This is a genomic window from Plantactinospora sp. WMMB782 (genome assembly GCF_049179135.1).
In the GTDB taxonomy this organism is placed as follows: Bacteria; Actinomycetota; Actinomycetes; order Mycobacteriales; family Micromonosporaceae; genus Plantactinospora.
In genome coordinates this window covers 5323547-5381217 of the sequence record NZ_JBMHMC010000007.1, presented here as the reverse complement: position 1 = coordinate 5381217, position 57671 = coordinate 5323547, and the positions used below count along the sequence as shown (strand labels likewise).

Below are 57671 nucleotides of genomic sequence, written 5' to 3'. Positions count from 1 at the left end.
CAGCCCGGACGCTCCGCGTCGAACTCGCCATCCGGGAGGTGGGGTGGAGGTCTTTCTGAGCTGGTCCGGCCCGGAGGCCCATCAGTTGGCGCTGCTGCTGCGCAGGTGGTTGCCACAGGTGATCAACGAACTCGCCCCCTGGGTCTCCTCGGAGGACATCTCGAAGGGTGAGTTGTGGGACCGGGTGCTCACCGAGAAACTCGGCGGCCACCAGGGGATCATCTGCGTGAGCCGCCGCAACATGAATTCGGCCTGGCTGAACTTCGAGGCCGGCGCCCTGGCCAAGTCGGTGGGACAGTCGGCGGTCCGTCCCCTGCTGCTTGACCTCGCGGCGACGGAGTTACAGGGACCGCTCGCCCGCTTCCAGCTCACCCGGGCGGACGACCGGGCCGAGATGCGCCGGCTGCTCGACTCGCTGAACCGGAGCTGCTCGCGGCCGATCCCGGACAACCTGCTCGGCGAGACGTTCGGCAACGCCTGGCAGAGCTACCACGACGGCCTACGGCAGATCCTCGACGCCGGCACCGCTCCCGAGGTGGCGCCCCGGGGCGCCGACGACATGATTACCGAGGTGCTCGAACTGGTCCGGGACATCCACCGGACCGCCGTGACCGGCGTCGGGTCGGCCCACCCGGAGGACGAACGGCTGCCCCGGATCGAGTTCGGCGGCGAGTCCCGGGATGGCTGACCAGGCGGCTCCGGCGGCGAGTCCCGGGCGGCTTGACCCACCCTGCGTCGGTCAGACGCCGTGCAACCGGAGGTACGCCTCGACGCCGACGCCGCTGTCCCGCAGCCAGTCGGCGAGCCCGGCGAGCCGGGCGGGGCTGTTCTCCAGCGGCGCCGCGATCCGCGCCGCGTCCTCGGCACCGAGCCCGGAGAGTCGGCTCCGCAGGTAGTAGAGGCTCTCCTGCTCGGTGAAGCTGCCGATCTCGACGACCGACCCTCCGGTCCAGGTCGTGCTCCGGGTGGTGACCAGCACGTGCCCCGGTCCCGCCGGCAGGTAGGGCTCGGTCCCGGCCCGGTCGCCGGCCCGGTCCAGCACCAGCAGCCACCGGGAGTACGGCTCGCCATTCCGCAGCGCGTCGATCGCCGCTTTCACCCGCTCGTTCGGGTCGGCACGCATGGGCGTCGTCACGCCGAGTCGCTCGGCGAGCAGCGCCAGCGATGCCGCGATCCCGTACGGCTGCCCGGCGGCAATCCACCAGACCACGTCGTAGTCGGGGCCGAACCGGTGCACGTACTCCAGCGCCACCTCGGTCTTACCCAGCTCCTCGGCACCGGTCAGCACTTGCGGCACCGTCGAGCCGCCGTGCACCAGGCCGGCCCGGAGCGCGTCGAGCGCGGCCTGCCTGCCGACGAAGTGTGGATTCCGGGGTGGCGCCTCGAAGATCGCCGGCTGGCGAAGCGGATAGCGCGGTCCGTCCGCCCGGGTCGTAGCCGCTGCCCGCACCGGGTCCCCGGTCTCACCTGAGGCCCCCGGCCGACCGGAGTCGGCGGGAGTGTCGGGGTCGGTGGGCGCCGCCGGGACCGTGCTCGACAGCGGGCCGACCGAGGTGAGCAGCAGCGCCCGCGCCTGCTCCGCCGAGTCGATGGTCAACTCGACCGGTGCGCGCCCGTCGAACGGCGGGGCGAGCACCACGCCGTCGATCCGCACCGGCAGCAGGAACCGCGAGCCGGCCTCCTCGGCCGCGTCGGCCGCCTGCCACAACTGCCCGGCTGCCGGGCAGGCCAGGAAGGCGACCGAGAGCAGCGGGACGACCCGACCGACCCCGGCCAGCATGGCGCGCATCCCGTCGAAGTCCCGGAAGAGCGGGTCGACCGGCAGCCGCACCACGTCCAGTCCGGCATCGCGCAACTGCGCCGCCACCCACTCCCCCCACACCTGGTCGGCGACCGCGTGGCAGAGCAGCAGGGTGGGCGACTCGGCCGGGGTGGGACGCTCGAACTCGCGCAACCAGCGCAGCCGCGCCTCCTCGTCCATCGCCGGCAGCCCGCTGACCCGGCCGTCGGTCAGTACCCCGGTCAACCGCTCGTACGCGGCCAGCAGCGAGTCCGGCTGGTCCGGCGGGTCGCCGAACGGGGCCAGGATCTCCTCGTGCGCGTAGTCAGGGACGTACGGGATTTCGACCGTCTCCCAGTACCTGCCGAGTTCGTCCGGCGGCAACTCCTGCATGAACGGCCCCAGCAGCAACCGGGCGTACGCCCGGCTGACCGCCACCTTCGCGGCCGTACTCCGCTCCACCCGCATCGGCACCGGCACGATCCGGACGGGGTGCGGACCGCGGTGGTTGGCGACGTACCGGGCCACCAGCACCGCGCCCTCGATGCTCTGGGCGTTCATCGCGAAGCAGTTGACCAGCACGTCGGGCATCAGCACGGTGCAGATTCCGGCGGTGTCGCTGAGTCCGGTACGGCTGTCGATCAGCACCACGTCGTAGTTGTCCAGCATGTCGCGGCGCAGCGCCGACAGGAACGCCCCGCCGCCCTTGCGGGTGTAGAAGTCGTCCCAGTCGAAGGTGCTGATCGTCTGCGAGTAGCTGCCGTCCTGCACCCCGGCCGGCAGGAAGTCGATGCCTCCGTCGCCGGGGAACGCCCAGTCGAGCGAGACCGCGTAGTCCAGGACGTGCGCGTGTTCGCTGATCCGGTGCTGCACCGCCGGATCGACCACCGACACGCCGGCCGTCGACGACCCCGCCGGTGCTGTCGCCGACGAACCGGCGAAGAGTGTGATCATGTCGATGACGCCGCGCGAGTGGCGCAGTTTCTTGTCCAGCAGGAACGGGTGGAAGTACCGGTGCAGGCCCGGCGCCTCCAGGTCCCAGTCGACGGCCAGCACCCGCAGCCCGTTGCCGGCCAACACCCAGGCGGTGTTCGCCACCGCCATGGACCGCCCGGTACCGCCCTTGTAGGAGTAGAAGGTGATGATCTGCGGCGGTACCCCAGTCGGCTCACTGGGTCGGGAACTCGACTCGGCCATCGTCGCCGGCCTCAGGGGCCTTCGACGATCGGTCGCTGGCCACCGGCGTACCGGAATTCCTGGTCCACGCCGAGCACCCGGTTCCGGGCCACCTCCAGCACCACCTCCAGGTCGGCTTCGAAGGCCGGCCGGCTGAGGATGCTGGGCCGGAACAGCACGTCGTCGCCGAGCACCAGTTGCCGGGCGAAGATGCTGCGCAGCGAGTCGGAGAGCTCGCGGGCGTGCGCCTGGGTCTCCGGGTCCTGGTGGCTGCGTGGGACCAGGACGGCCAACACCTGGCCGGGGTCGTCCGCCCGGTCGGCGAAGCTGACCAGGACCTGCCGGCACGCCGGGACCCGGGTGGCCCACGGGTCGACGACCAGCACGGTTATCGCGCTCTCCGGCCGCTGCTCGGAGACCTCTCCGACGTGGTCGTCGCCGGGTTCGATTCTGTCCAGCAGTGGTTCGAACCGGCGACGCACGGCAACACTCTGGGCGATCCTGCCGATCGGCTCGGTCGTCTCCGGCCCGTACGGCGCCCAGTCCAGTGCGGACGACCCGTACCCGCCGAGGCGCTGCCGGAGCGACGCCGCCTGCTCCCGGTCCGGGGCCACGACGACGAACCTGACCGGACCGACGTCTGCCGGTCCCCTTCGCCTGCCCAGTAGGCCCCGACCCTGCGGCGGCCCGGCCTCGGCGCCGAGCACCGTGCCCGGCACCCTGGCGCCGAGCACCGGGGGCGGCGGTTCGACGTCCCCTCCCGGTGGCCCGTCGTGGAACGCGCTCGGCACCTGGTGGAAGTCGACCCGGTGCGGCCCACGGGGCAGCGGTTTGCCGGTCGACACCTCGGCGATCCGCTTGGCGAGGAAGTAGAGGAACTCGCGGTAGCCGTCCTGGTTGCGGGAGAGCCGCATGAGCTGGCGCAGCCCGTCCCGGACGTACGCCTCGGGCAGCCTCGCCTCGAAGTACTGGTACTGGGCGACCGCCGGCGGCACCACCCGGGGTGGCAGCCACAGGATCGGGAAAAGCGCCCCCGGCGGCGCGCCGTGGTGGCGCTGGTGCTCGACCATCCGGTCGGTGAAGATCTGCCACTCCCTGCCGCATACCTCGCTGCGGAGATAACGCGGGGAGAGCAGGGCCACGAAGGTCTGGGCCTCGGCGAGCGCACCCGTCAACTGCGGCGACCAGGGTGCGCCGAGTTGGATGCCGCGTGTGTCGACGAATCCGACCGTCTCGTCACGCGGCAGTCCGAGGAGCAGCCGGAGTTCGTCGGAGAGGTCCAGGAAGAACCGCTCGACATAGGGGTCGTCGTCGCTGCGGGCGTAGCTCAAGAAGAAGACCAGCACACGCCCTCCCATCCGCGACACCGCGCGGCAGGCAGCGAGTATATCGACCCGGCACGGATCCGGGCCGGACGCGCCACGGTGGCACGTCCGGCCCGGAGTCCGGTCCCGCGGGTCACCGGACCGCTATGCCGGCGCCGCCAGGCCGAGCCGGGCAGAACCCGGCACCGGCGCACCGGTCCGGGCGGTGCCCTTCGGTGGCTGCGCCGTCACCAGGTGCCGGGCGTACGCCTCGGTGGTGAAGAAGGCCGGCAACTCCTCGCCGAGCGCCGTCCGCACCAGGATCCCGGCCGCTCTGCTCGTCCGCTCCCGGTCCGCGACCGGCCGCTCCGCGTGCAGCTTCGCGACCTCCTCGACCAGGATCGACCGGACCAGTTCCTCGGTCACCCGGCCGCCCTCGGCCAGCGGCGTCGCGTGGTGCAGCCACTGCCACAGCTGGCAGCGGGCGATCTCGGCGGTGGCCGCGTCCTCCATCAGGTCGAAGATGGCCGCCGCGCCGGTGCCGCCGAGCCAGGCGTCGAAGTAGCGCAGTGCCACCGCGACGTTGCCGCGCAGTCCGGCTGCGGTGACCCGGCCCGGGGTGCGGTCCACCGAGAGCAGGTCGTCCGCGCCGACGGTCACCTCGGGGCGGAGTCGGTCGAGCTGGTGCGGCCGGTCGCCGAGGACGGCGTCGAAGGCGTCCCGGCAGACCGGGACCAGCCCGGGGTGGGCCACCCAGGAGCCGTCGAACCCGTCGGCCGCCTCCCGCTCCTTGTCCGCCCGGACCCTGCCGAGCGCTACCGCGTTGACCTCCGGGTCCCGGCTCGGGATGAAGGCCGCCATCCCACCGATCGCGTGCGCGCCGCGCCGGTGGCAGGTCCGGACCAGCAGTTCGGTGTACGCCCGCATGAACGGCACCGTCATCGTCACGTCACCCCGGTCCGGCAGTACGAAGTCGTCCCGCCAGCCGAAGTTCTTGACCATGCTGAAGATGTAGTCCCAGCGTCCGGCGTTCAGCCCGGCGCAGTGCTCGCGGAGTTCGTAGAGGATCTCGTCCATCTCGAACGCGGCGGTGACGGTCTCGACCAGCACGGTGGCCCGGATGCTGCCCTGCGGGATGCCGAGCCAGTTCTGCGCGAACCGGAAGACGTCGTTCCAGAGCCGGGCCTCGCGGTGGCTCTCCAGCTTCGGCAGGTAGAAGTACGGGCCGCTGCCGGCGTCGAGCTGCCGCTGCGCGCAGTGCAGGAAGTAGAGCCCGAAGTCGACGAGGGTGGCCGAGATGGCCCGCCCGTCGACCACGATGTGCTTCTCCACCAGGTGCCAGCCGCGCGGCCGGACCACGATTGTGGCGAGGTCGTCGCCGAGGGCGTAACGCTTGCCGCCGGGGGCGGTGAAGTCGATCCGCCGGTCGATCGCGTCGAGCAGGTTGAGCTGGCCGCCGATCACGTTCTCCCAGGTCGGTGCGAGCGCGTCCTCGAAGTCGGCCAGCCAGACCCGGGCGCCGGAGTTGAGCGCGTTCACCGTCATCTTGCGGTCGGTCGGGCCGGTGATCTCGACCCGCCGGTCGAGCAGGCCGGGTGCCGGCGGCGCCACCCGCCAGGTCGGGTCGGCCCGGATCGCCTCGGTCTCCGGCAGGAAGCCGGGAAGCTGGCCGTCGGCGTAGCGGGCGCGGCGGGCCCGCCGGGTGTCCAGCAGGGCCACCCGGCGGGCCGCGAACTCGCTGTCGAGCGCGACCAGGAAGTCCAGCGCCTTGGGGCTGAGGATCTCGTCGTACCGCTCGCGGAGCGGACCGGTGACAACTATCCGCATCAGAACTGCTCCTCCTCGGTCGAACCGCGCAGCGCGGTGGTCTCGGCGGCCGGGTTCAGCACCGTGCTGACCAGGTCGAAGTAGCCGGTGCCGACCTCCCGCTGGTGCTTGACGGCGGTGTAGCCGTACGCCTCGGCGGCGAACTCGCGCTCCTGCAACGACACGTACGCCGGCATCCCGTCGGTGGCGTAGCCCCGGGCCAGGTCGAACATCGAGTAGTTCAGGGCGTGGAACCCGGCCAGGGTGATGAACTGGAAGCGGTAGCCCATGTGCCCGAGTTCCCGCTGGAACTTGGCGATGGTGGCGTCGTCGAGGTGCCTGCGCCAGTTGAACGACGGCGAGCAGTTGTACGCCAGCAGCTGGTCCGGGTACACCGCCTTGATCTCCTCGGCGAACCGGCGGGCCACCTCCAGGTCCGGGGTGCTGGTCTCCATCCAGAGCAGGTCGGCGTGCGGGGCGTAGGCGAGTCCCCGGGCGACGCAGGCGTCCAGCCCGTTGCGGACCCGGTAGAAGCCCTCGGCGGTCCGCTCCCCGGTGACGAACGGCTGGTCCCGCTCGTCGACGTCGGTGGTGAGCAGCGTCGCCGCCTGGGCGTCGGTACGCGCGATGATCACCGACGGCACTCCGGCCACGTCGGCGGCGAGCCGGGCGGCGTTCAGGGTCCGGACGTGCTGCCCGGTCGGCACCAGTACCTTGCCGCCGAGGTGGCCACACTTCTTCTCCGAGGCGAGTTGGTCCTCCCAGTGCACCCCGGCCGCCCCGGCGGTGATCATCGCGGTCATCAGCTCGTAAGCGTTCAATGGTCCGCCGAAGCCGGCCTCGGCGTCGGCGACGATCGGGGCGAGCCAGTCGATGCCGCCGTCGTCGCCTCCGGTGCGGCCCTCGGCGGTCTCGATCTGCCCGGCGCGCAGCAGCGCGTTGTTGATCCGGCGCACCACCGCCGGCACCGAGTTGGCCGGATAGAGGCTCTGATCCGGGTAGGTCTGCCCGGCGAGGTTGGCGTCGGCGGCGACCTGCCAGCCGGAGAGGTAGATGGCCTTCAGTCCGGCCCGGACCATCTGCACGGCCTGGTTGCCGGTGAGCGCACCGAGCGCGGGGACGAAGTCCTCCCGGTGCAGCAGCTCCCAGAGCCGCCGGGCGCCCCGGTCGGCGAGGGTGTGCTGTTCCTGTACGACGCCGCGCAGCCGGACGACCTCGTCCGCGCCGTAGGTCCGCTCGACGCCCCGCCACCGGGGGTCGGTGGCCCATTCGGTACGCAACCGCTCTGCCGGCGTGCTCATGGAATTCTCCTCCGAGGGTTCGGGTCGACAAGTCGATTACTCGCCGTCCATCAGGACATGTCGAAACTGTGGCACGGTGGCCGCAGGCGGGTCGAGATACGGAAACAGCCAACTATTGAAAAGTCGCAGCGCCATTCTGCGAAGTTGCTAATTGACTACTTCACAGCTGTGTTAATGTGACGGGACGCATCGCGGAGGGAGGCGCCGTGACCAAGACGTTCGCGGGTGCGCGGCTGCGCCGGCTGCGCGAGGAGCACGGCATCAACCAGATCGAGCTGGCCCGGCAGCTCGCCATCTCGCCCAGCTATCTCAACCAGATCGAGCACGACTCCCGCCCACTGACCGTCCCGGTGCTGATCCGGATCACCGAGGTCTTCGGCGTCGACACCGCCTACTTCGCGCCGCACGACACACCCCGGCTGGTCGCCGAGCTGCGCGAGGCGCTGCCGACCCGGGCCAGCCTGCCCGACCTCACCGAGCTGGCCGGCAAGCTGCCCGAGGTGGCGGAGGCGGTGATCGACCTCTACCGGCGTTACCGGCAGGTCGACGACCAGCTCGCCGAGATGGCCGGCGACCGGGACCTGGTGCCCGGCCGCAGCCCGCACGACCAGGTGAGCGACTTCTTCTACCGGCGGCAGAACTACGTCCCGGAGCTGGACGAGGCGGCCGAGGCGCTGGCCGCGCAGATCGGAATCCGCCGGGGCGAGACCCGGGCCGCGCTTACCGACCGGCTGGCCGGCCGGCACGGTGTCCGGATCGTCCGGCAGGATCCGGACTCGCTCGCCGGTGACCTGCACCGCTACCGGCCGCAGACCCGCACCCTGCACCTGTCGACGTCGCTGCGCTCGGGCCAGCGGGCGATCCGGATGGGCGCCCAGATCGCGTTGCTGGAATTCGCCGACGTCATCGACGAAATCATCGAGGAGGAAAGCGTCCCCGACCTCCAGACCCAGATTCTCATGCGGGTCGGATTGGCGAACTATTTCGCCGCCGCGCTTATTCTGCCGTACCGTGAATTCCTCACCGCGGCCGAGACGATGCGCTACGACATCGAGCTGCTGACCGACCACTTCGCGATGGGCTGGGAGAGCGTCTGCCACCGGCTGAGCACCCTGCAACGGCCGAGGGCGCGCGGGGTGCCGTTCTCGTTCGTCCGGGTGGACCGGGCCGGCAACATGTCCAAGCGGCAGTCCGCGACCGGTTTCCCGTTCTCCCGCTCCGGCGGGACCTGTCCACTCTGGAACGTCTACGAGGCGTTCGGCGCACCGGGCCGGGTGATGACCCAGGTCGCGTCGATGCCCGACGGCCAGCGTTACCTCTGGATCGCCCGCACCGTCACCCGGCACCACGGCGGCTACGGCCAGCCCGGCAAGACCTTCGCGATCGGGCTGGGCTGTGAGACCCGGCACGCCGGCCGGCTCGTCTATTCCGCCGGGATGGACCTGCACGCCACCGAGGCGGCCACCCCGATCGGGCCGGGCTGTAAGACCTGTGCGCGGATGACCTGCCCGCAACGGGCCGCCCAGCCGATCGGCCGGCAACTCGACCTGGACGAGAACCGCAGCACCTTCATCCCGTACCCGCTCGTGGAGCAGGACAGCTAGTCCACAGGGGACACCCTGCGGATTCGCAGAGAACTCCGCAGCGCAACGGATCGGCGCCCGACTGTGACGGAGTCGCGCGGCTTCGGTCGCATGCTCGACAGAAGGTGGACGGTCCCGGCAACGCTGCGGACTCTTGGCCCTAAGTCGACCGAGACCGGCATGGTGCACCGGAGCCGAGGCGGCTGGTCCGCGCCGATCGCGGACGTCCACGGGGGATCCAGACTCGACGTACGCACGTTCCGTCGTCGTGCCTACGTACGTGTCACGCGCCTTCCTCCCCCGTGCGCCGAACCGGGTCCGGGTGCCGGTCACCACGAGGGAGGAACGACTGATGAAACGGCACATGCGGGAGGACTACCTCGTCGAGGGCGAGGGCCTGCTCAGCTTCGACGAGAACCACGAACCGACCACCCGCCGCCCCTCCACCACCGCCGAGCTGCGCAAGTTCCGGTTCTCCCGGCTCGGGCCGGAGGGTCGGGCGCTCTCCGAGCAGACCCGTACGGCCCTCGCCGAGGCGATGGTCGCCGGGGCGAACGCCGACTCCGCCGACCCGGCCGGCTACACGTACCTCGGTCAGTTCGTCGACCACGACCTGACCATGGACAACACGGCAGCCGCGCTGGGCGAGGACGTCTCCGTCGAGGAGCTGCTCCAGGGCCGCTCCCCGGCGCTGGACCTGGACTCGCTCTACGGCCGGGGCCCGGAGGACCGGCACGACCGGGTCTTCTACGCGGCTGACGGCGTACACCTGAAGACCGGGACCACGGCGGCGGTCGCCGGGGCGGACCCGGTGGTCAACCAGGACCGGGACGGCTTCGACCTGCCCCGCTCGGGGCTGGGTTCGACCAAGCGGGAGCGGCGGGCGGCGCTGATCCCGGACGCCCGCAACGACGAGAACCTGGTGGTCGCGCAGACCCACCTGGCGTTCATCCGGTTCCACAACCGGGTGGTCGACCAGCTGGCCGAGGGCGGGCTGGCCGGGCGGGCACTGTTCCGGGCGGCCCGCTCGGTGGTGGTGAAGCACTACCAGTGGCTGCTGGTGCACGACTTCCTGCCCCGGATCGTCTCGCCCGACGTGGTCGACGACGTCTTCAGCCGGGGCCGGAGGTTCTTCGAGGTCTCCCCCGGCTACGGCTCCCGGCGGCGGGACCGGGCCGTGCAGCCGGGCGACCGGCCGACGATGCCGATCGAGTTCTCCGTCGCGGCCTACCGGCTCGGACACAGCATGATCCGCGCCGTGTACGACTGGAACCGCGTCTTCAACACCTCCGACCACCCCGACGTGCTGGCGCCCGGCACCCTGGAACTGCTCTTCCAGTTCTCCGGGACCAGCGGCATCCTCTCCCCGGACGGCACCGTCGCCGACCCGGAGTCGGGGTCGTTCGAGCGGCTGCCCACCAACTGGATCGCCGACTTCCGCCGGCTCTACGACTTCACCGAGGCCGGCCGGGACGACCTCGTCGCGGTCGTCAGGCGGGACGAGAACGACCCGGGACAGCGGCAGCTCAACCTCACCCAGCGGATCGACACCCGGCTGGTGGACCCGCTGCGCAACCTGCCGCTCGGCGCGTTCGGCGGCCAGGACGCCCCGCCGGCGATCGAGCTGAACCTGGCCTTCCGCAACCTGACCCGGGCGGTGATGGTGCGGCTGGCCAGCGGGCAGCAGATGGCCCAGCTCCTCGACCTGGTGCCGCTGAAGGCGGACGAGATCCTGGGCGGGCTGGACGGTGCCGTGCTGGACGGCCTGAGCGACGAGCAGCGGACCGAACTGGCCGGCAACACACCGCTGTGGTTCTACGTGCTGCGCGAGGCGGAGTTCAACGGCGGCCGGTTGGACGGCGTCGGTGCACGGATCGTCGCCGAGGTCTTCCACCGGGCGATCGAGGGCAGCCGCATCTCGATCCTGCGCGACCCGACCTGGCGGCCGACACTCGGCCCGGACGACCGGACGTTCCGGATGGTCGACCTGCTGCTCCACGCCTTCGAGGGCCGGGCCGAACTGCTCAACCCGGTCGGCTGAGCCGAGCCGTACCCCGGACTCGACGTCCCCGCCGGACCCCCCCGGGGACGTCGAGCGGCCCGCCGACAATGGGCGCCGGGTCGTGCTCGGTCGGCCGGTGACCTGGACACCAGGTGCGTTACCGAGGTCGCGTAACGCATCTGGTGTCCAGGTGAGCACGAGTCGGGCGGGCGACAGCCCGGCCCGGGGGCTCAGGCAGCGGGCAGGGCGGTGGGGTCAGGGAGCGGGCAGGGCGGGGGGGCAGGTCGAACGGCGGGAAGAGTCCGGGGTCGTGGTACGCGACGATCTCGGTGATCTGGTCGCCGTCGTACGGGTTCGAACGGCAGGTCTACCAGTTGCCGGCGCGGCGGTCCCGCCAGGCACGCCCGTCCGGGTCGTAGACCAGCCGGTACGCCGGCACCGCCCAGAGCCGCTGGTACCACGGCAGCCGGCTCGTCTCGTGCGGGACGAGCCGCCCCGGTGGCCGGGGACCCTGCCGGCCGCCCGCGTGCCAGTCCCGCAGGGCGTTGGCGGCGGCCTCGACCGCGTCCACCACCGACGCCGGGTCGAGCAGGTCCCCGTCGTCGCCGGGCGCCCGGTCCAGGTGCTCGCGGAGCAGGGCCAGCCGCAGGTCCCGGGGGAAGCGTCGGGCCCCGTCCCCGAGACCGGCCGGGTCGCGCGGCTCCCGCTCGTCGGGGGTGTCGTCGAGGACGGCGCAGGAGAGTTCGCTGTCGTGGGTCCAGGAACGCCTGTTGAAGTTGTCGCTGCCGACGCTGCACCAGACGTCGTCCACCACACAGACCTTGGCGTGCACGTAGACGGGGGTGCCGGCGTGGTTCTCCACGTCGTACACGTGCACCCGGTCGGCGGCGGCCGCCCGGCAGAGCGCGATGGCCTGCTCCCGGCCGACCTGGTTGGGTGGCAGCGCGAGCCGGCCGTCCACGTCCGGATGTCGGGGCACGACGGCGATCAGGTGCAGGTCGGGGTTGTCGCGCAGCGCGTCGGCGAAGAGCTTCGCCACCTCCCGGGACCAGAGGTACTGGTCCTCCAGGTAGACCAGCCGGCGGGCCCGCTTGATCGCCTTGGTGTAGCCCCGGGCGACCGTCTGCTCGCCGAGCCTGGCGAACTGGTAGGCCGGGCGCATCGCCGGATAGGTGCGCAGCACCTGGATCCGGTGCGGTCCGCAGGGCGGCGGGTCGGGCGGTCGCGGCGGCAGCCGGTCGGCGTGCAGGTCGGCGCCGCGCAGCCTGTCGCGCACCGTGCTGATCGGCCCGTACTGGTCCAACGGCGCCGGGTCGGTCCAGCGTTCCCGGAAAGTCAGGTCGAGCGCGCCGACCACCGGGCCGCGCAGCGCGAGCTGCACGTCGTGCCAGGGCGGATGCTCACCGTACGCCTTCGCCATCCGGACCGCCTGCGGGTCGCCGCGATGGTCGGAGTCGTCGCGCCGGCTGTGACACAGGTCGATCCCGCCGGCGAACGCGATGTCCCGCTCCGGCCGCCCCGGATGGCGGAGTACGACGATCTTCTGGTGGTGCGAGCCGCCGCGCCGGACCCGGTGGTCGAGGAGAACCTCGCCACCGGCCTCGCTGACCTCCTCGCCGAGGTTCCGGTTCTCCTCCTCGCTGTAGGCGAACCGGTCGAGGTGGGAGCGCCAGATCAGGCCCTTCACGACCACGCCCCGCCGGGCGGCGCCGGCCAGCAGTTCGGCGATGGTCGGGCCGCCGTCGCGGAGCCGCTCGTCCGGGTCGCCCCGCCAGTCGGTGAAGAAGACGTGGTCACCCTCCTCGAGGGCCTCGACCTCGGTGGCGAGCCGGTCGAAGTAGGCGGCGCCGTGTACCAGCGGCTCGGCCAGGTTGCCCTCGGTCCAGACGGGCAGGTCGGAGTCGGGATTGTCCCGCTCCGCCCCACTGAGAAACCAGTCCTGAACAGGCACACTGCACCTTCCGGTAGGCGATCACCCCACCGTAGGACGGGTGTCGCCGCCGTGCACCCCGTACGCGCCGTTCAGGTCTGCCGTCCGCCCGGCCCGGCCGGCGGGCGCGAGGCCGCGGTATGCCTGGCTCCACCGGGGATCCGCCGGCTACCCGTAGTGACCGGATCCGGGGTCCGCTGGTGTGCTCACACCATTCGTCCGAGTAGCCCGGCGGGTCGGTTCAGCCGGGCGGCCGACCCGATCGGAGCACCCGTGAGCACAGCGACACGGATCACCTCGCCGGCACCCCGACGCCGCCGTCCGGCGGACCTGGTGGCCCGGCGTCCACTGGCCGCGTACTTCACGATGTCGTACGCGCTGACCTGGCTGGCGTGGACCCCCTACATCCTCTCCGAGACCGGGCTCGGGGTCCTGCCGCTGCGCTTCCCCGAGGTGCTCGGCAGTTCCCAGACGCTCGGCCTGCTGCCCGGCGCCTACCTGGGCCCGGTCACGTCGGCGTTCGTGGTGACCGCCGTGGCCGGCGGGCGGCCGGCACTGCGCCGCTGGGCGGGCCGCCTGGTCCGGTGGCGGATCGGCGTCGGCTGGTACCTGTGGGTGCTGTCCGTGGTGCCCGTCGTCGCCGTCGTCGCCACCCTGCCGCTGGCCGGCGCCTGGACCGACCTGCGGCTGCCCGCCGGCACCGTCCTCGTCGGCTACCTGCCGATGCTGGTCCTCCAGTTCCTCACGACCGGCGTCGCCGAGGAACCCGGCTGGCGGGACTTCGCGCAGCCCCGCCTCCAGGCCCGGTACGGCCCGCTCGGCGGCTCGCTCGTCCTCGGGCCGCTCTGGGGCGCCTGGCACCTGCCGCTGTTCTTCAGCGAGTGGGCCGGCTGGCCGAACGTGAACTGGCTGATGGCGGCCGAGTTCGTCGGCGCCGCCGTACTGCTCAGCATCGTGATGACGTGGCTGTTCAACCGCACCGGCGAGAGCCTGCCGCTGGTGATGCTCTTCCACGCGAACATCAACACTGTCTCCTCGCTGCTCTGGCCGGCGATGTTCCCGTCGCTGGACGCGTTCGGCGACTCGCTGCACGCCCTCGCGATCGGTGCGGGTGGTGGGGCGGTTCTGCTGCTCGTCGTGACGCGCGGTCGCCTCGGCTACCGCCCCGATGCCGGAGCACCGGCCGCCGGGGGTCCGGCCGACCTGCCGGACCCCCCTGACCGAGGCTCGGTCAGCTCGTCAGCGGCAGGACGAGCCGGCTCGGCGAGAGCTGCACGGTGACCCCGGCGGCGGCCGGGTCGGTGGTCAGGTACTCGCCGTGGTTGGCGACCAGCACCAGCCCGATCCGGCTGCCGGCCGGGAAGACGTAGTCCTTCGGTTCCAGCCGGATCGTCACCGTGTACGCGGTGCCCGGCGTCAGCGGCGTACCGGTCGTCAGCGAGCTGCGGTTCTTGGCGTCGATCGCGCCCCGGCTCACCACCCGGGTCGGCACCCCGTCGGTGTAGTGCACGAGCAGCGCGGTCAGCGGCGTACTCGTCGAGGTGGCGGTGAACCGGACCTCGGCGTTACCCGCTCCGGCCAGTCGACGGGCGGTGCCCAGTGCCGGGGCGAGGTAGACCAGCCGGTTCGGCTTGGCGGTCTCCGGCTGGCTGGTCATCGCGTACTCGAGCTGGCCCCGGCTGTCGGTGAACGACTGGCTGGCCGTCGGGCCGGGCGAGGTCAGCAGGGTGCCGGCGGCGCCGCTGCCCGGCCCGCCCAGGTAGTAGTTGGTCGAGGCGACCGTCCCGGGCCAGCTCGGGTAGGTGTTCGTGGTGCCGCCCGGCCGCTTCACGGTGGCCTGCGGCTCGCTCATGATCCCGTTGTCGATGCCGTAGAGCCAGTGGTCCATCCAGCGGCCGACGGTGTCCCGCCCCACCAGGTCACTGCCGAACGGGTCGGTGTGCGCGCCGTCGTGCAGCCACAGCTTGCGCGGCACCCCCTGGGCGGCGATCGCGTCCCAGTACCGGCCGAAGTGGGTGGTCTTGGTGTTGTTGTCCTGCTGGCCGTGCACCAGGAAGACCGAGGCGTCCACCGAGGCCGCCCCGTCCCGGTAGTCGCGCTGCTGCCAGAAGGCGTTCATGTCGGCGGTGGCGTCGTCGGCCGCGTCGCCGAGCGCGGTGTAGCGGGCCTCGCACTCGGCGTCGTGCGCGGGCGAGGAGACGTACCGGGCCAGGGACTCGGGGTACCGGCTGCCGAAGCCGCCGTAGGCGATGCCCTGGGCGCGGGCGTAGTCGTACCAGGCGGAGATGGCGGCGATCGGGACGATCGTCTCCAGCCCGTCGATGCCGGTCTCGGCGACCCCGATCGGCAGGGTGCCGGCGTACGAGACACCGATCATGCCGACCGCTCCGGTGCTCCAGTCGGCGACTGCCGGCGTACCGTCGGCGTAGCTGGCCGTGGTGCGGCCGTTCAGCCAGTCGATCACGGCGCTGGCGCTGCGGACGTCCTCCGGGCCGCCGATGGTGGCACAGCCGTCCGATCCGGCGGTGCCCTGCATGTCGACCTCGACGACGGCGTAGCCGCGCGGCACGAAGTAGTTGTCGTACCAGGCGGTGAAGTGCGCCGGGATGATGAGGTCGCCGCGGGCCCTGGCCGTGCTGTCCCCGAAGTACGGGCTGGCGTGCATCACCGTCGCCACCTGGAGCCCGGCCCCGGTCTCCTCGGGCCGGATCACCTGAGCGGCGATCCGGTCGGTCGCCCCGTCTCCGTCACTGTCCATTCCGGAGCTGACGTACACGGTCTCCTGGATCGCCGCGTCCCGGGCGAAGACAGGCTGGGTGGCACCGTCCTCGATCACCAGGCCGGGTGGGGCGGCGGCGGCCGGTCCCGTGCCGACCAGCGCACCTCCCGCCACCATCGCCCCGGCCAGCAGGACGGCGGCGAAGAATCTGGGCACGCTCGTGCCAACGCGATGACGCATGGTTCCTCCCCCGTTCGGACACCTGGCGCCACGATATCGACTCGGAGCGATCTGACGGAAGTCGATGCGGCAGTCCCTGTGCGGGAGCCGACACCCGCTGCCGCGCCCGTCCCGTCCGCTCCGTGCGGAAAGGTCCGGCCCGCTCCGCGCCGAAAGGTCCGGCCAGGTCCGTGCCGAAAGGTCCGGCCAGGTCCGTGCGGGAGGATTCGGCCGAATCAGCGTGGGCGCCTCCGGCCGGTCCGCGAGGTCACGTCCTGTCCGGACCCGAGGGCGGGTCCGGCCGGCTGTCGACGATGGCGGCGTCGTGCTGGTAGATCCAGGCGATCGCCCCGAACGACCAGTCCGTCCCGCCGCTGGCCATCCGGGCGTCGCGTTCCCGCTGCCCGGGTCCGTCGGGCAGATGGAACCGGATCTTGTTCTCGGCCGACAGCGCCTGCATCCGCGAGGTCCGGGGCAGGCGGGCGTGTTCGTAGCGGACCAGCGCCGCCGACGGGTCCGGGCCGGCCTCCAGCAGGCAAGTGGTCAGCGCCGCGCCGTCCTCGATCGCCTGCGCGGCGCCCTGGGCCAGGAACGGCAGCATCGGGTGGCAGGCGTCGCCGAGTAGCGTGACCCGCCCGACCGACCAACGCGGCAGCGGCGCCCGGTCGAACAGTGCCCAGACGTACGTCTCGTCCACCGCCGCGAGGATCTCGCGCACCTGCGGATGCCAGTCCGGGTACGCGGCCAGCGCCTCGGCCAGGTCGCCGCGGTCCGTCCAGGACTCCCGGGTCCAGGCGTCCCGTTCCACCACCGCGACGAAGTTGACCAGCCGGCGTCCACTGACGAAGTAGTGCACGAAGTGCCGCCCCGGCCCCATCCAGACCTGCCCGGAAACCTCCAGGTCGAGATGGCGCAGCCGGTGCGCCGGCACCAGCCCCCGGTACGCGACGCAGCCGGTGAACCGGGCCGCCTCGGCACCGAACAGTTCCCGCCGGACCGCCGAGTGGATGCCGTCGGCACCGACCAGCACGTCACACTCCACCCGGCTGCCGTCCGCGAAGGAGGCCGTCACCAGCTGACCGTGGTCGGTCAGCCCGGTGAAGCGGCGGCCGAGGTGCAGCCGATCGGCCGGTACCGCCCGGGCCAGTGCGCCCAGCAGGTCGGCGCGGTGCATCTGGTAGTACGGGTAGCCGAACGTCTCCTCCAGCGGTGTGCCGAGCGGGGCGCGCAGCAGGGTGTGACCGTCCGCCCAGCGGCGCTGGTGCAGTGCGACCGGCCGTACGCCGGTCCGGGCGAGTTCGTCGGCGAGGCCGAGTCGGTGCAGGATCCGGGAAGCGTTCGGGCTGACCTGAACGCCCGCGCCGATCTCGGTCAGCGTCGGCGCCTGCTCGTAGACCTGCACGTCGAAGCCGGCCCTTAGCAGTGACAGGGCGGCGCTGAGCCCGCCGATGCCCGCACCGACGACGGCGACCCGCAGGCCGTCCGGTGTGGAGGTGGACGGTTCCGCCCGACCCGTGGCCGAGCCGTCGGCGTACCCCATCCGGTCAATATATCGACGCGGGCCCGACTGCCCGGCGTGCGGCGGTCAGCGGCGTCGGCGGCCGCGGTTCTCGTGCTGGTGCAGCTCTTCGACGACCTGGCAGGCGTTGTGCATCGGGTCGAGCCGGTCGGCGTGGATCGCCACCCGTTGCAGCAGTTCCTTGAAGGCCGCCTCGTCCCGGCCGAGTACCCGGAGGATGTCGGCTTCGACGGCGGCCAGGGCGGCCTGCCGGTCGTGCCAGAGCGTCTTGCCGGCGTCGGTGGCGACCACCCGGCGGCTGCGCCGGTCGGCCGGGTCGGGCTGCCGGGAGACCAGCCCGGCGGTTTCCAGATCGTCGATCAGGTAGGTCAGGACGGTCCGGTCGATGCCCAGTTGGGCGGCCATCGCGCCCTGGTTGGTCGCCAGGTTCTGGCTCGCCGAGGCGACGACCTGGTAGCCGCGCGGACCGCCGGGCACGTCCTTGACGATTTCCTCGGCGGCGCGGAGGTAGCGCCGCATGATCACACCGAGCGCCCAGCCGAAGTCGTCCTTGAGCAACTCCGCCGCGATCCGCCCGCCGCCCTCCTCGGTGGGGGCGGCGGATGGCGCGGGAACTGCGGTGTCGGACACGTGACCAGCATACCCGTCAGAAAGATCATCGCAGGCGAGATCTTCTGTATACAAGAATTGTTTGCTTGAAGATAATCTAGATCACAGTTATGCTGCATTACCGTCGATCGGTGAGTACGTTGGTCGCGCTTGCAGAACTTCTCTGGGAGGTAACAGTGAGTCTCTTCCGACTCGACGCCAGCATCCGGGGCGAGCAGTCAGTCAGCCGTGCCGTGGCCGACACCGCCGAGGCGGCGTGGCGGCGTACCCACCCGTCCGGGGTGATCGTCCGGCGCGACCTGGCCGCCACGCCGGTACCCGCGGACGCCTGGCCCACGGCGGTCGGCGCCGGATTCGTCCCGGCCGACCAGCGCACCGAGGCACAGACGCGGGCCGCCGCCCTCGCCGCGAGCTACGTCGACGAACTGATCGCGGCCGACACGTACCTGTTCGCCGTGCCGCTCTACAACTACGGGCCGTCCCAGCACGTCAAGGCCTGGATCGACATGCTGCTCATCGACCCCCGGTTGGCTCCGGGCCAGACGTCACCGCTGCGCGGCCGGCCGGCGGCGCTGATCGTCACCCGGGGCGGCGGCTACGGCCCGGGTACTCCCCGGGAGGGCTGGGACCACGCGACGCCGTACTACCGACGGGTCTTCGCCGACCTCCTCGAACTGGACCTGCACGTCAGCGAGGTCGAGCTGACCCTGGCCGAGGTCACCCCGGCGATGGAGCCGTTGCGGGACCTGGCCCGGCAGAGCCTGGAGGCCGGCCACACCTCGGCCGGCAAGCACGGCGAACTGCTGGCCCAGCACGCGCTGGGCAGGGTGGCCTCCTGAGCGGCGGCGGCGTGACCTGAGCCGGACGGAGCCGCCCGACCGCGGCGGGGCGGCCTGGACCGCGGCGGGGTGACCTGGCTGGGGTGGGGCGGCTGCGTAGGCTTGCTTGTCGTGCTGATCCTGCTGCCTCCGTCGGAGGGGAAGACGCCGCCCCGCTCCGGCCGGCCGGTGAACCTCGACGCGCTGTCCCACGGCGCACTCCAGCCGGGCCGGGAACGCGTCCTCGACGCGCTCGGCGCGCTCTGCACGGATCCGGACCGGGATCGGGCCCGGGAGGTCCTCGGGCTGAGCCCGGGGCAGGACGCGGAACTGGACCACAACGCCCGGCTGCGTACCTCCCCGGCCCAACCGGCGGCGAAGGTCTACAGCGGCGTGCTCTATGACGCCCTCGACCTCGGCACCCTGCCCGCGCCGGGCCGCGCCCGCGCCCGGCGCCGGATACTCGTCTTCTCCGGGCTCTGGGGCGTGGTCCGGACCGACGACCGGATCCCGGCGTACCGCTGCCCGGTCGGGGTGCGACTGCCCGGGGTGGGTGGGCTGGCGGCGTACTGGCGAGCGCTGCTCGACCCGGCGCTCACCGAGGCGGCCGGCGGCGGGCCCGTGCTCGACCTCCGCTCCAGCGGGTACGCGGCGATGTGGCGACCCACCGGCAGGCTCGCCGAGCGCACCGTTACGGTCCGGGTACTGCACGAACAGCTGGTCGGCGGCGAGGTCCGGCGTTCCGTGGTGAGCCACTTCAACAAGGCCAGCAAGGGGCGGCTGGTCCGTGACCTGCTGCTGGCCGGCCCGGCGCCCCGATCAGCGGGCAGCCTCGTCGAGGCGCTGCGCGACCTGAAGTACACAGTCGAGGAGCAGCCGGCGGTCTCCGGCCGCCCCCGCCAGTTCGACCTGGTGGTCACCGAACTGTGAACCCGGCCGACGACCGGCAGGCCCGTCGGCCGGGGCGACCGACGATCCGTCGGCGACACCAGCGGTCGACGCGGGCGGGCTAAGATCGGCTCTCCGTTCGCAGCCCTCGAATCCACTGTCGGGAGTGGTCGTGACCCAGCAGGACTCCGCGTCGTCCGGTATCGACACCACACAGATGAGCCACGCCCGTGCGTACGACTACGTGCTCGGCGGCAAGGACAACTTCGAGGTGGACCGGGAGGCCGCCAAGCAGGTGATCGCGCTCGCTCCGGACCTGCCCGCCCTGGGCAGGGCACAGCGACGGTTCCTGCTCCGGGTCACCCAGATGTGCGCCCGGGAGGGCATCACGCAGTTCCTGGACATCGGCGCCGGCATCCCCACCGCGCCGAACGTGCACGAGAGCGCCCGGGCCGTCGTCCCGGACGCCCGGGTGGTCTATGTGGACAGCGATCCGATCGTCTTCGTGCACAACCAGGCGCTGCTCTCCCCCGACGACAACGTCAGCTCGATCCAGGCGGACGTCCGGCGGCCGGACGAGATCCTCGACGACCCCGAGGTGCAGCGGCTGATCAATTTCGACGAACCGGTGCTGCTGCTCTTCATCGGCCTGTTCCACCTGGTCACCGACGCCGAGGACCCGGCGGCGCTGATCGCCCGGTTCCGCGAGCGGATGGCACCGGGCAGCTACATCTGCATCTCCCAGTTCTGCGTCGACGGCAGCGACCCGGCGGCCAAGGCGAAGCTCGAGGAGATCTCGGTGAACTCCCCGGCGCCGATGACCTTCCGGCGGCGGGACGACATCGAACGGTTCTTCGAGGGTTTCGAGCTGCTCTCCCCCGGCGTCGTCGACGTGCAGCAGTGGTGGCCGGACGAGACCGCCCCGCCGACCATGCTCAAGGTCGCCGCCGGGGTCGCCCGGAAGCTGTAGGCCGGCCCGCCCGCCCCCAACCGGCCCGCCCCAATCGGCGCAGGGCATGCCCGCGCAGGGCATGCCCGCGCGGGGCAGGCCGACGCGGGGTGGAGACGGTCATCGTGAGTGCGCGGCGAGGTCGGTCAGCACCTCCAGCATGGCCGTGACCGCCGGCGCCCGGAACTGCGGCCGGGGCGTGACCGCGTAGAGCCGGCGGCTCGGCAGCACCGGGGTGGTCGGGCGCAGTACCAGGTCACGGCGTATCGCCACGGCGGCCAGGGTCGGCATCAGCATCACGCCGACCCCGGCCGCCACCAACGCCTGCTTGCCGCTCCAGTCGTCGCACCAGAACCCGATCCGGGGTTCGGCACCGAGCGCCTGGGCCAGGGGTGCCACCGGACCGAGACAGTCGGGATGGGCGCCGTCGATCCAGGTCTCGCCGCTCAGGTCGGCCAGCTTGATCCGGCGACGCCGGGCCAGCGGGTGCTGGGCCGGCAGGACGACCTGGAGTACCTCGTCGAGCAGGGGCACCAGTTCGACGTCCTCGACGTCCGCCCGGGGCAGGTCGGCACCGAGCGGGGCCTCCCGGGCGGCCCGCGGCTCGTCGTACAGGTGCCAGTCGGTGAGCAGGGCCAGGTCGATCCGGCCGTCCCGTACCGACGGCAGCAACGCCGCCTGCTCCAGTTGCCGCAGGCTGAGCGCCACACCCGGATGCAGCCGCCCGAACCGGCGGACCGCCTCGGGCACGAAGTGCGTGTTGACGCTCGGGAACGCCGCCATCCGGAGTTCGCCGGACTCGAGTTGCGCGAAGGTGGCGAGCCGGGCCTCCAGGTCGCGCAGCCGGCTGAGGCTGTCCCGGGCGAGTTCGATCGCCACCGCACCGGCCGGGGTCGGCCGGACACCCCGGGCGTCCCGGCTGAACAGCCGTACGCCGAGCCGCCGTTCCAGGCCGGCGACCTGGCGCGAGACGGCGGGCTGGGTCAGCGAGAGCGCGGTCGCCGCGGCGGAGAACGAGCCCCGCTCACCGACCGCGACGAGCACCTGCAGGGACCACGGGTCAAGCATGTGTGGAGCTTATGTCAGACCCTACCGATCCGCAGTTGTGCGCATAACACTTCCGGCCCACGCTTGACCGGTGAGTCAGATCAGCACGGCAGGCGCGAGCCAGCGGGACGCCGGCGTGGTCACCGCCGCCCAACTCACCGACCAGGTGGCCTTTCTCTCCGACTGGCTGCCCCCGGCGCCGGCCCGGGTCCTCGACGCGGGCTGCGGGCGTGGCGACCTCGCCCGCGCCCTCGCCCGGGACGGTTACGCCGTCCTCGGCGTGGACGTCGACCCGCTGGCCGTCGGGGCCGCCGCCACACGGGGGGTGGCGGCCCTGGTGGCCGACCTGGCCGACTACCGGGACGAACATCTCTTCGACGCGGTTGTCTGTTCGCTCTCCCTGCACCACATGCGCGATCTCGCCGGAGCGGTCCGGCGGGCGTGGTCACTGCTGCGACCGGGCGGGATCCTGGTGGTCGACGAGTTCGCCTGGGAGCGGGCGGACGCCGGCACCGCCGCCTGGTACCACGACACCGCCGCGCTGCTCGCCGCCGCCGGGCGCCCCGGACCGGAACCCGACGTCACACCTGTCGCGACGCCCCACGACCACTGGGTGCGGCGGCACCGGGACGAGCAGCGCATGCATCCGGGCGAGGCGATCGTCGACGAGATCGCCAGGCACTTCGACATCCGGGAGACCGTCCGGGTGCCCTACCTGCACCGATACCTCAGCCAGCGGCTCGACGACGACGCCGACGGGCTGGCCACGTTCACCGTGTTACGACAGATCGAGCGCCTGCGGGTGGCCGACGGGAGCCTTACCGCGGTGGGCCTGCGGCTACTCGCCCAGGCCCGCACGGAAGGGAACTGAGATGCACATCGTCAACACCGACCAGGCCGAGGCGTGGAACGGGCCGGAGGCCGCCAACTGGGCCGCGCAGACCGACCGGGACGACCCGGTGAACGGTGCGCTCACCGAGAGTCTGCTCGCCGCCGCCGCGATCGAGCCGGGGGATCGGGTACTCGACATCGGCTGCGGCACCGGCGACACGACCCGACGGGCCGCCCGACGGGCCGCCCCTGGCCACGTGCTCGGCGTCGACCTCTCGGCACTGCTGCTCGACCGCGCCCGGGTCGCCGCGAGCACCGCCGGCCTGCACAACGTCGAGTTCGCCCAGGGCGACGTGCAGGTGCACCCGTTTCCCGGCCACGGTTTCGACGTCGCGATCAGCCAGTTCGGCATCATGTTCTTCGCCGACCCGGTCGCGGCGTTCAGCAACGTCCACTATGCGCTACGGCCCGGTGGGCGGCTGGCATTCGTCTGCCCCCGCGCCATGACCGAGAACCCCTGGTACGTCGCACCGATGTCCGCGCTGCACGGCCGGCGCGACTCCGGCCCGCGCGACTCCGGCCGGCTGCCCGACTCGGCGATGTTCTCGCTTGCCGATCCGGACCGGTTGACGAACGTGCTGAGCCGGGCCGGCTTCACCGACGTACGGCCCCGGCCGGTCGACGCCCCGATGGCGTTCGGCGCCGACGTACACGAGGCGGCCCAAGGGTTCCTCGGCTCGGGCCCGGTACTGGCCGTCCTGCAACAGCCGGACGGGCCGAGCGTCGAGGAGGCCCGGGAGATCCTGATCGAGGTGCTGCGCCCGTACGAGGGGCCGGACGGGGTACGCATCCCCGGCGCCTCCTGGCTGGTCACCGCCCATCGCCCGTAGCATCCTGTCCACTGGTCACCAACGGTGGACAGGCTGACCGCCACGCGGAGGGGCAACGGGAGATGAGCAACCAGGTCGTCTGCGACATCTCGATCTCCGTCGACGGATTCGTCGCCAGTCCGGGGCAGAGTCGGGAGCAGCCGCTCGGCAGTGGCCCGGCTTTTCGGCGGCTTGGCTTCACCGCCGCCCGCTCGCGCCGGATGGAGCGGACGAACAGGGGACCAGGCGGAGGGGCCGGGTTCTCCGGTGGATTGCCATTCCCCGTCGATCAGGACCCAGTCGCGGATCTCGTGGACCGGTGTGTAGGGCAGGGGTTTGCACGGGCGGTGGTGCGTCTGAGGTAGGTCCTGGCGGTCACGACGCTGCTTGCCACAGCGGCCGCGATCACGGCCGCCTCGGCGTAGCCGTACGAGTGAGGGGACCCTCCCCACAGGAAGGGTCCCCTCACGTTGCACCCACGCCCACAAGACCGCGAAGGCCCCTGCGACGAGGGCTTCCTCTTGGGCTAGACCTTCTTGCCGTGGGCCTGTCGCTCTCTCAGCGCTGCATCAATAATCAGCAGAACACCACCGAGCATGCCGACTCCGAGCGGCAAGCAGAATAGCGGCACCGGTCCAACTTCCATGTCTACAGTTAGGAGAGCGACTGTTAATGCACCTCCGGTCACCGCGAGGATCCTGGCGATGCGGTTCACTCTTCCATCTCGCTCTCCTTCAGTAGTGCGGACTAGCCGCGGGGGCAACCGACCTGCCCCTGCGACTGTCCCTGCGGTGCGGGCGAGAACGGCGGCGGTACGCTGGTGAAGTAGACGAAGTACTTGCCGCACTTGCCACCAGCGTACATCGCAGCAAAGTACGAGGCGTTTAGACCAAGAGCAACCCCGAGCGCGCCACAGATGATCTGTCCGGCCGCCGGTATCCAGCCACAACCGGCGAGGATCGAGCCCCCAGCCCCTGCGCCGCCGGTCGCGATAGCGATCGTCTCGTTTCGGTTGAAAATGATCTCGCCGCCGAACCAGCGGTAGTTCCACGTCGGGTCGGCCACGATCGGGTAGGTGTAGCTTCTCTCCGTGTGGTCAACCACCTGGACTAGGTTGGCGCCACGCATCTCGTAGTGCGTGGGGACACGGACCCCCTTGGCGTCGACCGCCCAGGGGGGGGAGAGATCGCAAGTCCGAGCGTCTCGTCCGCGCTGAGTATGGCACCAGCACCGGGGACCTCGGAGCTGCTGGACGCCCCGGTCACACCGGCCCACTCTCGATCGCGGAACACTCGGTCCGTCCTGTCGCGGCCATCCGTCGGCGCCTCGGCGCTACCGGGTCGGGCAGCCAACCCGGTACGCGGACGACCTCGTGGGACCGGCCGGAGTGCCGAGCGGGTTGGCCAGGTCCAGTCGTGAGTCGGCGCCGGACGGGTCGGCGCCGGAAAGCCGGCCCGGCCCGCCCGGCGCCCGTACTGCCGGGCGATGCCTACCAGGCGCCCGCCGTCGGCCGGTCGTCGCGTGGCGGCTCCACCGGACTCGGCCGCCAAAGCGGCTGCCCGGCGCTGGATTCCTCGTCCCGCTGGGCCGGGGCAGGCGCTTCGGCCGCCTCTTCAGTCCCGGAGGCGGTCTGCTCCGCGGGCTCGGCGGCGGTCTGCTCCGCGGGCTCGGCGGCGGTCTGCTCCGCAGGCTCGGCGGCATACGTCGGCTGCGCGGGCTCGGGGACGTGCGTCGGCTCCGCAGGCTCGGCGGCGGTCGGCGTGGTGGAGCTGGACACCTGGGCCGGATCCACCGGGCTCGGCGCCCACGCCGGCTGCACCGGGTGGGAGGTCTCCGTCGGTTCCTCGGCGGGGCCGGACCCGACGGCAGGCGCGACCGCGGGTGCAGCGAGAGGCGCGACGGCCGCAGCGGTCACCGCCGGGACGACAGCCGGAGACGACCAGGCCCCGGTGCTGGTCACCGGTTCGGTCGCCGCCGCATGCTTCGGGCTCTCCGCTGGCGTCGGAGTGGTCCGCTCCGGCTGTGGCGTGGCGTCGCCCTGCGCGGACTTCTCCTCCTCGTCCTCGGAATTCCCGGCCGGTCCGTCCTCCTCGTCCGCCGCTTCTCCCTCGGCGGTTACCCTGTCCTTCTCCTCATCGTCCTCGGCCTCGTCGCCCTCTCCGTCTCCCCCCTTCTCCTCAGCTTCCTCGTCGCTCTCTTCCTCGTCGCTCTCTTCCTCGCCGTCCTCGGCCTCGTCGCTTTCCTCCTCGTCCCTTTCCTCCTCGTCCTCTGCCAGGTCTTCCTCATCGTCTTCGTCTTCGTCCGCAACGGCGGCGGCAGCGGCCTGCGGATCGTGCCAGGAGAACTCGATCTCGACAGAGATCTCGCTGCCCTCGCGCTCGATTTCCAGTTCACAGTGGACCCGCTCACCGACCGTGACCGAGCCGGCGGCGCCGTAGTAGACCTTCCCGCCGGACTCCAGCTGACTGGCCAGCAGGCGCAGCCAGCCGGCCAGGTCTTCTCGCGCCACCATCCGCTCGTCCTCGTAGATTTCCATGGCCGACATGCTCGCACTGCACCAAGGATCTGCCACGCCTGGGTGGGCCGCATGTTGGTGACCGCGAAAACGGCCAGAACCCTGCTATGGGACCGCTTCGAGGCGCAGGAAGGACACAGCGGGCATCGGAAGCGGGAACTCGACGCTGCAGGTGCCGTCGTCGGCGGCCACCATCTGCTCCGGCTGGTACTCGTCCAGCCTGTCGCGGCTGTGCAGCGCCTCCCACTGCTCCGCCGTCGGCCAGTCGCCGCCGCCGAGTTCCTGCCAGACCCGGGCGATGTTCGAGTGCTCGGCGTCGAGCCGCCAGTGGCGTACCCGATAGGAGCCGGCGGTCAGGCCACGGACCTCGACCCGGACGGTACGGTCCAGCCGGGCTTCCCCGCCGGCCTTGGACTGGTCGAGGGTGCCGTTCCAGGCCAGCACCGTCACCGCGCCGTCGTCGCCGCACGCGGCCCACGCCTCGACCAGACTCTCCGCGCCGTCCCCGGTCAGCGTCGCCGGCAACTCCCGCTCGCCGAGCCGGTCGGCCAGGGCGAGCGCCCAGAACCGCGGCTTGCGCAGGTTGCCGACGGTGAGCAGCCCGAAGCCGCCGTGGAAGAGCCGGGGCGGTCGGCCCAGTTCCTCGAAGTGGTCGGAGGCGACCCAGTAGGCGAGCGCGTCCACCCGGTCGGCCGCCGAACGCATGCCGCGCAGCAGGAAGGCGGCGGCGAAGACGTCGTCGCTGACCGGGTTGAAATGGGTCGGCGTGACCCCCCACTCGGTCCAGAGGATGCCGAGGTCCGGGCGCCCGTGCCGGGCACAGACCGGGCGGAAGTCGAGCGGCGGGGCGCCGTAGGTGTGCGTGGAGACGAAGTCGACCGGCGCACCGGAGGTGTCGACGTGGTCCAGCAGTTCACCCACCCAGCCGGCGGCGGCCGAGGAGGGGCCGCCGACCGTGAACCCCGGGTCGACGTCCCGGACCGCGCTCGCGGTCACGTCGTAGAGGCGCATGAACTCGGCCCGGGTACCGGACCAGAACACCTCCAGGTTCGCCTCGTTCCACACCTCGAACGGCCAGTGCCGCACCTCCTCGCGGCCATAGCGCTCGACCAGGTGGCCGACCAGGGCCCGGATCAGGTCGGCCCAGCGCTGCCAGTCCCGCGGCGGGGAGACGATCGCGCCGTACGCGAAGACGGTCTTGGTCGGGTCGCTGGCCAGGTCCCGGGGCATGAACGACAGCTCGACCACGGGACGCAGGCCGAGGCCGAGCAGCCGGTCGTAGACCTCGTCCACCCGGCTGAAGTCGTACACCGGCTCGCCGTCGACCTCCCGGTAGACGCCGAGGTCGTCGCAGAGGATGGCGTGCGCGCGGACGCTGTCGACGTGCAGTTCGGTACGCATGACGCGCAGTGCCTCGGCGAGTTCCGAGCCGATCGGCCGCCCGCCGGTCGTCTCGGTGCTGAGCAGGTGACTCAGGTGCTCGGAGCCGATCATCGGGCGCCACGGCCGGTGCAGTGGCCGGGTCGGGCCGGCCGCCTCCACCATCACTCGCACCAGCGGATCGGCTCCGGCACCGCCACCCCGGTCATCGGCACCCACGCCCCCGGCCGCGCCGTCGAGAGCCGTCCCGTTGAGCGCGGTTCCGTGCAGGGCCGCCGCCCGGACCGGCGCCGACAGTGCGCCGGGCTGGTCGACGTCGCGCAGCGCCGCCACCGCGTACTCGTAGGCGTGGCCGGGGTCGCCGGTGGTGTCCGCGTACGGCGGATGCGGCACCGCCAGCACGTCGCCACCGTGATGGTCCAGCGGTGTCAGCGGGGCGTCCCCGGCCGACCGGTACACCTGGTAGCCGACCGCATCCGGCACCGGCGTCCAGTCGAGGGTGACCTGTCCCCGACCCGGACGCGCCACCAGGGCGGACGGAGCGTCGAGGGTCGACGGCCCACCGCCGGCCCGGCGCCGCCCGATCCGTCCCTGCCAGTCCGTCCGGGCCCGCTCCGCGTTCTCGGCGCTCGTCGTCTGCTCGCTCATCCTCGCGTGATCCTCCGTGTGGCTGGTCTGCCGTCTCTGCTGCGGCCGGGTCGGCTGCCACCGAACCGCGTTCGGCCACTGCCGGGCCGGGTTCGGTGGCAGCCGGGCCGGGTTCGGCCACTGCCGGGCCGGGTCGGCTACTGCCGGGGCGGTACGGAGAACTCCTCCATCCGCATCACCGGCCGGAGCAGCCGCTCCGCCCCGCCCCGGGTGAACTGCCGGCGCAGCACGTCGTTGCCGAGCAGGTTGCCCAGGGAGCCCAGCACCATCCCCTGGTCGAGTGCGAGATACCGCTCGGCGACGGTGCCGCTGCGCACCGCCACCGAGTCGTAGAAGCCGCCGGGGCCGTAGACGTCGAACTCGCGGCGCAGCTTCGCCAGTTCGGCCTGGGCTGCGGCCGGTGCGTACGGCAGGGCCAGCACCACCGCGTGCGGGGTGACCACGCCGTCGCCGTACACCGCCGGTTCGGGCTGGGCGGGACGGTCGGGACAGCCGGCGAACCCGTAGTCGACGCTGGTCCGCTCCTGGTCACTCGGGTAACCGGGACCGTCCAGCCCCATCGCGTCCACCCCGTACTCGCGGTAGCCGCCGGCCGGGTCGGAGGCGGGTGAGAAGCCCCAGTGGCCGTACTTCGCGTCGTCGAGGCCGTGTGCGATCTGGCCGCGTACGTAGACCGGGTGGTTGCGTCCCCAGCTCTTCGGCCCCCACCGGGTCTCGGGTACGAACATGTCCGGCATGAACACCTCGAACATGTCCCCGCCCCAGGAGGGTACGAACTGAAGTCCCCGGTAGCGGTAGGCGCCCTCGAAGACCGGCACCCCGGCGTACTCCCGCCAGCCGCCGACCGGCTTCATCTCCTGCCAGGACCAGTCGCAGGTGTCCGGGAAGGTGCGCCAGGGGCCGAAGTAGTGTGCCGGCGGCACCTGGCCACGGGCGATCGCGACATAGCTGATCATGCGGGTCTCGCTGTTGAAGGCGCCGTAGGTGTGGCAGGTGTAGTGCACGTCCGGACCACGGCCCCGGTAGTTGCCGGGCAGCGAGCAGCCGGGCGGCGGCTCGACCCAGAAGCCGCCGCGCATCAGTCCGACCGGCACGTCTGCGCCGCGCGCCTGGCTGTCGTAGTAGAAGCCGAAGTCCATCGCCTCCAGCAGCGGGTCGGACCTGCGGCGCAGTTGCGGCAGCGCGTTGTGCACCACCATCAGCGCCGCGGCCAGCCAGGCGTTGTCCACACTGGAGGCGAACGGGTACACCGGCGTGCCGTCGACCGGCCAGGTGCGCAGCAGTTCCAGGGTCGCCGGGTCGTACCAGTTGAAGAACATCCCGGAGTCGGCGTGCCGGTCGAGCCGGGCCAGCGAGTCCAGGGCGGTCTCCACCCGCCGGACCAGCTCCCGCTCGCCGATCAGCTTCAGCTCACGGGCCGCCACGGCCGACCAGATGTACGAGCCGATGTTCGTCGGCGAGGTGTACTTCGACCGGCTGCCCGGGGCCAGGTCCCCGTCGATGTTGTCGGCGGGCAGTCCGGTACCCGGGTCGGTCATCGCCACCATGGACCGCCAGGTGTCGGCGGCCAGGCGCAGCGCGCCGGCCCGGTCGACGCCGGCCGGTGCGGGGTGGGCCGGCGGGGCGGCCGGGGCGGCGCCGGCCGGGATGGTCAGCGCCAGGGCGAGGGTCGCCGTCAGGGCGACCCGGAGGGGACGGATCATGGTTACCTCCGGAGGTACGTCACTTCAGTCCGGTGGTCGCGATGCCGCGCACGAAGTGCCGCTGCAACACGAGGAAGACGATCACGACGGGCAGCACCACCACCGCCGAGCCGGCGAGCAGCAACCCGAACTTGGTCTGGTTCTGCCCGACGCTGTAGAGCGCCAGCGCGACCGGCAGGGTGTATTTGTCCTCGGTGGTGGCCACCACGAGTGGCCAGATGAAGCTGTTCCAGTGCGCGAGGAAGGTGAGGATGCCGAGCGCGGCAAGCGCCGGCCGGCAGAGCGGCAGCACGATCCGGACGAAGATCCGCAGCTCGCTCGCGCCGTCGACCCGGGCCGACTCGACCAGTTCGTCGGGGATGGAGAACATGAACTGGCGCATCAGGAACGCGCCCAGCGCGCCGGCCAGGAACGGCAGCACAAGCGCGGCGTAGGTGTTTGTCAGCCCCAGGTTGGCGACCAGCACGAAGAGCGGCACGAAGGTCACCATGCTGGGCACCATCACCGCGCTGAGGACCAGCCCGAACAGCGCCCGGCGGCCCGGGAAGCGCAGCTTGGTCAGCGCGTAGCCGACGGCCGAACAGAAGACCAGGTTGCCGGCCGTGACCAGGGTGGCGACCAGGGCCGAGTTGAAGAAGTACGTCGGGAAGTCCAGCCGACCGAACAGCTCCCGGTAGTTGTCCAGGGTGAACTGTTCCGGCCACCAGGTCGCCGGAACGAGCCGGATCTCCGCCTCCGACTTGAACGACGAGATCAGCATCCAGAGGAACGGGCCGACCATAGCGAGCAGGCCCGCCACCAACACCACGTGCAGCACGACCGTGGCCACCCGGTCCCGGCGCCGTCGTACCGGCCGGCGCGCACCGTCGCCCGCGAGCGGCGGTACGGTCACCGGCGGGCGTGGACCCGTCACCGGGGCACTCACCTCGACACCTCCTCGGAGGAGCGGAGCAGCCGGAACCAGAGGATCGACAGCAGCACGATGGCAACGAAGAGCACGTAGCTCATCGCCGACGCGTAGCCGTAGTTGCCGAACCCGAACTGGTTGTAGATGTGGTACGAGACCGAGAGCGTCGAGTTGAGCGGACCACCCCGGGTCATCACCAGCGGCTCCTCGAAGAACTGGAGGTAGCCGATGGTCCCGATCACCCCGACGAAGAGCAGCGTCGGGCGCAGCGACGGCAGGGTCACGTAACGGAACTGCTGCCAGCCGCTGGCCCCGTCGATCCGGGCCGCCTCGTAGAGGTGCTGCGGGATCGCCTGCAACCCGGCAAGGAAGATCACCATCTGGTAGCCGAGGTTGCGCCAGGCCGCCATCACGATCAGCGACGGCAGGGCCAGGTCGGTCCGGCCCAGCCAGTTCGGCCCGTCGAGCCCGACCAGCCGGAGCAGGTTGTCGACGAGCCCCGAGTCGGGTTGCAGCAGGAACCGCCAGACCACGGCCACCGCCACGATGCTCGTCACCACCGGCAGGTAGTAGCCGACCCGGAACACCGTGCGCAGCCGGGTCAGCCCCGAGTTGAGTCCGAGCGCCGCCGCCAACCCGGCCACCATGGTCAGCGGTACACCGAGCAGTACGAAGATCGCGGTGTTCACGGCGGCCCGGACGAACAGCTCGTCGTCGAGGAGCCGGGCGTAGTTGCGCAGCCCGACGACGTTCACCGCGAACGGGCTGCGCACGTCGGCGCTGCGCAGGTCGGTGAAGCTCATCAGCAGCGAGGCGAGCACCGGACCGGCCAGGAAGACCAGGAACAGCGCGGTGAACGGCAGGGCGAAGCTCCAGCCGGCCACCGCCCGGCGCAGCCGCGGCCCACCGCGTCCGCGCCGGGTGCCCGCCCCGGGGCGCCGGGTGCCCGGGTCGGTGGACCGGGTGCCCGCCTCGGGGGCGACGGCGGTCATCTCAGGCCCCGGTGCCGATCGAGGTGGCCCGCTGCTGCATCGCCCTGGCGGCGTCCTCCGGCGTCGCGCCGGCCTTGGCCATCTTCTCCACCTCGCCGTCGATCGCCGCGGCGATCTGCTCCCAGGTGGGGATCGCCGGTGGCGACTTGGCGTCCTCCAGCTGCCTGCCGAAGGTGGAGAGCAGCGGGTCGCCGCGCAGCGCCGGGTCGTCCCAGCCCTGCTGCACCGCCGGCAGGTCGCTGGTGGTCTGGTACCACTTCGTCTGCACCTCGGGCCGGCTCAGGTAGGCGACGAACTTCCACGCCCCGTCCCGGTTCTTCGCGTCCTTGAAGACCGCCAGGTCGCCGCCGCCGACGAAGGAGGTCGCCGACTGCCGGCCGGGCATCGGCCAGAGCTGGAACTTGCCCTCGCCACCCTGCTCCTTGAGTACCCCGATGTGCCAGGGTCCGGAGGGGAAGGCGCCGATCTCGCCCTTCAGGAAGGCCGGTTCGAGCGCGCCCTGGGCGAGGTCCTTCGGCGCCAGCCCCTCGGCGAAGAACGACCGGTAGTACGCGTACGCCTCGACGGCCTGCGGGCTGTCCAGGGTGAAGGTGCCGTCGGTGGCCACGTCGCCGCCGTTGGACCAGACGAACGGCATGACGGTCTGCCAGGTGCCGATGGCCGAGCCCGGCGGTTGCAGGTTGACACCCCACTTGGCACCGCCCCGGGTCTTCAGCGCGGTGACCGCGGACTTGAACTCCTCCCAGGTCTTCGGCGGCGCGGTGATCCCGGCCCGGGTGGCGACGGCGGAGTTGACGTAGAAGAGCCGGGTCTCGACGTACCACGGCACGCCGTAGGAGGTCCCGTCGACGACCGTGGTGTCCCAGGCGCCGGCGAAGAAGTCCTCCTTCCTGATCAGGTCGGTCGGTGTCGGGTCCAGGCCGCCGGTCTTGGCGAACTCGCCCATCCAGGTGGTGCCGATCAGGCTGAGGTCGGGAGTCTGCTTCCCGGCGATGGCGGTGGCCAACTTGTCGTGCGCGCCGTCCCAGGGGATCGGCGTCACCGTCACCTTGGCGTCCGGGTTCTCCCGCATGAAGTCCTGGGCGAGTACGGAGAGCTTCTCCCCCTCGGTGCCCATCGCCCAGACCGTGATGTCACCGGTCGCCTTCCCCTCGCCGACCGGTGCCGCCGCCTCCCCGCCACCGCCGCCGTCCCGGCCGCAACCGGTCACCGCGAGCATCGCCGCGAGTGCCACGACGGCACCCGCCCGTCTCCATGTCGTCATCTCGAACCTTTCGTCTCGGCGTCGTGTCGTTCCGGCGTCCTGTCGTGCCGCGTCACGTCGTCCCGGCGTCATGTGGACCGCAGCTCGAACGCACGACGAGCCTGGTCGGGAGTACGTCTCGGCGGACCGGGGCCTGGCTGCCGGCCATCCGGTCCTGCAACCAGCGGGCCGCCGTCGCGCCCAACTCGCGCATCGGCTGGTGCACCGTGGTGAGCCCGGCGTAGCGGGCCGCCATCACGTCGTCCCAGCCGGTCACCGCGACGTCGGTGGGCACGGCCAGTCCCAGTTCGGCGGCGGCGGCCAGGGCGCCGAGCGCGACCTCGTCGTTGGCGCAGACCAGCGCCTGCGGCCGGGACGGTCCGGCGAGTACCCGCCGGGCGGCGCGCTGGCCGGCGTCCACGTCGAAGGCGCACCGCACCGGCGCCCGGGGCGGGGTGTGCCCGGCCGCCGACAGCGCGGCCCGGAACGCCGCGTACCGGTCGGTCACGTCCGGTGAGGAGTCCGGGTCGCCCAGGTAGGCGAACCGCCGGTAGCCGTGCCCGAGCAGGTGCTCGACCACCAGCCTGGCGCTGCTGTCGTTGTCGGCGGTGACGGTGTCCAGGTTGCCGACCGCGCCCCTGGCCAGCAGCACGGTCGGCACCCCGGTCCCGGCCACCCGCGCGATCACCTCGTCGGCGACCGTCCGGCCCATCACCACCATCCCGTCCACCCGGCGGGCCAGTTCGAGCACCTTGCGTTCCGGGTCCGGCCGGGCGTGCGTGGCCAGGATGAGCACGCTGTTGCCGAGTTCGGCGGCGACCTCCTCGTAGCCGAGCACCACCTCCGAGTAGTACGGGCCGGACAGGTCGGGGAAGACGATGCCGTTCGCGGCGTGCCGTCCCTCGGCCAGGGACTGACCCAGCCGGTTGGGTCGGAACTGCAACTCCTCGACCGCCGCCAGCACCCGGCGGCGGGTCTCCGGCGCGACGTAGTCGGTGCCGCGCAGTGCCCGGGACACGGTGGCGATGGAGACGCCGACCCGTTGGGCGACCTCGTAGATCGTCGCCTGTCGCCGGTCCTGCACCGCCATCGCCAACTCCCAGCAATTCGGACTAAATCCTCCCGGAAGCGCTTACAGGACTGGCACTGACGAACCGTTTCCGGAAGCGCTTACAGAGGCCCAGCCTGGACCCGCCGGCCACCGCTGTCAAGCCGGGCGGCGGCCGGATCGCGGCGGGTCCGGGTGCCCGGCGGAGGGGGCGGGCGCTGCCCCTTGCGAGCCGGGCGGCCGGGTTCGTGATAGGCAGTGCCGAGGACCGCAGTGCCGAGGACCGCAGTGCCGAAGACCGCACAGGCAGTGCCGAGAACCGCGACCGGATCGTTCACCGCCGGAGGGCCGGTGGCGTGGATGCCAGGCAGGAGACGAGAACGTGGGTGCCAGGCAGGAGACGGGTACATGACGGGTCAGCGGATCGGCCTGGTGGTGCACCAGGGCCGGGCGGCGGCGGTGGCGGCGGCCGGGACCGTCCGGCGCTGGGCGGCCGACCACTCGGTCGGGGTCAGCGACATCGACGTCTGGGGGGCCGCCTCGGCAGACCGGCGGCGCAACGCCGGGGACGAGGCGGAGGCCGCCGGCCATCCGGCGCTGGTGGTGACGATCGGTGGCGACGGGACCTTCCTGCGCGGCGCGCGGATCGCCGCCAAGGACGGGGTGCCGGTGCTCGGCATCAACGTCGGCCGGGTGGGCTTCCTGACCGAGATCGAACCCACCGAGATCGACACCGCGCTGGACGCCTTCTTCTCCGACCGGGTACAGCTCGACGAGCGGCTGATGCTGACCCTCTGCGCCTCCCGGCCGATGGAGATCCCCGGCGGGATGGAGGCGCTGCTGCGCTACGGGCGCGGCCCGCTGCTCCCACCGCCCCCGCCGCTGCCGCTCACCGTCGAACCTGTCGACCAGCCGGGGGTGGCGCTGGACGTCACCGCGCTCAACGACATCGTCTTCGAGAAACTGGCCCGGGACCGGCAGGCCAGTCTCGGGGTCTACCTGGACCAGACGCTCTTCGCGTCCTACTCGGCCGACGCCCTGGTGGTGGCCAGCCCGACCGGCTCGACCGCCTACAACTTCGCCGCCGGCGGCCCGGTCCTCTCCCCCAGGCTCGCCGCGCTGGTCCTCACCCCGGTCGCCCCGCACATGGTCTTCAACCGCAGTCTGGTGATGGCCGCCGACGAGCCGGTAACGGTACGCGTTCTCGACCGGTCCGGGCAGGTCGCGGTGAGCGTCGACGGGCAGCTCCGGGGCGTACTCGATCCCGGTGACTGGTTGACGGTGCTGCCGGCGGGCGAGCCGGCCCGCCTGGTACGGCTGCGCCCGTCCCGGTTCTACTCCCGATTGCGGGAGCGGTTCTCCCTGGCCGACGCGCCGGCCGCGGTGGCCGACAGCCGGCGCCCCGACCAGGCCGACGGTTGACCCCTGCTCCCCGGTGCCGTCAGGAGCCTCGGTGCACGAAGCCGGCGGCAAGGACGAGATAGCTGCTGGCGGTCCAGGTGTAGGCGCGGTCCCGCAGGCCGGCGCCGGTCTCGGCGTCGAAGTTCTCGGCGAAGCCGGACTTCTCGCAGAGCACCCGGAAGCGGTGGCTGATCTCGTCGGCGAGCCCGGTGTGCCCGGCCCGGCGCAGGCCGTCCTCGACCAGGACCGTCGACGGTGCCCAGATCGGGCCGCGCCAGTAACCGTCGGGGACGTAGTGCGGGGAGTCGACGGGTTCGGTGGCCAGGCCGTGCGCGGTCAGGTGGGTCTCGATCCGGCGGGCGAGCGCCGTGCCGACCTCGGCGGGCAGGTCGTCGCCGAGCACGATCGCCAGCAGGTCGAGCAGGCTGGTGCTGGCCCGGCGTTCGCCGGTCGCCGGGCTGCGCGCGTCGAACCGGTCACCGGTCCAGAGCTGGTCGAGCATCGCGGCCCGGATCCGGTCCGCCTGCCCGGCCCAGCGCCGGGCCTCGGGCCGGCCGAGTTCGGTGGCCAGGTCGGCCAGGCAGCGCAGTTGCACGACCAGGAAGGTCGCCAGGTCGGCGCTCTGTACGACCCGGTCGCCGTCGAAGGTGGTGGCGTTGTCCCAGCCGCTGTCGTTGCCGTGCTGGTAGTGCGGCAGCTCGTGGCCGGGCACCCGGCGTGCCTCCAGCCAGAACCCGGTCCAGCGGGCCAGCCGCTCGTACGTCCGGATCAGCTCGGCCCGGTCCACCGGCCGGCCCAGGCGCCGCCGCAGGTGCCGCAGGGCCCAGCCGTGGATGGGCGGCTTGACGAAGTTGTAGAGCACCTCGGAGTGGGTCACCGAGTCCGGCAGCGCCCCGCTCGGGTCCTGGTGGTCGAAGGGGAGCTGGAACTGGTGCCAGGCCAGCTCCGGCTCGCCGGCGGCCAGTGCGATGGCGTTGAAGCAGTGGTCCCAGCTCCAGACCTTGTCCATCCAGTGCTTCGACATCAGCACCGCCGGACGGGTGACGAAACCGGCGGGCGCGACGGTGGCCGACCACAGCACGTAGGCGGCCAGTTCGGCCGCCGGAGTCTGCGGGGTACGCCACGGCGCGACCGCGTCGACGAACCCGGCGAACGCCGCGGCCGTCGCCCGGTGCAGGTCGTCGAACGGGACGTCGGTGCTGTACGGGCGGCGGGCGGCCTGGTACTCCTCGATCGCGATCTCCCACGGCTGCCCGGCGGGCAGGGTCAGGTGCCGCTCGGCGGTGCCCAGCGCCGAGACTCCGCCGGACCGCTCCAGCTCACCCGCGAGCAGGGTGAGCCGGTAGCGGCGGCCGGTCTCGTACGAGGTGAACACGTGGGAACCGTCGACCGGGTCGCGGTAGAGGTAGATGCCACTGAACGGGGTGAGCGTGGCCGGCGCGGCGGCGATCCGCATGCCGAGCCCGTCGCCGCGCAGCCGGACGGTGTCCGGGCTCTGGTACGCCAGCTCGACGCGACCGGTGCCGTGCCGCCAGCTGAGCAGGCTCGGCGTGGCGACGACCGTGACGTCCGGGCGCGACGGGGTGAACCGGAGTACGACGTGCATGCCGGTCTGGTGCGAGACCAGGTGCAGGTCCTCGGCATAGGTGTGCTCGGCCACCACCGGTGAGACGTTGAGCCAGGATCCGCGACAGCTGAACGGAATGTCCTGGATGGAGAACATAGGCGGCAGCTCACTTTCTCGGTTCTCGACGCTTCTCGGTTCTCGACGGCTTGCTCAGTCCTTGACGGCGCCGGCGGTCACGCCGGCCGCGACATAACGCTGGGCGAGCACCAGCAGGATGGTGGCCGGGATCGAGGCGACCACGGCGGTGGCCATGATGGCGTTCCACTGCTGGTTGTTGTTGCCGATGTACCGGTAGATGCCGAGCGTGATCGGCTGGTACTCGCCGGCACCGGCCAGGGTGGAGGCGAAGACGAAGTCCGACCACGCCCAGAGGAAGGCGAAGAGCGACACGGTGACGACGGCGTTGCGGCTGACCGGCAGCACGACCGACCAGAAGGTGCGCAGCCGGCCGGCACCGTCGACCACGGCGGCCTGGATCAGCTCCTCGGGGATGCCGGACATGAAGGCGGTGCAGACGAGCACGGCGAACGGCACCGCGATCGTCGAGTCGGCGAGGATCAGGCCGGGGACCGAGTTGAGCACGCCGAGGTTGAGGTAGATGGCGTAGAAGCCCATCGCCATGATGATCCCGGGGATCATCTGCGCGGTCAGCAACACGAAGCCGAGTACGCCGCCGCCGACCGGGCGCAGTTTGGCCAGCGCGTAGCCGGCCGGGGCGGCCAGCAGCACGGTCAGCACCACCGTGCCGAGCCCGACCAGCAGGCTCGTGCCGAGGTACGGCAACTGCTGGTCGAGAACCGCCCGGTAGCCCTCCAGCGTGCCGTCGGTCGGGAACAGGTGTGGCGGCGAGGCCCGCATGTCCTGGTCGCGGGTGAACGACACGTTGACCATCCAGTAGACCGGGAAGAGCATCACGGCCGTCAGGAAGAGCCCGAGGACCGTCTTCGCCACCCGCCTCATGCCGGCTGCCTCCGCTGGATGCGGATGTAGACGAGTCCGAAGACCAGCGCCAGCACTATCAGCAGGTTGCCGACGGCCGCGCCGGGCCCGAAGGCGGGCAGCACGTTGCCGAAGCCGAGCCGGTAGGACCAGGTGGCGAAGGTGGTGGAGGAGTCGGTCGGGCCGCCCCTGGTCATGATCCAGATGATGTCGAAGACCTTGAGCGTGTAGATCAGCCCGAGCAGCAGCGTGATCGCCGACACCGGCCGCAACAGTGGAAAGGTGATCCGCCGGAACCGCTGCCACCCGTTCGCCCCGTCCAGGGCCGCCGCCTCGTAGAGCCCGCCGGGGACGGCCTGGAGGCCGCTGTAGAGCACCACGAGGTTGAACGGGATGCCGATCCAGACGTTCGCGATGATCACCGAGGCCAGCGACCAGTCCGGCGAGGTGAGCCAGTTGACCGGGCCGACCCCGACCGCGCCCAGGGCGGCGTTGACCAGGCCGGCGTCGCTGTTGAGCAGCCACGACCAGGTGGAGGCCGAGACGATCAGGGGCAACAGCCACGGTACGAGGAACAGCGCCCGCAGCGTCCGGGACAGTGGGAAGTGCTGGTGGAAGAAGACCGCGAGGGCCATCCCGATGGTGAACTGGAACAGCAGCGAGGCGCCGGTGAAGACGACCGTGTGCAGCAGTGCCGGGCCGAAGGTCTGGTCGGACAGGATCCGTTGGTAGTTGTCCAGTCCGGCGAACGGCGCACCGCCCTGCACGAACGACCGCACCGTGTACTCGCGCAGGCTCAGCTCGACGTTGCGACAGAGCGGGTACGCGTAGAACGCCAGCAGGTAAAGAGTCACCGGGGCGAGGAACGCCCACGCCGCCCACCGGCCACCGTCGGGCCGTCGGCGGCCGGGGACCTTCCGCTGTCGGCGGCTGGTCATCGGCTACCTCGTCGCGGCGGCGGCGGTCGACTGCGCCCTGGCCAGCGCCTCCTGCGGAGTCTTCGACCCGCTGAGCGCGGCCTGCACCGCCGTCCAGAGCGGCTCGGAGATCTTCGGGTACCTGGTGCCGAGGTCGTCGCCGGTCCGCCCCCTGGCTGCCTGCACCGCCTCGGCCCAGACCTTCAGCTTCGGGTCGGCGGCGACCTGCCTGTCCCGGACGGCCGCGACCGGCGCGATGTACGACAGCGTGGTGTCGGTGGTCAGCAGGTTGTCCCCGCTGGTCAGGCAGGACACCAACTTCTGCGAGGTGGCGTACCGCGCCGGGTCGCCCTGCACCGGGACGGAGACGAACTCGCCGCCGGTGGGTGCCGGCGCGGTGCCGCCGGCACTGGCCGGGATCGGGATGATGCCGTACTCGAAGTCGAGCTTCTCCGCGTTGGCCAGCTGCCAGGTGCCGTTCTCGCCGAACGCGTAGTCCCCGCTGGCGAACTCCTGCCAGCTGGTGGTCTGGGTGTTGTTGATTACCGAGTTCGGCGCGTACCCCTGCTTGCGCCAGTCGGTCCAGAGTGCCAGCGCGGAGACCGCCTGCGGCGAGTCGAGCGCGGTCAGTTGCGCTCCGGAGCCCCAGAACCAGGGCAGGAACTGGAAGCTGCCCTCCTCGGTGCCGATGGCGGAGAAGGTGATGCCCTTCTTCCCGGCCGCCTTCACCTTGGCCAGGGCCGCGGTCAGCGACGGCCAGTCCCGGACCGTCGCGACGTCCACCCCGGCGGTGCCGAGCAGGTCCTTGTTGTAGTAGAGGGCGAGGGTGTTCGCGCCGATCGGGACGCCATAGGTCTTTCCGCCGCTCTGGCCGGCGCCGAGCAGGTTGGGGTCCATCGCCGAGGTGTCGAGCCCGTTCTCCTCGGTCGTGGTGAGCGCGCCCGCCTCGGCCAGCGTGGAGATCACCGGGTTGTCGATGATCAGCACGTCCGGCGAGTTGTCCTGCTGTGCGGCCAGCAGCGCCTTGTTGGTCAGGTCGGTGGTGTCGTAGCCGGTGCGCTCGACCGTGACCCCGGCCGAGCTGCCGCAGCTCTGCAACAGCTTCGTCCAGGCCGAGTCGTCGCCGAACTGCGGGTACGGGTCCCAGATCGTGTAGCTGCCGCCGGCCCCCTCGGTCGAACCGCCGTCGCCCGCGGTCGAGCAGGCGGCCGGGCCACCCGCGATCGCGAGGGCGAGCAGCGCCGCGCCCAGGGTGCGGTTCCTGCTGGCTGATGTCTTCATGAGCTGCTGCGCTCTGTCTTCATGAGCTGCGCTCCCAGATCGCTGGTCTGCGTGGCCGGATCGACTCGCAGAACCGATTCGCCGAATCGGTTCGCCGAAGATAGGCCCATCCCGAGGACGGGGTCAAGGGCCCAGGCCCAGTCCGTAGAAACGGCGGTTTCACGGTATTGACACACCGTTGACACCTCGACTACCCGAGTTCTACGCTGCCAGCGAACCGATTCGCTGCCCGGCCGGCCCGGCCCGGGGCGAACGTCCCCGATAGGGTCGGGCAGCCCGGGTGTCGACGCGACGCGGAGAACCGATTCGTGGGGGTGCGATGAACATCGGCGAGATCGCCCGCCGGGCGGGAGTGTCCCGCAGCACCGTCTCGTACGCGCTCAGCGGCAAGCGGCACGTCTCCGAGCCGACCCTGCAACGCATCCGGGCCGTCATCGACGAGCTGGACTACCGGCCGAACGCCGCCGCCCGCAGCCTGCGGGAAGGCCGCACCCGCACCATCGGGCTGGTCATCCCCCCGGCCAGCCTGCGACTGACCGAGATGCAGCTCGGCTTCGTCGCCAGCGTCGTGGAGGCCGCCGCCCGGGTCGACCTCGACGTGCTGCTCTCGCCGTCCGGCGGCGACCACGACCGCTCCTTCGAGCGGATCATCAGCGGGCGCCGCGTCGACGGCGTGATCCTGATGGAGATCCGCCTCGAGGACGACCGGGTCACCCGCCTCCGGCAGACCGGCCTGCCCTTCGTCACGATCGGACACACCGCACGACCGGACGGCACCTGCTGGGTCGACCTCGACTACGCGACCCTGGTCGCCAGGTGCGTGCACCACCTCGCCGACCTCGGCCACCGGCACGTCGCCCTGGTCAACCGCTCCGCCGAGCTGGTCGCCGCCGGCTACGGGCCGGCCCAACGGGCGCTTGCCGGCTTCACCGAGGCGATCGGCCAGCGCGGGCTGACCGGCGTCGACCTGTGCTGTGCCGACGACGCGGCCGGCGGCGAGGCGTGCCTCGAACAGCTACGCGACGGGCATCCGGCGGTCACCGCCGTCGTCACCATCAACGAGGCGGCGCTGCCCGGCATCCAGCGCGCCCTCGAACGGGCCGGCGTCGTGGTCCCCCGCGACCTCTCCATCGCCGGTGTCGCCGCACCGCACTGGGCGGAGGACTTCCGTCCCCCGCTGACCGCCGCCGACGTGCCCACCGAGATGGGCACCCGCGCCGTCGACCTGCTCCTGGAACGCATCGCCACCCCCGAGGCCCCACCGCGGCACCTGTTGCTCACTCCACCTATCTCGCTGCGCGCCAGCACCGGGCCGGCACCCACCCGGTAGCCCTCCGGACCGGTCACCGGGACGAGCCACGAGCTCGCCCCGCGATCTCCGCTGCCCGTCCCCCAGCCAAGGAGTCCTCCGTGAACAGAGCCACGCTGCTCGGCGCACTCACCGCCGCGCTGCTCACCGCCATCTCCCTGACCGCCGTCGCCACCCCCGCCCAGGCCGGCGACGAGTCCATCACCGTCGACTTCTCCGTCGCCGGTGGTTCCCCCAGCTACCGCGCCTCGGGCTGGATCTACGGCATGACCGAGAACGCGTCCGGACCGGCCGACCACTTCTACCGCGACGTCAAGTTCCGCTACATGCGGGCCGGCGGCGCCCAACTCGGCCAGCCGGGCGGCTGGGTCGCCGGCAGCTACGACCGCAGGTGGAACTCGACCCTCGCCCAGGCCCGGCGCACGATCGCGCTCGGCGGCCAGTTCGTCATCCTGCCGCACGACCTGTGGGGCGCCGACGGGTACGGCATCTCCCGCTTCCCCGGCGACAACGGCAACTGGGCCGACTACGACGCCTTCTTCACCCGGCTGATCGGCGACGTCCGGGCCGCCGGGATCACCGTGCAGTGGGACATCTGGAACGAGCCGAACCTGAACATCTTCTGGAACCGCTCGCAGGCGCAGTACTTCGAGTTGTGGCGGCGCACCTACCAACGGCTGCGCGCCGAACTCCCCGGCCACCTGATCGTCGGTCCGAGCTGCGCCTGCGTGCCGTCGACCGGCGGCTGGTGGGTGCAGTACCTCGACTTCGTCCGGGCCAACAACCTCGTGCCGGACATCTTCAGCTGGCACAGCCTGCCCGGTGACCCGGTCGCCAACGTCAACACCGCCAACGCGACCCTCGACGCCCGCAGCATCCCGCACCCCCGCCCGTACCAGATCAACGAGTACGGCTCGCCCAGCGAGCAGAACCCCGGCGACGGCTCCTGGTACATCGCCCGGCTGGAACGCGCCGGTGCCGACGGGCTGCGCGCGAACTGGGCCAGCACCTCGAACCTGCACAACGACCTCGGCAACCTGCTGGTGCACAACTCCGCCGGGCAACACCAGCCCAAGGGCGAATGGTGGGTCTACCGCTTCTACGGCTCGCAGACCGGCACGATCGTCTCCGTCACGCCCAGCCCGGCCTACGACGCCTTCGCCACCAAGGCGACCGGGGTCGCCAGGATCCTGGTCGGTGGCGGCGGCACCACCGGCAACATCGCCGTCAACCTGCGACGCCTCGACACCACCAGCGGCATCGTGCAGAACAACCAGGTACGGGTCCTCGCCCAGCGCATCCCGTACAACGGCGGTGGCGCCGTCCAGGGGCCGGTCACCGTCGCGAACACCGTCGTGACGCTCTCCGGCAACGCCACCACGGTCAACCTGCCGCACACGAACGCCGACGACACGTTCACGATCACCCTGCTGCCGCCCTCGGAGGGTGGTTTCCAGACGGTCGCGGTCGCCCAACACTCCCAGCAGTGCCTCGACAACAGCAACCTGAGCACCGCGGACGGCAACCAGCAGCAGCAGTTCGCCTGTGAGGGCGGCGACCAGCAGCTCTGGAACTTCCGGCCGGTCCCCGGAGTCGCCAACACCTTCACCGTGCTCAACCAGCAGTCCGGCAAGTGCCTCGACGTGAACGCGGCGTCCACGGCCAACGGTGCCGCCGTCCAGCAGTGGACCTGTGACAGCGCGGCGCAGCACCAGCAGTTCACGCTCCGGAAGGTGACGTACGGCGGCAACGACGGCCACGACTACCAACTCGTCGCCCGGCACAGCGGGAAGTGCGTCGACGTCAGCAGCATCTCCACGGCGCCGCGGGCCCTCGTCCACCAGTGGACCTGCAACCCCGCGGGCCAGGGCAGCCCGCTCAACCAGACCTGGCGGCTCTGGGGCCGCTGACACACCCGGGGGGGCGCTGACACCCGCACCGCCGGCTGCCACCCCTGCCGCAGCACCAGGCAGGGTGGCGGCCCGGCGGTCCCCGACGATCCGCCTGCCACCTCGGCGACGACCCGCAGCACCCTGCCGGGCGAGCGCCGCCGGAACGCCGAGCCTGGCGGCTGAGCGGTCCCGGGACCTGCCGGCTAGTAGCGGCCCGGGTCACCGCCGTTCGGGGAGTAGACCGGCGGCGCGTTCTCGTGGTGGTGCGACTGCTGCGCGGACTGCTGGGGCTCGAACAGGTTCATCACCGGCTCCGGCTGCTCGGTCCGCCGAGGTTGCTCGAACTGCTCGTGCCGCTCGAACTGCTCGTGCCGCTCGAACTGCTCGGCCCGCTGGGGCTGCTCGAACCCCTCGTGCCGCTGGGGCTGCTCGAATCGATCGGACCCGCCGAACTGCTCGGGCTGTTCGGGCCGCTCGGGCTGCTGCTCGGAGCGTTCGTGCTGCCCGTGCTGCCCGAACTGTTCGTGCTGGCCGGGCTGCTCGTGCTGCCCGAACTGCTCCGGCTGGCCGGGCTGCTCCGGCTGGTCGGACTGCTCGATCGGCTCCGCCAGCACCTCGGCCGGTCCCCGGTTCGCCTCCTGGCGCACCGCCACCATCTGGTACTCGCCGGTCTCGCCGGTAATCGCGGCCGCCGCCAGCACCGCCGCGGCGGCCCGGTCGGCCAGCCGCTTCGCCTCGCGCTGCGTCCGGGCCCGCACCTCGGCCGCCTGCCGCTCCGCCGTCTCCGCCGCCCGGCGGGCCTCGTCCAGCCGGTTCAGCTCGGCGGTCAGGTCCTGGCGGACCTCACCGAGCCGCTGCTGCAACTGGGCGAACTCCTGCTCGGCGGTGACGCCCTCCTGGCGGGACTGCGCCAGCCGCTGCTGCGCGGTCTCCTGCGCGGACAGCAGCTGGCTGAGCGACTGCTGCCGGGTCTCGATCTCCTCGGCCAGCGCGGCAAGCTGCTGCTGGTGCGTGCTGGCCTGCTCGTCCGCCCGCCGCCGCAGCTCGGTGACGTACTGCTGGGCCTCGGCGCGGAGGTTCGCGTTCTCCTCCTCCACCTGCTTCTGCGACCGGGTCAGCTCCGCCTCGGTGGCGCTGCGCAGCTCGGTCAGCTCGCGCTCCACGTTGGCCTGCCACTGGCTCAGCTCCTGCTGGGTACGCGTCCGGGCCGCCTCGATCTCCTGCTGGATCTGGTTGCGCGCCGACTCCAGCATCGACTCCGCCTGCGCCTGGGCCCGCTCGACCTGCTGGGCGCTGCGCTCGCTGATCCGCTGCGCCTCCTGCTCGGCGCGTTCCCGGCTGGCCTCACCCTCGGCGGTCAGCTTCTCGGCCTGCTCGCGGGCGTCGGCGAGGACCCGTTCCGCCTCGCTCTGGTGCTCGGTCGCCCGCTGGGCGGCGGCGTCGACGATCGCCCCGGCCTGCTTCTCGGCCAGCGCGATGATCTGGTCGACCATCGGGCCGAGGTCCCGGAACGAGGCCCGGTCCACCTGCGGCGGCCGTTCCCGCAACTCGGTCAGCTCGGCCTGCACCTGCTGGAGATGGACGGTCAGGCCCTGGATGTGGCTGAACGCCTGCTCGCGTTCGGCGATCAGTTTCGACAACTCGTTCGCCGTCTGCGCCACGTACTGCTCCACCTGCCGCTTGTCGAAGCCGCGCAGCGTGGTCTCGAAGCTGGGTCGCGAAGTCTTGTCCTCGTGCAGGTCGAACAGCTCCTGGCTCTGGGACATGCGCCATCCTCCATACGGTCGCGAGCCCGGTGCCGGCGTCCGGGGCACACGCCGCAGGGGTAGGGCTCAACCGGCGGAGCATACACCTGCCGGTGACCGGCGGGGCACCCCACCGGCCGGCTACCGGACCGGCCGGCGGGGCGTGCGGCTCAGAGTCCGGCGGCGTGCGCGGCCGGGGTACCGCCGACGACGGGCAGCACGATGTGGCTGGTCTTCAACGCCACGTCGACGCCTGCCCGGTTCGGGTCGGCCTGACTGGAGTACTGCGGGTAACTACCGACCACGATCACGCCGATCCGGTGCCCCGGCGCGAAGACGTAGTCCTCGGGCAGCAGCGGGAACTCGAAGTTGTAGAGCTTGCCCGGGACCAGCGGGGTCGCCCGGCGGATCGACTGCCGGTTCTGTGCGTCCAGGATGCCCTTGGTGACCAGTTCCAGGTCGGCGGTGGCGACCCGCTTCCGGGTCTGCTTGTAGCAGCCGTCGTCGGTCGGACTGGTCTCACCCCAGCAGTCCTGGGTCTCCAGGGTGACGATGCCCTCCCCGGGGGCCCGGTGCGCGACCCGTTCGGCGGTGCCGTAGTCGACCAGGATCACCCCGAGGTTGGTGTCGGTGGCGTCGGCCGCCGCCCGCACCCTCAGCACCGGGGTGCCGGAGATGTGCAGCGGGGCCCGCAACGGTTCGGAGAGGTACGCCAGCCGGTTCGGCGTGACGGTGTCCGGGTTGCCGACCATCGCGTCCTGGCGCTGGGCCGGGTCGTCGGCGAAGCTCTGCACCGCCTGCTTCCGCACCGGCACCAGCTGAAGGCCGCCCGCGCCGCCGGTGCCCGGCTGGAGGAAGACCTCGGTCTCGGTCATCCCCGGCACCGGCCAGTCGGCGTGCGTCTCCCAGACGTCGGCGGAGCGCTCCAGGTCGACCCGGGGCTCGTCCATGATCCCGTTCGGCACCTGGTGCAGCCAGTGGTCGAACCAGCGGTGCAGGGTCGCCACCCAGACCGCCCGGCGCGAGTCGAACGGGTCGACGTGCCCCTCCTGGGAGAGCCAGAGCTTGCGTGGCACGTCGTGCGCGGCGAGTTCGTACCAGAACTTGCTGAAGTGGTCCGGCCGGACGTTGTCGTCGTTCAGGCCGTGATAGAGCAGCACGCTCGCCCTGATCCGGTCGACCCGGCCGACGTAGCTGCGCTCGGCCCAGAACGCCGAGTAGTCACCCGTCTCGTCGCCGTCGGCGGCACCCAGCGCGTCCCGGACCGGCTTGCAGTACTCCCGCCGGTCCGGGTTGGTCACCGTGTTGGCCAGCGACGACACGTAGCTGTTGCCTCGGGTGACCACCCCGTTGCTGCGGGTGTAGGCGTAGTACTCGGCCGGGCCGCTGATCGGCACGATGGTGGTCAGCCCGCGGACGCCGGTCACCGCCGTCGCCATCGCCAGCGAGCCGTCGTACGACTTGCCGACCATCCCGGTACGGCCGTTGTGCCAGTCGGCCCGGACCACCTGGCCGGCGGCGTTTCGGGCGGTGGCCCGGCCGTTCAGCCAGTCGATCGCCTGCCTGGCGCTGAGGTTGTCCGGGCTGCCGTTGGTGGTCGGGCAGCCGGTGGAGTTGTTGGTGCCGACCATGTCCAGCAGGATCACGGCGTAGCCGCGCGGCACGAAGTAGTTGTCGTAGAAGAGCGGCCATCTGTCGAGCAGGCCGTCGCCGTCCAGGTCGGCCTTGCACTCGGACTCGTTGCCCCGGCAGACGGTCGAGTAGTACGGGCTGGCGTCCATCACGACCGGCACCTTGAGCCCGTCGGCCGTCGCCTTCGGCCGCATCACGTCGAAGGCGATCACGTCGCGCAGCCCGTCGCGGTCGCTGTCGAAGGTGGCGGCGACGAAGAGCCGCTCCCTGATCGCGTCCGCGTAGCCGAACACCGGCTGGGTCACGCCGTCGCCCACCACGATCGACGGTCCCGGCCGGGCCGACGCCGGTGCCGCGACACCGAGCACCGCCACCGCCGGCAGCACCGCGAGCGCGGTACGCCAGATCCTGCTGGTCCGACCCATACCCACTCCTCTTTCGCCGGTCAGGGGCGTGCGTAGGCTACGGTCGGCGACACCGATCGAACAACGTGCATCTGTCGGAACCTGCCCGCCCCCGCTCCGACGGCACGCACAACGATCCCGCCGCACGCGGAACCGCCGCGACGGGCGGCGGTGTGCGGTGTGCGGCGGCGCCTGGCCGGCCGGGCAGAATGGCGGCCGTGGGACGGCACGGCGGATCGGGGCGGGCGGCGGGCTTCCGGGTGGTGCCGGGCGCCGCCGACAGCGACGTGATCCTGCACGTCCCGCACGCCGCCCGGCTGGTCCCGCCGGAGGTACGCGCGAAGCTGCTCCTCGACGACGCCGCGCTCGCCGCCGAACTGGCCCGGATGACCGACGCGCACACCGACCTGCTCGCCGACCTGGCCGCCCGCACCGCCCGGCGTACGCCGTGGACGTTCGTGAACCTGCTCTCCCGGCTGGTGGTCGACCCGGAGCGCTTCCCGGACGGGCGGGAGTCGATGCGCTCGGTCGGGATGGCCGCCGTCTACACCCGGACCAGTGACGGTGCCGTGCTGCGTGCCGACGACCCGGTCGAGGAGGCGCACCTGCTCGACCGCTGGTACCACCCGTACGCGCGGGCGGTCACCGACCTCGTCGACGCCCGGCTGGCCGTACGCGGCCGGGTGACCGTGCTGGACGTGCACTCCTACCCGAGCCGGCGGCTGCCGTACGAGATCGGCGGCACCGGACGCCCGCCGGTCTGCCTCGGCACCGATCCGGTGCACACCCCGGACTGGCTGCGGGAGGCGGGCCGGGCGGCCTTCGCCGGCTGTGGCGGGACCGGTCTCGACACGCCCTTCGCCGGCTGTTACGTACCGCTGCGGCACTACGGCCGGGACCGCCGGGTGACCGCCCTGATGGTGGAGATCCGCCGGGACGGCTACCTGGTCGAACCGGACGGCCCGCCGACCGACGGGCTGGCCGTGCTGGCCGGCGCACTGGCCACCCTGGTCGACTCGGTCGACGCCGCCGCCGACGACCGCACCGGCTGACCGGAGTCCGCCGGACGACCGGAGTCCGCCGGACGACCGGAATCCGCCGGACGACCGGAGTCCACCGGGCGACCGGAATCCGCCGGGCGACCCGAGTCCGCCGGGCGACCGGGGACGGCGCCCTGGCCCGGCTGACCGGTGTCGTCCGGCCCCTCGGGCTCCGGTAGGGCGACTCCGTCTCCGGCCGGTGCGAACGGCACGGCGGCCGGCACGACGGCCGGGTTCGGCCTGGCCCGGATCAGCAGCGCCGCGACCACGGCGGCGGCGATCCCACCGGCCACCCCGACCAGCGCGGTGCCGGACATCGCCTCGACGAATGCCTCCCTGGCCAGCCGGGCCAGCGTGCCGTCCCCGGTCGCGGCGGCGATCCGCAGGGCGTCCCCGATCGACTCCCGGGCCGGCCCGGTGACCTCGGCCGGCATCGCCGACCGGTAGACGGCGGCCAGTACGCTGCCCAGCACCGCGACGGAGAGCGCCGCGCCGAGCTGCTGCACGGTGTCGTTGACCGCCGAGCCGACGCCGGCCCGTTCCGGCGGCAGCGCGGCGAGCAGGGTGCCGACCGCGGCCGGTCCGCTGATCCCGCTGCCCGCCCCGATCAGCACCAGCGCGGCGGCCAGCGTGGGATAGCCGTCGGCCGGCCCGATCGAGGCGAGCACCCCGAAGCCGGCGGCCATCAGCGACAGCCCGGTGGCGATGGTGACCCGGGCGCCGAACCGCCTGTCGACGAGTACCCCGAGGCCGTTGCAGACCAGCACGGTGGCCAGCATCGGCACGAAGGCCAGGCCGGCGCGCATCGGCCCGTACCCGAGGACGAACTGGAGGTACTGGGTCAGCGCCAGCAGTACGCCACCGGCCGAGAGCGAGAGCAGCACGATGGAGAGGCTGGCCCCGCCGAAGTTGCGGTCCCGGAACAGCGACATCGGCAGCATCGGCTGGGCGACCCGGCGCTCCCAGAGCACGAAGGCGACGAGCAGCACGGCGGCGCCGACCAGCCCGCCGACGGTCGACGCAGCCGACCAGCCGTCCTTGGCCGACGAGATGACCGACCAGACCAGCGCGGTCATCCCGGCGGTGCAGAGCAGCGCGCCGAGCACGTCGGGCCGGCTGGCCGGACCGCGCGACTCGGGGATGACCGCCAGCGCGGCGACGACGCCGAGTACGGCGATCGGGACGTTGAGCAGGAAGACCGATCCCCACCAGAAGTGCTGCAACAGCAGGCCGCCCAGGGTCGGGCCGCCCAGCGCGCCGAGCACCAGCACCGAACTCCAGATCGCGATCGCCTTCTTCCGCTCGCCCTCGTCGAAGACCGTGGTGAGGATCGAGAGGGTGCCGGGCATCAGGAAGGCGGCGCCGACCCCCATCAGGGCGCGGGCCGCGACGAGTTGGCCGGGCGTCCGGCAGAGCGTGGCCAGTACCGAGGCGCCGCCGAAGACGACCAGACCGATGACCAGGCCGCGTCGCCGGCCGTACCGGTCGGAGAGGCTGCCGGCGGTGAGCAGCAGGCCGGCGAAGACCAGGATGTACGCGTCGATGATCCACTGGATCTGCGCGGCGCTCGCCCCGAGGTCGCGGATCAACGCCGGGATGGCGATGTTCAGCACCATGTTGTCGATCACGACCACCAGCAGGCTCACGCAGAGCACGCCGAGGATCCACCAGCGGCGCGGATGCGGGCTCGCGCCGGGGTTGCCGGCGGGATTGCCCGCGCGGCTGGCGCCGGGGTTGCCGGCGGGCGTGGATGTGGGCATCGAAGCCTCCGCTCGTACAGCGTTCGAGAATGCTCGCACACCGTACCAGTCGTCTCGAACGATGTGCGAGGCCGGTTAGACTGGCCCGGTCGAAAGGACCCCGGATGCCACCGAAGTCGGACCCGTTCACCAGCTCGGTGTGGCTGCGCCCACCCCGGGCCAGCCGAGGTGAGGCGCCGACGCTGAGCCGCGAGCAGATCGTCCGGGCCGCGATCGAGCTGCTGGACGCCGAGGGACCGACCGGCCTGAGCATGCGCCGGCTCGGCACCCGACTCGGCTCCGGCGCCACCTCGGTCTACTGGTACGTGACGAACAAGGACGAACTGCTCGAACTCGCCGTCGACGAGGTGATGGGCGAGGTCTACGTACCCGAGGTCGGCGACACCGGCTGGCGGATCGGCGCGTCGGTGCTGACCACCACCACCCGGGAGATGCTGCTCCGCCACCCGTGGGTGATCGCCCTGCTCGGGGTGCGCCCGAACCTCGGCCCGAACGCGCTGCGGATCGGCGAACGCACTGTGGCACTGCTCGGCGGGGCCGGCTTCACCGGACTGGAACTGTCGCACGCGAGCGCGCTGCTGACCTCGTACGCGATCGGCTCCGCCACCACCATCGCGGCGATGGTCACCACCGTCCGCAGGTCCGGCCGGTCACTTCAGGAGATCGTGACGAACCTGGAACCGCAGGTGGAGCGGATCGCCCGCGACCACCCGCACTACGACAGGTGGCGGCAGGAGGTCGGGTCGGCCGCGTACGAGCCGGAACGGGTCTGGGACGAGAGCTTCACCTTCGGTTTGGAGCGGCTCCTCGACGGCCTGGAGAGCTGGCTGGACCGGCCGGACGACTGAGGCGCGGACGCTGCCAGGGCGGACGCTTCGAAGCCGGCAACTCGGGAATAACCGCCCGATGCTGGGCTTCCTACCCGCTACGCCCTGGCCGCTCGGCCTGAGCGTCGGGGTCTTCGCCGTCGCCGGCCTGGTCACGATCCTCGGCAGCATCCGGCTGGTGGCCCTCGGCGACGCCCTGGCGGACCGGACCGGCTGGGGCGAGGCGGTCTTCGGGGTGGTCTTCTTCGGCGTCGCGACAGGGCTCTCCGGAATCGTGATGACGGCGGTCACCGCCGCCGGCGACCACCCACAGCTCGGCTACAGCAACGCCGTCGGCGGGATCGCCGCCCAGACCACCGCGGTCGCGGTCGCCGACGCCTTCCACCGCCGGGTCAACCTGGAACACGCCGCCGCCTCCTCCTCGAACCTGCTCTTCTGCTGCCTGCTGATCACCCTGCTCACCCTCGCGCTGCTCGGCAGCTACACCCCGGACGTCACGGTGCTCGGCATCCACCCGATCTCGGTGGTGATCGTCGCCTGCTACCTCGGCGGGCTCCGGCTGATCCGGACCGCCGGCACCACACCGATGTGGCAGGCGGTCGGCACCACCGAGACCGAACCCGACGTACCGCAGGAGCACGGCGCCCTGGACGAGCGGGGCACGGCCGCGCTGTGGGTGCGGTTCGTCCTGGTCGGCGCCGTCGTCGCGGCCAGCGGCTGGGCGGTGTCGCTGGCCGCGGAGAGCGTCGTCGAGACCACCGGCCTGACAGCCGGGTTCACCGGCGGGGTACTGCTCGGCATCGTGAACGGGCTGCCGGAGACCGTCACCGCGATCGCCGCCGTGCGCCGGGGGGCGGTGACCCTGGCCGTCGCCGCCGTCCTGGGCGGGAACATCCTCGACGTGATCACCCTGGTGGTCGGCGACGTCGCGTACCGGCAGGGCTCGATCTACCACGCCGCCGGCAACGACGACCTCTTCATCACCACCACCGGGCTGTTCATGACCGCGATCCTGCTCGCCGGGCTGCTCGTCCGGCAGACCTGCGGTTGGGGGCGGCTCGGTTTCGAGGGCGTACTGCTGCTGGCCACCTACCTCGGGATGACCACCGTGCTGGCCACCTGAGCCGTACCCGGCCGGTGCCGACCAGCTAGGTTTGGGACCCCACGACAGGCCGGAGACGACGAGGAGGCCGGGAGTTTCGGTGGACGGCTACGGGTTACAGGTGGCGTTGGTTCTCTTCCTGGTCCTGGTCAACGCGGCGTTCTCGGGCAGCGAGATGGCACTGGTGTCGCTGCGGGAGAGCCAGGTGCAGCGGCTGGAGCGGCAGTCGCGCGGCGGGCAGGTGCTGGCGAAGCTGGCCCGCGACCCGAACCGCTTCCTGGCCACCATCCAGATCTTCATCACCCTGGCCAACTTCCTCGCCTCCGCCGCCGCCGCGGTCTCGCTGGCCGCACCCCTGGTGCCGCTGCTCGACTTCCTCGGCTCGGCCGCCCAACCCGCCTCGGTGGTGCTGGTGACGATCCTGCTGACCTTCGTCAGCCTGGTCCTCGGCGAGCTGGCCCCGAAGCGGATCGCGATGCAGCGGGCCGAGGGCTGGGCGCTGGTGGTGGCCCGGCCGCTCGACGTACTCGCCGCACTCTCCCGCCCGGCGGTCTGGCTGCTCAGCAGATCCACGAACGTCGTGGTCCGGCTCACCGGCGCCGACCCGGAGGGCGGCCCGGAGGAGGTGAGCGCCGAGGAGTTGCGGGAGATGGTGACGGCCCAGCGCGGGCTCACCGCCGAACACCGCACAATCATCAGCGGGGCGTTCGAGATCGCCGACCGGATCCTGCGGGAGATCCTGGTACCACGCGGGCAGGTGGTCACGCTGCACGCCGAACTGCCCACCGGCACGGCCCGGCGGCAGCTCGCCGAGTCCGGCCACAGCCGCGCCCCGGTCGTCACCCGGGGCGGCCTCGACGACGTGGTCGGCGTAGTACACCTGCGGGACCTTCTCGACGACAACGCCCAGGTGCGCGACCGGATGGCTCCGGCGCTGTTCCTGCCGGAGACGCTCGGGGTCACCGACGCGCTGCGGCAGATGCGCCAGCAGCGCCAGCAGTTCGCGGTGGTGGTGGACGAGCGGGGCGCCAACGACGGCATCGTGACGATGGAGGACCTGATCGAGGAGATCGTCGGGGAGATCTACGACGAGACGGACCGCGACGTCCAGGCCGTGGTCCGGCAACCCGACGGGACACTCCTGGTCGCCGGCACCTTCCCGATCCACGACCTGCCCGACATCGGGCTCGAACTCGACGAGCCCGACGACGGCGACTACACCACCGTCGCCGGGCTGGTCCTGGCCCGCCTCGGGCACATCCCGACCGCGTCCGGCGAGACCGTCGAACTGCCCGCCTTCACCGCGCAGGTCGCCGAGATCGACAGACACGCCATCACCAAGGTCCGGCTCCGCCCCCGCTCGGAGCGGACCTCCGACGACGAGGCGGTGGCGGACCCGGCCGGCGCCGCCGGCTGAGCGCAGGGCCGGCCCGCGCCGAAGGGCCGGCCGGGGGCGGGCGTCCGGACCGGGGGCGGGCGTCCGGGCCGGGGGCGGGCGTCCGGGCCGGGGGCGGGCGTCCGGGCCGGGGGCGGGCGTCCGGGCCGAGGGCGGTTCCGCCGATCCGGGTACGGGCGCCGCTGACCGCCGCGGCCACACCACTGGCCGCACGGGCCGTACCGGCGGGAGCCGATCCGCGCGCGACGCTCTAGCGTGGAGCGACGCGTCCGCTACGGGAACTTCGAGGTAGGCCACGTGACGAAGGAAGCGCTGTCCCCGCACCGCGCCCTGTCGGGCGGGCTCGACACCGGAGTTCCGCACTCCGCCCGGATCTGGAACTACTGGATGGGCGGCAAGGACAACTTCGCCGCCGACCGGGAGGCCGGAGAGGCGTACCGGCGACAGTTTCCCGGCATCGTCCCGCTGGCCAGGCAGTCCCGGCGTTTCCTGATCCGGGCGGTGCACCACCTGGCGACCGAGGCAGGGGTCCGCAACTTCCTCGACATCGGCACCGGCCTGCCGACCCTGGAGAACACCCACCAGGTCGCCCAGCGGGCCGCGCCGGAGTCCCGGATCGTCTACGTCGACAACGACCCGCTGGTGCTGACACACGCCCGTGCCCTGCTCAGCAACACCACCCCGGAAGGGGTCACCGACTACGTCGACGCGGACCTACACGATCCCGACCAGATCATCGCCGACGCCCGGAACATCCTGAACTTCACCCAACCGATCGCGGTCATGTTCATGGGGGTGCTCGGGCACGTCGCAGACCACGCCGAGGCGGAGTCCATAGTGGCCCGGGTGATGGCGGCCGTACCCAGCGGCAGTTATCTGGTGCTCTGGGACGGCACAGACACCACCGAGGGGTTCGACGAGGCCCAGCAGGGCTACGACGACACCGGCGCCGTCCCGTACGTGCTGCGGAGTGCGGCCCAGATCGAACGCTGCTTCGCCGGCCTCACCCTGCTGGAGCCGGGGATCGTCTCCATCTCCCGCTGGCGCCCGGAGGACCCCGACGCGGAACCGGTGGACGGCTACGGCGGCGTCGGACACAAGCCCTGACGGCCATCGGGGCGGCGGCCGTTTTCGCCCGGGCAACGGCCGCCGGTCCGACCCCGAGGGACGTCAGGAGGCGCCCGGTGGTCCGAAGGTGGTCAGGAACCGGTCCCGGAAGGTGTCCATCCGCCAGACCGGCGCCTGCCGGTCCGGCCTGAGGCCCTCCTGCCAGCCCCACCCGGAGATCCTTTCCAGCACCGCCGGATCGTGCGCGACGACCGTGACCGGGACGTCCCGGCCGGCACCCGCACCGGTGATCATCGGCGAGGGCTGGTGGTCTCCGAGGAAGACCACCACCGTGTCGTCGTCGCCGTACTCCTGCACATAGGAGATGACGCTGGTCAGCGAGTACTCGATCGACCGGCGGTACTCGGTCCGCATCCTGGTCTGGTCGCTCCAGAGCGCGCTCTTCGACTGGCCCTGCCTCGCCATCGGCTCGAAGATCGCCCCGTCCCCGAGTTCGTCCCAGTCGACGAACCGGGGAATCGGCGTCCACGGCGCGTGACTCGACACGAGGGTGATCCCGGCCATCAGCGGGGGCCCGTCCGGCGTACCGTGTTCGTACCGCTCGAACGCCGCCAGGACGTACTGGTCCGGCATCGTGGCCCAGCTGAACCTCGGGCCCCGGTAGCCGAGCTGCCGCGAGTCGTAGATTTTCTCGTAGTCGTACAGCTCCCCCTCCGGCCAGGCCCGGGTCACCCCCGGCATGATGCCGACGGTCCGCCAGTTCGCCCGGCGGAAGGCACCGGTGAGGGTCAGCCGGTCCGAGGTGACGATGTTGCGGTAGCGCTCGTTGCTGTCGATCCAGAGCCCGGACAGCAGGGTGGAGTGGGCCAGCCAACTGCCGCTGCCCACCGTGGGCGAGGTGAGGAAGGCGCTGCGCGAGGCGAAGCCGGCGGCGGCCAGGCGCCGCGTACCGGCATCGAGGACCGCGCCGACCTGTGGGGCGAACCGCGGGTCCTCGATCGCGTCCCGTCCGTAGCTCTCCACGAAGACCAGCAGCACGTCCTTGCCGCGCAGGCCGGTCAGCAACCGGTCGCCGGGGACGTTCCGGAAGGCGTCCACACCGGCCTGCCGGGCGAACTCCTGCTGGCTCCGCAGGCCGTCGCGGATCTGGTGCGCGCGTCCGTGCGCCAGGCCGACCGTGTTGCGCGCCGCCACCGGTACGCCGGGCACGATCTGCACGCCGAGCACGGCACAGGCGAGCCAGGCTGCACCGAGCGCCAGCACGGTACGTCTCGCCGCGACGTCGTGCCTGGCCGCCAGTCGGGTCAGCCGGAGCACCGCCAGCGTCGTCAGCACGAGTACCGCGACGACGAGCAGTGCGGCCAGCACCGCCGCGCCGATCGCCCCGATCCGGCCGACCGAGTCGGTGAGGAACGAGATCGCGTCGTCCAGCAGGATCCAGTCGAGGACCGGGTCGAACTGCCGGGCGAGTACGGCGTAGAAGCCCATGTCCACGACCTTGAGCAGCATCAGCAGGCCGATGCCGACACCACCGAGCACGGCGGCCACCCGTCGCGCCCCCGGCCGCAGTGCCAGCACGAGCACGATGCCGAGGAGTGCCTCCACCGGGATGCGCGCGAGCGTGCCGAGGGTGAACTGGTCCGGCCGGTTCGGCGCGGTCAGGGCGAGCAGCACCAGCAGGGCAGCCAGGACCGTCGTCGCCCGCGTGCGGAGCCGGCGGAGGGCCGGACGCCGCACCCGGCCGGCCGGGGCATCCGTCGCATCACCAGCGGACGGGGTGTCGACACCCGACGGTGCGTCCGTCGCGTCACCAGCCGACGGGGTGTCACCACCCGAGGGTGCGTCCGTCGCGTCACCACCGGACGTGGTGTCGCCAGCGTCGTCGCCGGCCGGACCGTCGTCGCGGGCCGGGGTGGCGGTGGGATCGGCGGCGGCGGGCCGCGCGTCGGTTGGCTGGTCCTCGGGGTGCGCGTCCGGTGGCGGACCGTGCTTCCTGGCCGTCCGTTCCTGATCCGGCCCCAGTGGCGAACGCGTGAAGAGTGACAACCCGAGGATCCTCTCCTGGAGGCCGTACCGGCACGGCGGAACACGCCCACGACAGCGCGACCGCTCGTGAGCTAGAACGGGTTTTCCGGGCCGACGGTTCAAATCCGCTGCGGGCCCGCCGGAGGCCGGGCGGGCGGACCAGCCCCAACAACGTGCCCGAGCAGCCCGGCCGGCCGCCTTCGCCGGCGGTTGCGTGTTCCCGCAACAAATCACCTTGATGATCTTGCTGGGTCGGGACACCGATGCCGTCCTGTGTTTTCATCGCGACGTACCGATTCCCAGGGGGAGGGAGTTGTCCATGACGGGCAGGGGCACGGAAGCGCCGGCCGTCGGGCGGGCGGTGCCGATGCCGGTCGGCTGGGGCGTCTCCGCCGACGCCTACCGGTCGTCCCGGCACGCGACCGGGTTCGCCCGGCTCGGTGGCAGGTACCGCGAGGCGTCACGGCTGCCGCACAAGCTGACGATCTTCGGCAGTCGGGTCGCGCTGGTCGCCGTCGACCCGAACAACCTGCACCGAGGCACCTGGAAGATCGTCGAACCCGCGGCGGTCGAGTCGTTCGTCTCGCTGTTCGTCCGCCGCTGGACGGACGCGACGGATCCGCGCCGGAACGGAGTACCCGAGGTCGTGCTCACACCACGAGAGAAGGCACTCGTCGCGCTGCTCGCCGAGGGGCATACCGACACCAGCGCCGCCAGGGAACTCGGCATGTCCACCCGCTCGGTCACCTACGCGCTGCGGGCCCTGATGGACCGGCTCGGTGTGGAGAACCGCTTCCAGCTCGGCCTCGCCCTCGGCGCGATGCAGGCGGCGAGCCCGCCCAGGAACAGCCCGCCCGTCGAGGGAGAAGACCGATGAGACGCCTGACCGCGCTGCTGGTCGCCGCCGTTGCCAGCTCGCTCGCCGCCAGCACGCTCGCCACCGGCCCGGCCACGGCGGCCGACCCGCTGGTCTGGGAACGGATCGCCTGCACCTCCGGCAGCATCGGGACAGCGGCCCTGGACGAGACCAAGGAGGGCGACTTCCTCGCCCTCGCCGGCCGACTCGACTGCGTCCAGGAGAAGACCGGAGCCACCTTCGGGTACGCCGTCTACGAGCCGGGCTTCGCGCAGGGCCTCGTCTACATGTCGCACCTGCGGCCGTACGCGACCGTCGGGGCCAGCCCGTTCTCGGAGCGGAAGCGGCTGCCGTCGGGCACGGTGGACTTCGCCATCTGCGTGGTCACCGACTACCTGGTCCGGATCGAGTGCGTCCGGGTGGTGTGGGACCAGCTGGACCACCGGCTCGAAGTGCGCCCACTGGACCCAGAGGACCCGCTGGTCGCCCGGACGGTCCGGCTCGTCCCGCCGGACTGGGGGCCCCGGCCGGTCTGCGGGCACTGCTGGTAGCTGACAACGGTTTCCATCGATCGGGGGGTGGATGGTGAACGGTGTACTGGAGATCGGACTGCTCGGGCCGGTCCGGGTGCTCGTGGACGGCCGGCCGGTGAGCGTTGCCGCGC

At 71.9% G+C, this 57671-nt stretch carries 46 protein-coding genes (1 of these 46 cut by a window edge); 20 read left to right on the top strand and 26 right to left on the bottom strand.

The genetic code is table 11. The features are described from left to right. Nucleotides 1–43: 43 nt before the first annotated feature. Complete coding sequence (locus ACN28A_RS26265; RefSeq protein ID WP_421399185.1) at nucleotides 44–688, top strand: hypothetical protein; 645 nt, start codon at nucleotides 44–46, stop codon at nucleotides 686–688. Nucleotides 689–739: 51 nt separating this feature from the next. Here ACN28A_RS26265 and ACN28A_RS26260 read toward each other — a convergent pair whose 3' ends face one another. The 4 genes from ACN28A_RS26260 to aceA form a co-directional block, all read right to left on the bottom strand. After that, nucleotides 740–2977, bottom strand: a complete 2238-nt coding sequence (locus ACN28A_RS26260) for a KGGVGR-motif variant AAA ATPase (protein WP_421399183.1) — start codon at nucleotides 2975–2977, stop codon at nucleotides 740–742. Nucleotides 2978–2988: 11 nt separating this feature from the next. Then, complete coding sequence (locus ACN28A_RS26255) at nucleotides 2989–4314, bottom strand: TIR-like protein FxsC (RefSeq protein ID WP_421399181.1); 1326 nt, start codon at nucleotides 4312–4314, stop codon at nucleotides 2989–2991. 111 nt (nucleotides 4315–4425) lie between these two features. Then, entirely contained in the window at nucleotides 4426–6087 is a 1662-nt protein-coding gene (gene aceB, locus ACN28A_RS26250) for a malate synthase A (RefSeq protein ID WP_421399179.1), read from the bottom strand. Continuing rightward, nucleotides 6087–7367, bottom strand: a complete 1281-nt coding sequence (gene aceA / locus ACN28A_RS26245) for an isocitrate lyase (RefSeq protein ID WP_421399177.1) — start codon at nucleotides 7365–7367, stop codon at nucleotides 6087–6089. Before aceA ends, aceB begins: the two co-directional genes overlap by 1 nt. Before the next feature lie 206 nt (nucleotides 7368–7573). Here aceA and ACN28A_RS26240 point away from each other — a divergent pair, with 206 nt between their 5' ends. Continuing rightward, the gene (locus ACN28A_RS26240; RefSeq protein WP_421399175.1) at nucleotides 7574–8971 is read left to right on the top strand and encodes a short-chain fatty acyl-CoA regulator family protein; all 1398 of its coding nucleotides are present in this window, start codon (nucleotides 7574–7576) and stop codon (nucleotides 8969–8971) included. Nucleotides 8972–9302: 331 nt separating this feature from the next. After that, on the top strand, nucleotides 9303–10991 hold the full coding sequence (locus ACN28A_RS26235) for a peroxidase family protein (RefSeq protein WP_421399173.1): 1689 nt from the start codon (nucleotides 9303–9305) through the stop codon (nucleotides 10989–10991). Between the two features lie 328 nt (nucleotides 10992–11319). On the opposite strand, the gene ACN28A_RS26230 is transcribed toward ACN28A_RS26235, so the two are convergent. Further along, complete coding sequence (locus ACN28A_RS26230; protein ID WP_421399172.1) at nucleotides 11320–12903, bottom strand: phospholipase D family protein; 1584 nt, start codon at nucleotides 12901–12903, stop codon at nucleotides 11320–11322. A gap of 252 nt (nucleotides 12904–13155) precedes the next feature. Here ACN28A_RS26230 and ACN28A_RS26225 point away from each other — a divergent pair, with 252 nt between their 5' ends. Further along, nucleotides 13156–14163: a CPBP family intramembrane glutamic endopeptidase gene (locus ACN28A_RS26225; protein ID WP_421399170.1), complete on the top strand. Its 1008-nt coding sequence runs from the start codon at nucleotides 13156–13158 to the stop codon at nucleotides 14161–14163. Here ACN28A_RS26225 and ACN28A_RS26220 read toward each other — a convergent pair. The 3 genes from ACN28A_RS26220 to ACN28A_RS26210 all read right to left on the bottom strand — a co-directional run bounded on the left by ACN28A_RS26220 (nucleotide 14114) and on the right by ACN28A_RS26210 (nucleotide 17969). Continuing rightward, a complete protein-coding gene (locus ACN28A_RS26220) occupies nucleotides 14114–15841 on the bottom strand; it encodes a CocE/NonD family hydrolase (protein WP_421399168.1) in 1728 nt (575 codons plus the stop codon). The two genes, ACN28A_RS26225 and ACN28A_RS26220, sit on opposite strands and share 50 nt — an antisense overlap. A 247-nt stretch (nucleotides 15842–16088) precedes the next feature. Then, entirely contained in the window at nucleotides 16089–17360 is a 1272-nt protein-coding gene (locus tag ACN28A_RS26215) for an FAD-dependent monooxygenase (RefSeq protein WP_421399165.1), read from the bottom strand. Between the two features lie 45 nt (nucleotides 17361–17405). Then, a complete protein-coding gene (locus ACN28A_RS26210; RefSeq protein ID WP_421399163.1) occupies nucleotides 17406–17969 on the bottom strand; it encodes a MarR family winged helix-turn-helix transcriptional regulator in 564 nt (187 codons plus the stop codon). Nucleotides 17970–18124: 155 nt separating this feature from the next. On the opposite strand from ACN28A_RS26210, the gene ACN28A_RS26205 reads away from it, so the two are divergent. The 3 genes from ACN28A_RS26205 to ACN28A_RS26195 all read left to right on the top strand — a co-directional run bounded on the left by ACN28A_RS26205 (nucleotide 18125) and on the right by ACN28A_RS26195 (nucleotide 20624). Next, entirely contained in the window at nucleotides 18125–18787 is a 663-nt protein-coding gene (locus ACN28A_RS26205; protein ID WP_421399161.1) for an FMN-dependent NADH-azoreductase, read from the top strand. 111 nt (nucleotides 18788–18898) lie between these two features. After that, nucleotides 18899–19696: a peroxide stress protein YaaA gene (yaaA, locus tag ACN28A_RS26200; RefSeq protein WP_421399159.1), complete on the top strand. Its 798-nt coding sequence runs from the start codon at nucleotides 18899–18901 to the stop codon at nucleotides 19694–19696. A gap of 124 nt (nucleotides 19697–19820) precedes the next feature. Next, nucleotides 19821–20624: an SAM-dependent methyltransferase gene (locus ACN28A_RS26195; protein WP_421399157.1), complete on the top strand. Its 804-nt coding sequence runs from the start codon at nucleotides 19821–19823 to the stop codon at nucleotides 20622–20624. Between the two features lie 99 nt (nucleotides 20625–20723). Here ACN28A_RS26195 and ACN28A_RS26190 read toward each other — a convergent pair whose 3' ends face one another. Then, entirely contained in the window at nucleotides 20724–21671 is a 948-nt protein-coding gene (locus ACN28A_RS26190) for a LysR family transcriptional regulator (protein ID WP_421399155.1), read from the bottom strand. A 70-nt stretch (nucleotides 21672–21741) separates the two neighbouring features. Here ACN28A_RS26190 and ACN28A_RS26185 point away from each other — a divergent pair, with 70 nt between their 5' ends. Further along, complete coding sequence (locus tag ACN28A_RS26185) at nucleotides 21742–22521, top strand: class I SAM-dependent methyltransferase (RefSeq protein WP_421399152.1); 780 nt, start codon at nucleotides 21742–21744, stop codon at nucleotides 22519–22521. Nucleotide 22522: 1 nt separating this feature from the next. Beyond that, a complete protein-coding gene (locus ACN28A_RS26180; RefSeq protein ID WP_421399150.1) occupies nucleotides 22523–23371 on the top strand; it encodes a class I SAM-dependent methyltransferase in 849 nt (282 codons plus the stop codon). 505 nt (nucleotides 23372–23876) lie between these two features. Here ACN28A_RS26180 and ACN28A_RS26175 read toward each other — a convergent pair. From ACN28A_RS26175 to ACN28A_RS26135, 9 genes are all read right to left on the bottom strand, one after another. Then, nucleotides 23877–24065: a hypothetical protein gene (locus tag ACN28A_RS26175; RefSeq protein ID WP_421399148.1), complete on the bottom strand. Its 189-nt coding sequence runs from the start codon at nucleotides 24063–24065 to the stop codon at nucleotides 23877–23879. Between the two features lie 32 nt (nucleotides 24066–24097). Further along, the gene (locus ACN28A_RS26170) at nucleotides 24098–24454 is read right to left on the bottom strand and encodes a hypothetical protein (RefSeq protein WP_421399146.1); all 357 of its coding nucleotides are present in this window, start codon (nucleotides 24452–24454) and stop codon (nucleotides 24098–24100) included. Between the two features lie 385 nt (nucleotides 24455–24839). Further along, nucleotides 24840–25886 (bottom strand): amphi-Trp domain-containing protein, encoded by a 1047-nt coding sequence (locus ACN28A_RS26165; RefSeq protein ID WP_421399143.1) that lies wholly within the window; start codon nucleotides 25884–25886, stop codon nucleotides 24840–24842. 84 nt (nucleotides 25887–25970) lie between these two features. Further along, a complete protein-coding gene (locus ACN28A_RS26160; RefSeq protein ID WP_421399141.1) occupies nucleotides 25971–27893 on the bottom strand; it encodes a GH39 family glycosyl hydrolase in 1923 nt (640 codons plus the stop codon). A gap of 137 nt (nucleotides 27894–28030) precedes the next feature. Then, a complete protein-coding gene (locus ACN28A_RS26155; RefSeq protein WP_421399139.1) occupies nucleotides 28031–29596 on the bottom strand; it encodes a glucoamylase family protein in 1566 nt (521 codons plus the stop codon). 19 nt (nucleotides 29597–29615) lie between these two features. After that, entirely contained in the window at nucleotides 29616–30521 is a 906-nt protein-coding gene (locus ACN28A_RS26150; protein WP_421399137.1) for a carbohydrate ABC transporter permease, read from the bottom strand. Then, nucleotides 30518–31495, bottom strand: coding sequence for a carbohydrate ABC transporter permease (locus ACN28A_RS26145; RefSeq protein WP_421399135.1), 978 nt, complete (start codon nucleotides 31493–31495; stop codon nucleotides 30518–30520). Before ACN28A_RS26145 ends, ACN28A_RS26150 begins: the two co-directional genes overlap by 4 nt. 1 nt (nucleotide 31496) lies before the next feature. After that, the gene (locus tag ACN28A_RS26140; RefSeq protein WP_421399132.1) at nucleotides 31497–32759 is read right to left on the bottom strand and encodes a sugar ABC transporter substrate-binding protein; all 1263 of its coding nucleotides are present in this window, start codon (nucleotides 32757–32759) and stop codon (nucleotides 31497–31499) included. A 52-nt stretch (nucleotides 32760–32811) separates the two neighbouring features. Continuing rightward, complete coding sequence (locus tag ACN28A_RS26135; RefSeq protein WP_421399130.1) at nucleotides 32812–33828, bottom strand: LacI family DNA-binding transcriptional regulator; 1017 nt, start codon at nucleotides 33826–33828, stop codon at nucleotides 32812–32814. 366 nt (nucleotides 33829–34194) lie between these two features. On the opposite strand from ACN28A_RS26135, the gene ACN28A_RS26130 reads away from it, so the two are divergent. Continuing rightward, nucleotides 34195–35208, top strand: coding sequence for an NAD(+)/NADH kinase (locus tag ACN28A_RS26130; RefSeq protein WP_421399127.1), 1014 nt, complete (start codon nucleotides 34195–34197; stop codon nucleotides 35206–35208). 19 nt (nucleotides 35209–35227) lie between these two features. Here ACN28A_RS26130 and ACN28A_RS26125 read toward each other — a convergent pair whose 3' ends face one another. The 4 genes from ACN28A_RS26125 to ACN28A_RS26110 are packed head-to-tail and all read right to left on the bottom strand — an operon-like array spanning nucleotide 35228 to nucleotide 39951. Further along, nucleotides 35228–36910 carry an amylo-alpha-1,6-glucosidase gene (locus ACN28A_RS26125; protein WP_421399125.1) on the bottom strand — a complete coding sequence of 561 codons (1683 nt, stop codon included), beginning with the start codon at nucleotides 36908–36910 and terminating at the stop codon, nucleotides 35228–35230. Between the two features lie 54 nt (nucleotides 36911–36964). Further along, nucleotides 36965–37774, bottom strand: a complete 810-nt coding sequence (locus ACN28A_RS26120) for a carbohydrate ABC transporter permease (RefSeq protein WP_421399123.1) — start codon at nucleotides 37772–37774, stop codon at nucleotides 36965–36967. Beyond that, complete coding sequence (locus ACN28A_RS26115) at nucleotides 37771–38691, bottom strand: carbohydrate ABC transporter permease (protein ID WP_421399121.1); 921 nt, start codon at nucleotides 38689–38691, stop codon at nucleotides 37771–37773. The genes ACN28A_RS26120 and ACN28A_RS26115 overlap by 4 nt, the downstream gene beginning before the upstream one ends. 3 nt (nucleotides 38692–38694) lie before the next feature. After that, complete coding sequence (locus tag ACN28A_RS26110; protein WP_421399118.1) at nucleotides 38695–39951, bottom strand: sugar ABC transporter substrate-binding protein; 1257 nt, start codon at nucleotides 39949–39951, stop codon at nucleotides 38695–38697. Between the two features lie 319 nt (nucleotides 39952–40270). Here ACN28A_RS26110 and ACN28A_RS26105 point away from each other — a divergent pair, with 319 nt between their 5' ends. Together ACN28A_RS26105 and ACN28A_RS26100 are read left to right on the top strand one after the other, a co-directional pair. Next, entirely contained in the window at nucleotides 40271–41281 is a 1011-nt protein-coding gene (locus ACN28A_RS26105; protein WP_421399115.1) for a LacI family DNA-binding transcriptional regulator, read from the top strand. A gap of 80 nt (nucleotides 41282–41361) precedes the next feature. Continuing rightward, a complete protein-coding gene (locus ACN28A_RS26100) occupies nucleotides 41362–43170 on the top strand; it encodes an RICIN domain-containing protein (RefSeq protein ID WP_421399112.1) in 1809 nt (602 codons plus the stop codon). Nucleotides 43171–43355: 185 nt separating this feature from the next. On the opposite strand, the gene ACN28A_RS26095 is transcribed toward ACN28A_RS26100, so the two are convergent. Beyond that, entirely contained in the window at nucleotides 43356–44918 is a 1563-nt protein-coding gene (locus ACN28A_RS26095) for a hypothetical protein (RefSeq protein ID WP_421399109.1), read from the bottom strand. Nucleotides 44919–45067: 149 nt separating this feature from the next. Further along, nucleotides 45068–46954 carry a CocE/NonD family hydrolase gene (locus ACN28A_RS26090; RefSeq protein ID WP_421399108.1) on the bottom strand — a complete coding sequence of 629 codons (1887 nt, stop codon included), beginning with the start codon at nucleotides 46952–46954 and terminating at the stop codon, nucleotides 45068–45070. A 197-nt stretch (nucleotides 46955–47151) separates the two neighbouring features. On the opposite strand from ACN28A_RS26090, the gene ACN28A_RS26085 reads away from it, so the two are divergent. Further along, entirely contained in the window at nucleotides 47152–47985 is an 834-nt protein-coding gene (locus tag ACN28A_RS26085) for an N-formylglutamate amidohydrolase (protein ID WP_421399105.1), read from the top strand. Here the strand turns inward: ACN28A_RS26085 and ACN28A_RS26080 are convergent. Next, a complete protein-coding gene (locus ACN28A_RS26080) occupies nucleotides 47874–49733 on the bottom strand; it encodes an MFS transporter (protein WP_421399102.1) in 1860 nt (619 codons plus the stop codon). The genes ACN28A_RS26085 and ACN28A_RS26080 overlap by 112 nt on opposite strands. 104 nt (nucleotides 49734–49837) lie before the next feature. Here ACN28A_RS26080 and ACN28A_RS26075 point away from each other — a divergent pair, with 104 nt between their 5' ends. The 4 genes from ACN28A_RS26075 (at nucleotide 49838) to ACN28A_RS26060 (ending at nucleotide 54165) form a co-directional block, all read left to right on the top strand. Further along, entirely contained in the window at nucleotides 49838–50581 is a 744-nt protein-coding gene (locus ACN28A_RS26075; RefSeq protein WP_421399099.1) for a TetR/AcrR family transcriptional regulator, read from the top strand. A 58-nt stretch (nucleotides 50582–50639) separates the two neighbouring features. After that, a complete protein-coding gene (locus ACN28A_RS26070) occupies nucleotides 50640–51683 on the top strand; it encodes a sodium:calcium antiporter (RefSeq protein ID WP_421399097.1) in 1044 nt (347 codons plus the stop codon). Nucleotides 51684–51762: 79 nt separating this feature from the next. Continuing rightward, a complete protein-coding gene (locus ACN28A_RS26065; RefSeq protein ID WP_421399095.1) occupies nucleotides 51763–53079 on the top strand; it encodes a hemolysin family protein in 1317 nt (438 codons plus the stop codon). 276 nt (nucleotides 53080–53355) lie between these two features. Then, nucleotides 53356–54165, top strand: coding sequence for an SAM-dependent methyltransferase (locus tag ACN28A_RS26060; RefSeq protein WP_421399093.1), 810 nt, complete (start codon nucleotides 53356–53358; stop codon nucleotides 54163–54165). Nucleotides 54166–54228: 63 nt separating this feature from the next. Here the strand turns inward: ACN28A_RS26060 and ACN28A_RS26055 are convergent, their stop codons facing one another. After that, nucleotides 54229–56172 carry a sulfatase-like hydrolase/transferase gene (locus ACN28A_RS26055; RefSeq protein ID WP_421399091.1) on the bottom strand — a complete coding sequence of 648 codons (1944 nt, stop codon included), beginning with the start codon at nucleotides 56170–56172 and terminating at the stop codon, nucleotides 54229–54231. A 298-nt stretch (nucleotides 56173–56470) separates the two neighbouring features. Here ACN28A_RS26055 and ACN28A_RS26050 point away from each other — a divergent pair, with 298 nt between their 5' ends. The 3 genes in view from ACN28A_RS26050 to ACN28A_RS26040 are tightly spaced (at most 31 nt apart) and all read left to right on the top strand, a layout consistent with a single transcriptional unit that may run on beyond the window. Next, the gene (locus ACN28A_RS26050) at nucleotides 56471–57028 is read left to right on the top strand and encodes a helix-turn-helix transcriptional regulator (RefSeq protein WP_421399089.1); all 558 of its coding nucleotides are present in this window, start codon (nucleotides 56471–56473) and stop codon (nucleotides 57026–57028) included. Next, the gene (locus ACN28A_RS26045; protein WP_421399087.1) at nucleotides 57025–57558 is read left to right on the top strand and encodes a hypothetical protein; all 534 of its coding nucleotides are present in this window, start codon (nucleotides 57025–57027) and stop codon (nucleotides 57556–57558) included. Before ACN28A_RS26050 ends, ACN28A_RS26045 begins: the two co-directional genes overlap by 4 nt. A gap of 31 nt (nucleotides 57559–57589) precedes the next feature. Beyond that, nucleotides 57590–57671 carry the beginning of an AfsR/SARP family transcriptional regulator gene (locus tag ACN28A_RS26040; RefSeq protein ID WP_421399086.1) on the top strand. 737 nt of this gene lie beyond the right edge of the window, so the window shows 82 of its 819 coding nt (coding positions 1–82); its start codon is at nucleotides 57590–57592; its stop codon lies beyond the right edge, outside the window.

What these genes read in the sequence shown, in the direction of transcription:
- ACN28A_RS26260 (WP_421399183.1), bottom strand. Translation starts at nt 2,977, where the DNA reads ATGGCCGAGTCGAGTTCCCGACCCAGTGAGCCGACTGGGGTACCGCCG.
- ACN28A_RS26255 (WP_421399181.1), bottom strand. Translation starts at nt 4,314, where the DNA reads ATGGGAGGGCGTGTGCTGGTCTTCTTCTTGAGCTACGCCCGCAGCGAC.
- aceB (WP_421399179.1), bottom strand. Translation starts at nt 6,087, where the DNA reads ATGCGGATAGTTGTCACCGGTCCGCTCCGCGAGCGGTACGACGAGATC.
- aceA (WP_421399177.1), bottom strand. Translation starts at nt 7,367, where the DNA reads ATGAGCACGCCGGCAGAGCGGTTGCGTACCGAATGGGCCACCGACCCC.
- ACN28A_RS26235 (WP_421399173.1), top strand. Translation starts at nt 9,303, where the DNA reads ATGAAACGGCACATGCGGGAGGACTACCTCGTCGAGGGCGAGGGCCTG.
- ACN28A_RS26220 (WP_421399168.1), bottom strand. Translation starts at nt 15,841, where the DNA reads ATGCGTCATCGCGTTGGCACGAGCGTGCCCAGATTCTTCGCCGCCGTC.
- ACN28A_RS26215 (WP_421399165.1), bottom strand. Translation starts at nt 17,360, where the DNA reads ATGGGGTACGCCGACGGCTCGGCCACGGGTCGGGCGGAACCGTCCACC.
- ACN28A_RS26190 (WP_421399155.1), bottom strand. Translation starts at nt 21,671, where the DNA reads ATGCTTGACCCGTGGTCCCTGCAGGTGCTCGTCGCGGTCGGTGAGCGG.
- ACN28A_RS26180 (WP_421399150.1), top strand. Translation starts at nt 22,523, where the DNA reads ATGCACATCGTCAACACCGACCAGGCCGAGGCGTGGAACGGGCCGGAG.
- ACN28A_RS26165 (WP_421399143.1), bottom strand. Translation starts at nt 25,886, where the DNA reads ATGGAAATCTACGAGGACGAGCGGATGGTGGCGCGAGAAGACCTGGCC.
- ACN28A_RS26160 (WP_421399141.1), bottom strand. Translation starts at nt 27,893, where the DNA reads ATGAGCGAGCAGACGACGAGCGCCGAGAACGCGGAGCGGGCCCGGACG.
- ACN28A_RS26155 (WP_421399139.1), bottom strand. Translation starts at nt 29,596, where the DNA reads ATGATCCGTCCCCTCCGGGTCGCCCTGACGGCGACCCTCGCCCTGGCG.
- ACN28A_RS26145 (WP_421399135.1), bottom strand. Translation starts at nt 31,495, where the DNA reads ATGACCGCCGTCGCCCCCGAGGCGGGCACCCGGTCCACCGACCCGGGC.
- ACN28A_RS26140 (WP_421399132.1), bottom strand. Translation starts at nt 32,759, where the DNA reads ATGACGACATGGAGACGGGCGGGTGCCGTCGTGGCACTCGCGGCGATG.
- ACN28A_RS26135 (WP_421399130.1), bottom strand. Translation starts at nt 33,828, where the DNA reads ATGGCGGTGCAGGACCGGCGACAGGCGACGATCTACGAGGTCGCCCAA.
- ACN28A_RS26130 (WP_421399127.1), top strand. Translation starts at nt 34,195, where the DNA reads ATGACGGGTCAGCGGATCGGCCTGGTGGTGCACCAGGGCCGGGCGGCG.
- ACN28A_RS26125 (WP_421399125.1), bottom strand. Translation starts at nt 36,910, where the DNA reads ATGTTCTCCATCCAGGACATTCCGTTCAGCTGTCGCGGATCCTGGCTC.
- ACN28A_RS26120 (WP_421399123.1), bottom strand. Translation starts at nt 37,774, where the DNA reads ATGAGGCGGGTGGCGAAGACGGTCCTCGGGCTCTTCCTGACGGCCGTG.
- ACN28A_RS26115 (WP_421399121.1), bottom strand. Translation starts at nt 38,691, where the DNA reads ATGACCAGCCGCCGACAGCGGAAGGTCCCCGGCCGCCGACGGCCCGAC.
- ACN28A_RS26110 (WP_421399118.1), bottom strand. Translation starts at nt 39,951, where the DNA reads ATGAAGACATCAGCCAGCAGGAACCGCACCCTGGGCGCGGCGCTGCTC.
- ACN28A_RS26105 (WP_421399115.1), top strand. Translation starts at nt 40,271, where the DNA reads ATGAACATCGGCGAGATCGCCCGCCGGGCGGGAGTGTCCCGCAGCACC.
- ACN28A_RS26095 (WP_421399109.1), bottom strand. Translation starts at nt 44,918, where the DNA reads ATGTCCCAGAGCCAGGAGCTGTTCGACCTGCACGAGGACAAGACTTCG.
- ACN28A_RS26090 (WP_421399108.1), bottom strand. Translation starts at nt 46,954, where the DNA reads ATGGGTCGGACCAGCAGGATCTGGCGTACCGCGCTCGCGGTGCTGCCG.
- ACN28A_RS26080 (WP_421399102.1), bottom strand. Translation starts at nt 49,733, where the DNA reads ATGCCCACATCCACGCCCGCCGGCAACCCCGGCGCCAGCCGCGCGGGC.
- ACN28A_RS26075 (WP_421399099.1), top strand. Translation starts at nt 49,838, where the DNA reads ATGCCACCGAAGTCGGACCCGTTCACCAGCTCGGTGTGGCTGCGCCCA.
- ACN28A_RS26070 (WP_421399097.1), top strand. Translation starts at nt 50,640, where the DNA reads ATGCTGGGCTTCCTACCCGCTACGCCCTGGCCGCTCGGCCTGAGCGTC.
- ACN28A_RS26050 (WP_421399089.1), top strand. Translation starts at nt 56,471, where the DNA reads ATGACGGGCAGGGGCACGGAAGCGCCGGCCGTCGGGCGGGCGGTGCCG.
- ACN28A_RS26045 (WP_421399087.1), top strand. Translation starts at nt 57,025, where the DNA reads ATGAGACGCCTGACCGCGCTGCTGGTCGCCGCCGTTGCCAGCTCGCTC.